This window comes from Williamsia sp. SKLECPSW1 (assembly GCF_054332755.1).
This window is the reverse complement of sequence record NZ_JBTGLI010000001.1, coordinates 521,409-579,079: the sequence shown is the minus strand read 5'-3', so window position 1 is coordinate 579,079 and position 57,671 is coordinate 521,409. Positions and strand designations below refer to the sequence as shown.

Sequence of the window (57,671 nt, the reverse complement as noted above, 5' to 3'; positions counted from 1 at the left end):
CGCGGCGATCTCGTCTGGATCCGGTTGGGCCGCCCGCCACCAGTGGTCGGCGACAGCGTCGCGCGACGAGCGATGGCGTGGTCGCCGCGTGGACGAGCTGTCGTCGCCGGACGGTGCCCCGGTGATCTCCCACGTCACCGGCGGTACCCCCGCGCGAAGACGACGGAGAAGCCGACCACCACCAGGACGAGGATCCCGAGGGCCCACGCACCGGGCGCGACGAACTGGTCGAAGGTCACCGACCCGTTGTCGAATGCCCTCATCAGATCGGTGAACTGCGAGATCGGCTGATTGCGCGCGAAGGGGCGGATCCATTCGGGGAACTGCGATTCCGGGACGAACCCGGTGGACAACATCCCCAGGATCAGCTGCGGCAACGCCAGCGCCTGGCTGGTCGCCTCGGGGTTGTTCGCCAGGATGCCGATCGCGTCGGCGCCGACGGCGAGCAGGATCCCGACCACCAGCGCGACGAGGACGAACCCGACGAAGTACAGCGGTCCCTGCTGGGGGCGCCAGCCGATCGCCAGACCCGACAGCAACGCCCACATGAGCGACACGATCAGCAGCAGCGTGTTGGCGCACAGCCGGGCGATCATCGGGATCATCGGGTTGACCGGCATGCTGCGCAGCCGCTCGGTGATGCCGACCGAGGCGTCCGTGGCGGCACGCATCGCCGCCGACGTCGCGACGAAACCCACCGACTGCAGGCAGATCACCGGCATGAGGAACTGGCCGTACCGCACACCCGGGATGGAGTCGAAGATGCTGCGCAACGGGACGTAGAAGCAGATGGCCAGCATGATCGGCGCGAAGATCCCGAGGTAGAACTCGCCCTGCCGGAACATCGACCGCAGGGACCGCCCGGTGAGGGCCGCGATCTGCCCGAGTGGATGGACGTCCGGACGGACGCCCTCACCGACCATCAGCCGGGCCGCGCTCCCGGTCTTCTCGAGGGTCGGCGCGCCCGGTCCGGAGGTCGCCTGCGTCATCGCGGTCCCGGACCCGCCGAGGGCGCGGGATCCGCCGGGGTCTCGGTGAGCTTGAGGAACACGTCGTCGAGCGAGGGACGGCGGAGGCCGACGTCGGTGAGTTCGATCCCGGCGTCGTCGAGGCGACGCACCACCTCGACGAGGGTCGCGGTGCCGGTGCGGGCGGGGACGGTGAGCGCCGACTGGGTGGCGTTGCGTCGGACGCCGTCGGGTGCGAGATCGGCCAGCAGGTCGGCGATGCGGTCGAGGTCGTCGGGGTAGCTGGGGACGACCTCGCAGACCGTCCCGGCCACCCGGTCCTTCAACTCGTCGGCCGTGCCCTCGGCGATGACGCGGCCGGAGTCGATCACGACGATGTTGTCGCTGAGGAGGTCGGCCTCCTCGAGGTACTGCGTCGTCAGCAGGGTGGTGATGCCCATGTCCCGCAGCGACGTGACGATGTTCCAGACGTCCTGCCGACTGCGCGGGTCGAGTCCCGTCGTCGGCTCGTCCAGGAAGACGACCTCGGGCCGGACCACCAGGCCGCAGGCGATGTCGATGCGTCGGCGCATACCGCCGGAGAACGTGCCGACGCGTCGGCCCGCCGCCTCGGTCAGCGAGAAGGCCTCCAGGAGTTCCTCGGCGCGACTGCGGGCGGCCTTCTTGTCCAGCCCCATCAGCCGACCGAACAGGACGAGGTTCTCGCGTCCGGTCAGGGCCTCGTCGAGGGCGGCGAACTGGCCGGTCAGCATGATCGACTGACGGACGCCCGCGCGCTGGGTCACGACGTCGTACCCGGCGATGGTCGCCGAACCGCCGTCGGGCGTCAGGAGCGTCGCGAGCATGTTGACCGTGGTCGTCTTGCCGGCGCCGTTCGGTCCCAACAGGCCGAGAACGGTCCCGGTCGGCACCTGGAACGAGACCCCGTCGACAGCGGTGAAATCACCGAATCTCTTGACGAGACCGTCCGCGACCACCGCGAGCGCGGAGCCGGACGGGGCGTCCCCGACCGGCCGGCCCTGCGTCACTGACATCGGTTCTGCGCTCCCTGTCGGGGTCGTGGATCGGAGATCGAGATCTCGAAGACGCGATCGCGGCTGACACGACGAAGATAGCTGACCGCCAGGGGCGCACAGGGCAACCACGGGGCGGATGTAACGGAGCCGCGTGTGTCGTCGATATCCCCTCTGAAGCATCCGGGAATTCGCGATGACGTATTTGCGGTTGCAGGAACTCGGATAACATTTCCCCCATCCGAACAATGCGGTGGTCTCGAATACGAGATGAGCAGACATTCGTGCGGGGTAGACGAGCTGGAGGAGGGACCGTGGCGACGACGCTCGGGACACAGGTCGACACCCCCCGGTCACCGGGCGCGACCCGCACCCTCGGTGACCTCGTGACGCGAGCGGCCTCCGTGGCCCCGGACGCGCCGGCGGTGACGAGGCCGGACCTCGTGGTCTCGTTCGGTCAGCTCGCCGCTGCCGCCCGCACCGCGATGACGTCGATGGCCGCGTCGCCCGTGATCGACGACTCGACGCTGACGGTCGCCCTGATGATGACGGTCCCCGGCCTCGCCGTTTCCGGCCCGTCCGGGCTGGCGGCTACGCTGACTGCTCTGCGCACGTCGGCGACCGTTGCCGTCGGCGCCGCTGAACGCACTCGCTGAACAGGAGGTCGACGCCATGAGCAATCCGTTCGACGACGAGAACGGCCGCTTCTTCGTACTCGTCAACGACGAGAACCAGCATTCGCTCTGGCCCACCTTCGCCGACATCCCCGCCGGCTGGACGAAGGTCTTCGGCGAGGCATCGCGCCAGGAGTGCCTCGACTACGTCAACGAGCACTGGACCGATCTGCGGCCCAAGAGCCTGATCGAGGCCATGGAGGCCGACTCAGGACAGTGATCGGCACGCGTGACGTGTCCGTTTCGCGGGCATATCGGTCACGAACGTGACACGAATCACAAATATCACCGCTGTGTTTCTGCTGTGAATCTGGTGTGAACCTGCTGGTCAGGGGACTTTTTGTAGAAGTCCTCCAGTAGAAACCGTTCCAATCTGTAACGGAACAGACACCCGTTCGCGCTCCCCCTCCGGTTAGTGTGTCTGCACACACCGGAAAGTCGCACATGTACAGGGGTGAGAGATGACTTCCACAGCAGTTCGGTCGGGGGGAACGGCCGCATCGGATCAGTCGCTCGGGGCGGATGTCCCGGACCTGGTCGCCGCCGTTCGCCGAGTTGCTGCGACCACGCCGGGTCGCGTGGTGTGCCGGTACCACTACCGCGCCCTCTCGTACCGCGAGCTCGACGCCGCACTGGACCTCATGGTCCCCGTCACCCGCGGACAGCAGATGGACGACCGGGCGGCTGTCGTCGCCTCGGTGTTCGCGGCCATCCCGTCGCTGTCGACCGAGCGTGATCCGGCCACCGTCGCCGCGGTGATCGACGGGACGTTCGCACGCGTCCTCGCCGATCTCGCCGAGGTCGACATCGCCGATGTCGCGACTCCGCAGCGCGGTGTCCGCACCAGCGAGATCGACCTGCGCGGCATCGCCAGCCGCCTCGCCGGCGCCTGAATTCACGGCGTGTCCGCACGCCGATCTCCCGTCTCCGACGCCTGATTCGCGCCGGTTTCCTCGCGACCGATCCAGCCCGTCGCGCTCATGTAATATCGGTAGTCGTTTTGCCGATGTTTCACGACGGCATTGCGATCGCACAGTCTGTCTATCGACCAGGCAGACCGCAGGAACCGGGCGTGTCACCACGCCCGACGGCCTCTTCGTGACACGATCGATGAGCACTGCTTCACACCGGTGCATCATCGACGGGTCCACGACGGGCCCTCGTTCGGGATGGGAGCACGAGAGACTTGGTAGTCGGAGGCTCCGACGCACCGCACGGCGACCAGACGCCCGACGACGGGCACGGTGACAGCGCACTCCCCTCGGAGGGAGTGTTCGAGCTCTCCGCTGCGCAGCGGGGTATCTGGTTCGCCCAGCAGGCCCTGGGCGCGATCCCCATCAACATCGCCGAGTACGTCGAGGTGCGCGGTCCGCTCGACCGCGATGCCCTGACCGCGGCGTGCAATCGCATCGGCCGCGAGGCCGGCTCCGGCTTCCTGCGTCTCGTCGACACCGGCGACGTCCCCCGACAGCATGTCGACGACAGTCGCGACGACTCCATCGGCTTCCACGACATGTCCGACGAGTCGGATCCGCGATCCGCCGCGCTGGCGTGGATGCGAGCCGACTACAGCCGCCCGCTCGACGTCCTCGGCGACCGGCTCACCGTCGCCGAACTGTTCCGCCTCGGCCCCGACCACCACCTCTGGTACTGGCGGGCGCACCACATCGCCATGGACGGGTTCGGTGCCACCGCGATGCTGGCCCGGGCCTCGGAGATCTACCGCGCCCTCGTCGAGGGGCGCGACCCCAGCCCGTGGAAGGGTGCGTCGCTCCAGGAGGTCGTCGACAGCGAGCAGGCGTACCGGGCGTCGTCGCGGTTCGACAAGGATCGTGAGTACTGGTCGGAGCGGAACGAGGGCCTGCCGGCGGCGGTGTCGCTGGCGTCTCGGCGTGAACCGCCCGGGGAGTACTCGCGGCTGGCGTCCGTCGAGCTGTCCGGTCGCGTCGCCGACCTCGTGGACGCCGCGGCCGCGGAGGCGTCGGGCAGTCCGGCGCCGGCGGTCATCGCGGCGTTCTCGGTCTATCTGAGCCGGATGCTCGACACCGAGGACGTCGTGCTGTCGCTGCCGGTGTCGGCCCGCAACACCGCCAAGCTGCGCTCGGCGGCGGGGATGGTGTCGAACATCGTGCCGCTGCGGGTGCAGGTCCCCGCCGACGCGTCGATCGCGTCTGTGCTCACCGACACGCAGACCGCCCTCACGGGTGCGCTGCGCCGACAGCTGTACCGCCACGAGGACATGCGTCGCGACCTCGGCCAGGGCACCGGCGAGCGTGGCCTGTTCGGGCCGTCGGTGAACCTGATGATGTTCCAGTCCGAACTGGACCTCGGTTCCGCGAGGGGTGAGGTGCATGTCCTGACGACGGGCCCGGTCGAGGATCTCGCGGTCAACATCTATCCCGGGGCCGCGGGGCACCGGCTGCGCATCGATCTCGAGGCCAATCCTCGTCTCTACGACGACGTCGACCTCGCCGAGCACCTGGACAGGTTCGTCGTCCTGCTCGAGACGTTCCTGGGTGCCGACCGCGACGCACCCGTCGGCGCCGTGTCCGTCGGTTCCGCGGACGAGATCGACACCGTCGTCCGCCGCTGGAACGACACCGCGCACGACGTCGCCGACGACGTGCTGCCGGCGATCCGCCAGGCGCAGTCGGCGGCCACACCCGATGCGATCGCGCTGAGCGTGGGCGACGACGAGCTCACCCACCGGGAGTTCTCCGCCCGCGTCGCCCGTCTGGCCCGGCACCTGATCGGACTCGGCGTCGGTCCCGACACCCACGTCGCCGTCGCGCTGCGCCGGTCGGTCGAGATGATGGTCGCGATCCACGCGGTGGTCGAGGCGGGTGGCGCCTACGTCCCGATCGACCTGGACAGCCCGCCGGACCGCGTCGCCGCCGTCCTCTCCGGCGCGCGACCCGCCGCCGTGTTGACCCGATCCGCCGACGGGTTCGTCGTCCCCGACGAACTCGCCTCGCCGCCCGCCGTCCTCGAGATGGACGGGCTCGACCTGACCGGCACATCGGACGATCCGGTCAGCGACGCCGATCGCCGGAGCCCGCTGCGCCCGGACCACACCGCATACGTCATCTACACCTCCGGCTCCACCGGCAGGCCGAAGGGTGTCGCCGTCAGCCACCGCGCCATCGTCAACCGGCTGCGGTGGATGCAGGCGCGGTATCCGCTCGGATCCGACGACGTCGTGATGCAGAAGACGCCGATCACCTTCGACGTGTCGGTGTGGGAGCTGTTCTGGCCGCTGCAGGTCGGCGCATCGGTGACCGTCGCCGCACCCGACGGTCATCGCGATCCCGAGTACCTGGCCCGCCTCATCGCCGAACGACGAGTCACCACCGTCCATTTCGTGCCGTCGATGCTCGCGCTGTTCGTCGAGTCCGCCCCTGCCGCGTCGTTGACGACGCTGCGCCAGGTGTTCGCCAGCGGTGAGGCGCTGACCCCGACGGTGGCGGCGCGACTCGTCGCGCTCACCGACGTCGCGCTGCACAACCTGTACGGCCCGACCGAGGCCGCCGTCGACGTCACCTACCACCCGTTCGACCCGGAGGCCGACACCCAGACGGTGCCGATCGGCCGCCCGGTCTGGAACACCACGGTCCATGTGCTCGACCGCGCGCTCCGACCCACGGTCGTCGGCGCCGTCGGTGAGTTGTACCTCGGCGGTGTGCAACTGGCGCGCGCCTACGTCGGCGACGCCGGACAGACGGCGGGACGTTTCCTCGCGGCGCCCTTCGGGACGCCGGGGGAGCGGATGTACCGCACCGGTGACCTGGTGCGGTGGACGCGGGCCGGCGAGCTGGAGTACGTGGGCCGCAGCGACTTCCAGGTGAAGGTCCGCGGTCTGCGCATCGAGCTCGGCGAGATCGAGGCCGCGGTGCTGTCGGACCCGGCGGTGCGCGAGGTCGTCGTCACCGTCCACGAGAGCGCACAGGGCCAGCGTCTGGTCGCCTACGTGGTCGCGACCGCGGGCCGATCGATCGACACGGCCACCGTGGTCGCGGGTGTCCGCATGCGTGTGCCCGGGTACATGGTCCCCGACGCCGTCGTCGTGCTGGACGCGATGCCGCTGGGGGCGAGCGGCAAGGTAGACCGCAAACGCCTTCCGGCGCCGGACTTCTCGGCGCACGCGGCACCGTTCCGGGCGCCTGTGACGGACACCGAACGCGCGCTGGTCGGTGTCGTCGAGGAGTTGCTGGGTCGTGACGGCGTGGGCCTCGACGACTCGTTCTTCGGTCTGGGCGGCGACAGCATCATGTCGATCCAGTTGGTCAGCCGCGCCCGCGCTCTCGGGCTGCGGTTCACCTCCCGACAGGTGTTCGAACACAAGACGATCGGCGATCTCGCCGCCGCGGTGCAGTCCGACGCGGAGGTGGCCGAGGAGCTGCCCGGTGGCGGTGTCGGCACGGTCGACCCGACCCCGATCCTGCTGCGTCTGGCCGAGGATCCCGCGGCGGTCGGACCGGTCTCGCAGTCGATCGAGGTGACCGCCCCCGACGATCTCGACCGCACCGTGCTCGCCGCGGCGCTGCGCGGTGTCGCCGACCACCACGACATCCTCCGTTCGCGACTCGTCGTCGGCGACGGGGTGCGTCATGTCGTCGACCCGGTCGGCGCCGGCGAGATCGTCCTCACCGACGTGACGGTCACCGCAACTCCCGACTCGACCGCATGGGTCGACTCCGTCGACACCGCCGTGCAGCGCGCCACCGACGACCTCGACCCGGCGACCGGCCGCATGATCGAGGTCCTGGTCGTCACGGGCCCCGCCGGCACACCCGCCCGGCTCGTCCTCGTCCTGCACCACCTCGTCGTCGACGGCGTCTCGTGGCGGATCCTGTTGCCGGACCTGGCCATCGCCTACGCACAGCTGGCCGCCGGTGCCCCGTCGGTCGACCTCCCGCCGGTCGGGACCTCCATGCGTCGGTGGGCCCGCGGTCTGCGCGACCTCGCGACCACCCCGGAGGTACGGGGCGAGCTGGACCTGTGGCACGGGATCGTCGCCGGCGGTGACGGACTCGCGCTCCCCGTCGACACGACCCGCGACACGGTGTCGACGGTGCGTCGCCAGGAACTGCGTCTGTCCCCCGAGCTCACGGACACACTGCTGACGCGGATCCCGCAGGCCTTCCACGGCGGGGTGAACGACGGGCTGCTCGCCGCGCTGGCGCTCGCCGTGACCCGCTGGCGGTCGGACGAGGCGTCCCGGACGTCGCGGATCGTCGTCGAACTCGAGGGTCACGGTCGCGAGGAGGAACTGCTCCCGGGAGCGGATCTGTCGCGGACCGTCGGTTGGTTCACCACCGCGTTCCCCGTCGCGCTGGACGTGTCCGGCATCGACGTCGACGCCGCGCTCGCCGGAGGGACCGCCGCAGGCGATGCGGTGAAGGTCGTCAAGGAGCAGCTCGCCGCGATCCCGCGCCGCGGCGTGGGGTTCGGCCTGCTGCGTCACCTCGACCCGCAGGCTGCGACGGAGCTGACGACACCGGCACCGGCGATCGGGTTCAACTACCTCGGCCGGCTGGCCGGCGCGGACGCGGACGGACCGTGGGTGCCGGCCGGTGACGCCGCCCTGCGCGGCACGCGAGGCGCGGATGTGGCCGTGCGACATGCGATCGACATCACGGCGACTGTCGTCGACACCCCCGACGGTCCACGGCTGTCGGCGTCGATCGATCACCCGGACGGGGCGGTGTCCGGGGAGTCGGTGGACGCACTGGTCGACCTCTGGCAGCAGGCGCTCGAGAGCATCGCCCGGCACGCGGCCTCGGCCGACGCCGGCGGGTTCACCCCGTCCGACCTCGACCTGGTCCGGGTGCGTCAGGCCGACATCGTCGCGTTCGAGCGTGACTTCACGCCGTTGGTCGACGTGTGGCCCCTGGCACCGTTGCAGGCGGGACTGCTCTTCCACGCGGAGCTGTCGGTCGGTTCGGTCGACCTCTACACGACCCAGCTGCTCCTCGAGATCTCCGGCGTGGACGTCGACCGCATGCGGCGCGCCACGCAGGCACTGGTCGACCGCCACGCGTCCCTGCGCACCGCGTTCGTGACCACCGCCGACGGCACACCCGTCCAGGTCGTGACCTCCGGTGTGACGGTGCCGTTCGTGTCGGAGGACGTGGCGGACCGGGACGACCCGGATGCCGCCGCACGGGACATCGCCCGCGCGGCGCGGGTCGACCCCTTCGACATGAGTCGCCCGCCGCTGCTGCGGTTCACCCTGATCCACCTCGGTGACGACCGGTACCGACTGGTCTCGACCAACCACCACATCCTCCTCGACGGCTGGTCGCTGCCGGTGTTCGCGGGAGACCTGTTCGCGCTCTACGCCGCCGACGGCGGACAGGAGGCGATCGCGCCACCGCCGTCGTACCGGTCGTACCTCTCGTGGTTGGTGTCGCAGGACCGCGGGACCTCGGTCGCGGCCTGGGAGTCGGCCATGGCCGGTCTCGACGAGCCCACCCTGGTCGCGCCCGATGCCGGTGCGTCGGACCCGGATGCCTCGGACGAGGGTGTCTCCGAGGCGGTGGAGGCCACCGTCGGCGATGACGTGCTCGCGGGCCTGCAGACCTGCGCGCGGTCGGCGGGGATCACGTTCAACACCGTGCTGCAGGTGGCGTGGGCGCTCGTCCTGTCGCGTCTGACCGGTCGGTCCGACGTCGTCTTCGGGACGACGGTGTCCGGGCGTCCGGCGGAGGTCTCCGGTGTGGAGACGATGCTCGGTCTGTTCATCAACACGCTGCCGGTGCGGGTGACGATGCACGACGTCGACGACGTCGACGCCGTGCTCAAGCGGGTCGCGCAGGAGCAGGCCGACCTGCTCGACCACCACACCGTCGGCCTCGCCGACATCACGGCCGCGACGGGTCTCGACGTCCTGTTCGACACGATGATGGTCTACGAGTCGTATCCGTTGGATCGGGATGCGTTGTCGCAGGCGACATCCGTGGCCGGGATGAGCGTCACCGACGCCGACGTCGTGGACGCCACCCACTACCCGCTGACCGTGATCGCACTGACCGACCCGTCGTTGCGCCTGTCGGTGAAGTACCTGCCGTCGATGGTCGCGCCCGAGCGGGCGCGGGCCGTCCTCGGCATGCTGGTCCGTGTCCTCGAGCGCATCGCCGAGGCGCCCGGCACCCGCGTCGTCGACGTCGACGTGTTGTCCGACGCCGACCGCGCGGAACTGGTGACGCGCGACGGCATCGGTGAGGTGCCTGCGGCGCGTCCCCTGGCGGACCTGCTCACCGACGCCGCCCGGATGGGCGCCGGACGGGTCGCGGTCGACTCGCCGGACGGCTCGATCACCTATGACGATCTCGACGCACGCTCGACGGCGCTCGCGCGGTTGCTCATCGCGCGCGGCATCGGCCCGGAGCGCATCGTCGCGCTCGGGATGGGTCGGTCGGTGGACTTCATGGTCGGGCTGTGGGCGGTCGCCAAGACCGGCGCCGCCTACCTTCCGGTCGACATGCGCTACCCGGTCGAACGCGTCGAGCACATGCTCACCGATTCCCGTGCGGTGTACGGGATCTCGACGAGTCGGTGGGCGGAGTCCCGGCCGGACACGGTGGAATGGCTGGATCTCGACGACCCGGCCACGGCGGACGCGCTCGCGGCGCAGTCGACGACACCCGTCACCGATGCCGATCGCATTGCACCGCTGCGGGTCTCGAACCTGGCGTACATGATCTACACCTCGGGCACCACGGGTGTCCCGAAGGGTGTCGCGGTCACCCATGGCGGTCTGGCCGCGTTGATGGCCGAGCAGTCCGAGCGTTTCGTCCTGACCCCCGCATCCCGGACGCTGCACTTCGCGTCGCCGAGTTTCGACGCGTCGGTGCTCGAGGTCCTGCTCGCGCTCGCGCACGGCTCGACGATGGTCATCGCGCCGACGGAGGTCTACGGCGGCGCAGAACTGCACGATCTGCTCGCGCAGTACCGGGTGACCCACGGGTTCATCACCCCGGCGGCACTGGCGTCGGTCGACCCCGCGGGGCTCGACGACCTCGAGTCGGTCGCCGTCGGTGGCGAGGCGTGTCCGCCGGAGCTGGTCACGCGCTGGGCCGCGGACCGGCGCATGTTCAACGGCTACGGGCCCACGGAGGCCACGTGTTTCGCCGACATCGCAGGTCCGATGGTGCCGGGGGAGCCGATCACGATCGGCCGCCCGGTGCGTGGCCTGACGTCGATGATCCTCGACCGTCGTCTGCAGCCGGTCCCGCCGGGTGTGGACGGTGAGCTGTATCTGTCCGGTGTCGCCGTCGCCCGCGGTTACCACGATCGTCCCGGGTTGACCGCCGACCGGTTCGTCGCGAACCCTCACGGCGACAGCGGTTCTCGCATGTACCGCACCGGCGACGTGGCGCGCTGGGTGCGTGGCGCCGACGGTGACTGGGTGGTCTTCTACGTCGGTCGCAGCGACTTCCAGGTGAAGGTGCGCGGCTTCCGCATCGAGCTCGGCGAGGTCGACGCCGCCGTGGCGAGCCACCCCGACGTGTCGTTCGCGACGACGGTCGGTGCGCCGATGCCGGCCGGCACCACCGCACTCGTGTCCTACGTGGTCCCGGTCGCCGGCACCTCGATCGACCCGGCCACGATCCGGGAGCACGTGGGTCGGTCCCTGCCGTCGCACATGGTCCCGTCGTCGGTGATCGTCCTCGACGAGATCCCCCTGACGCGCACCGGCAAGCTCGACCGTTCCGCTCTGCCGACACCGGATCCCGCCCAGATGATCTCCTCCGGCGAGGCGGTCGCCCCGCGTACCGCGGTCGAGTCGCAGCTGGCGGGGATCCTCGCCGAGGTGCTCGGCCTGCCCGAGATCGGTGTCACCGACTCGTTCTTCGACCTCGGCGGCAACTCGCTCGTCGCGACCCGCGCGGCGGCGCGGCTGTCCACCGAGTACGGGCGGCGCGTCGCGGTGCGCGAGATCTTCGACAACCCGACCGTCGAGACTCTCGCGCGGTCACTCGACGCCGACACCGCGTCGCCGACCGCACAGGACGGGCCCGCGCTGGTCGCCGGCCTCGCGGGCGACCGACCGGTGCTGTCGCTGTCGCAGCAGGCGATGTGGCTCGTGAACCGTCTCGACCCGGCGTCGCCCGCGTACAACGTGGTGCTCCCGCTGCGGCTCACGGGTGATCTCGACATCGCTGCGCTGCAGGCCGCACTCGCGGACGTCATGGAGCGGCAGCAGTCCCTGCGGACACGGTTCCCGGACTCACCGGACGGACCGTGGCAGGAGGTGCTCACGGTCGACGAGGCGGGTGTCGCCCTCGACGTGCGTGACATCGCGAGCGACCGCCAGTTCGCCGACGCCGTGGAGTTCGCCGGCGAGGGTTTCGACGTGACCGCCGCGGTCCCGGTGCGGGCGCGACTCCTGCGCGACGGCACCGACCACCTGCTCGTCGTCGTGGTGCACCACATCCTCGCCGACGGCGCGTCGCTCGCTCCTCTTGCGCGAGACCTGGTCGGCGCCTACGTCGCTCGTGCGGGTGGGCAGCGCCCCGCGTTCGAGCCCCTGCCGGTCCAGTACGTGGACTTCGCCCGCTGGCAGCGCGAGACCCTCGGGTCACTCGAGGACCCGGAGTCGACGGTGTCGCGGCACCTCGACCACTGGCGTCACACCCTGGCCGGGGCGCCGGACGCGATCGAGCTGCCGCTCGATCGACCCCGGCCGGCGCAGCGCAGCACCACCCCCGGCATGGTTCCCGTCCACATCGGGACCGATGTGGCCGACGCGCTCGACGCCCTCGCCCATCGCACGAACACCTCGATGTTCATGGTCGTCCACGCCGTCCTCGCCGCGCTGCTCGCGCGGCTGTCCGCGGCCGACGACATCGTGATCGGCACCCCTGTCGCGGGCCGTGGACACCCCGATCTCGAGGACATCGTGGGGATGTTCGTCAACGCGGTCGCCCTGCGTACCCCGGTCGATCCCGGTGAGCCGTTCGAGGACCTGCTCGCACGCGTCCGCGACATCGACCTCGACGCGTTCGCGCACGACGACGTCCCGTTCGAGAACGTGGTCGGGGCCGTGGTCCCGCGACGTGCCACGGCGCACTCGCCGATCTACCAGGTGCAGCTGACCTACGAGAACAACGAGACCGCCTCGGTGGAGCTGCCGGGTCTGCAGGTGTCGGTCGCGGCCGACGACACGATCCTCGGCGCAAAGTTCGACCTGACCCTGGTCATCGGCGAGAAGCCGGGCGCGGACGGCGGTCGGGTGTTGGCCGGACACCTCAACTTCCCGGTCGACGTCTTCGACGCCTCCTCGGTGGAGAACATCGCGGCGCGGCTCGTCGCGGTGGCCGCGGCGGTGGCACACGACCCCCGGGTGGCGGTCGGCGACATCGACATCCTGCTGGAGTCCGAGAGGCTCCCGGCCGCACCGGGTCCCGCCGACACGGCGGCACCGTCTCCCGTCGAGGCGGCGCCGGCCCCCACGGCCGAGGACCTGCCGGCCATGCTCGCGGCCGCGGTCGACGTGGCGCCCGACGAGCCCGTGCTCGACCGTGACGGCTCGCGGGTCACGTTCGCGGAGCTGCACGAGCGCTTCGATCAGCTCTACGGGCCGATGTCCCAGCGCGGCATGGACGCCGAGGCCATCGCGTCGATCGCGCTGACGGGTCTCGCGCCGATGGTGGCGGCCGCTCCGGAGGGGTTCACGGCCGTCCTCGACGACGTGATCGCCCGCACCGCGGCGACCGTCTCGGGTCTGGACCTCGGCGCCTACGCGCGACCGGATGCCGCGGACACCTCTGTGTCGCCGTCCGACACCGCTGCCGCGGCACCCGGATCGGGGACCGGCGTCGACGAGCCATGGACGGGAACACCGTTGTCGGCGTGGGCGGCACGCGTGACCGAGGATCCGGGCGCCGTGGCCGTGCGCGGCCCGGAGGGGCAGTTGACCCGCGGAGAACTCGACGCGGCCGCGAACCGCCTCGCGCGCGAACTCATGGAGCACGGTGTCGGTCCCGACGACGTCGTCGGTGTCCTCACACCGCGGTCGGTCAACTGGGTCGTCGCACTCCTGGCCTCCTGGAAGGCGGGTGCGTCGTATCTCCCGCTCGACCCGCATGCGCCGGCGGAGCGTGCGCTGTCGGTCCTGGCCGACACGGGGTCTCGCGTCGTCGTCTCCGACGCCGGGGACACGGCGGACGAGTACCGCAGCGGTCTCGTCGACGCCGGGATCGGGCTGATCGCCCTCGGTGACCCCGAGGTCGACCGTCGGCTCGCCGCGCGCGACGACAGCCCGCTGCCGGACCGCTGGACCGAGCCGGGTGCGATGGACCGGCTCGCGTACGTCATCACGACATCGGGGTCGACGGGCAAGCCGAAGCCCACGCTCGTCAACGCCGGCGGCATCTACAACATGTACGCCTGGTACCGCACCGCGATCGTCCTGCGCCGGGGTGCGGGCGTGCTCGTCGCGCAGTCGCCCCGGTTCGACTCGACCCAGAAGAACATCTGGAACACGTTGGCGTACGGGTGCTTCATCCGCGTCGTCTCCGAGGGCTTCGACCCCGAAGAGGTCGTGACCGTGCTGCGGGACGAGGACATCTCGCTGCTCAACCTGGCCCCCAGCGCCTACGAACTGCTGGTCGAGATGGACCCCGACGCGACCATCGCGACGATCGACACCGCCGTCGCCGGTGGCGAGTACAGCCTGCCCGCGGTCTACCGGACCATGCTCGGCACCCGGACCCGACTGCTGTGCACCTACGGACCGACCGAGACGGCGGCCACGTCGTCGGCGGTCGCCTACGACCTCGAGTCCTACGACGCGCCGCCCGCCGGCGAGGTCCGCGACATCGGACCGATCCCGATGGGACGCCCCATCCCGAACGTGCGGCACGTCGTGCTCGACAACCGGCTGCGGCCGGTCCCGGTGGGTGTCGTCGGCGAGCTCTACATCGCCGGGATCGCACCGGCCCGCGGCTACGGCGGGATGTTCGGGCTCACCGCGACGCGATTCGTCGCCGACCCGTGGGGTCCTCCCGGCTCCCGCATGTACCGCTCGGGTGACCTGGTCCGGCGTCTGCCCGGCGACGACACCCAGTTCGTCGGCCGGTCCGACTTCCAGGTGAAGGTGCGCGGACTGCGCATCGAGCTCGGCGAGATCGAGTCGGCGTTGACCGACATCGACGGCATCCGACAGTCCCTCGTCGTCGCACACGGCGAGGCCTCGCGGGCCCGACTTGCCGCCTACGTGGTGGGCGAGAACGGTCGCGACTCCGTCTCCGTCGACGACGTCCGGCACCGGCTCGCCGCGCGTCTGCCCGACTACATGGTCCCCGAGGCGATCATGGTCCTCGACGCGTTCCCACTCAGCGTCTCGGGCAAGACCGACCGGAAGGCGTTGCCCGAACCCGACTTCGGCGCCGCCGATGCCGCCGCCTCCGTCGTCGCCCCGCGCACCCCGCTCGAGGAGGTGGTCGCCGGGTTGTTCGCCGACGCCGTCGACGCCGAGAGGGTCGGCGTCACCACGTCGTTCTTCGAGCTCGGCGGCAACTCGCTGAGCGCCGTCCGGCTGGCATCCCGCCTCACCGAGACCCTCGGTGTGCCCATCCGGTTGCGCACTCTGTTCGAGGAGCCGACCGTCGAGAAGGTCGCCCAGGTCGTCGAGCGCGCACGGGCGACGGACGGCTGCGCGACGGACGCCGACGCCACCGACGACGTCGCCCAGGTCCGGTTCCCCGGCCCCGTCGTCGACCGGCCCGACCGCATCCCGCTGTCGCTGGCGCAGCAGCGGCTGTGGTTCATCAACAGCTACGACACCACCTCCGGCGCCTACAACATCCCGATGACGCTGCTGCTCACCGGCGACCTCGACATCGACGCGCTCAGCGCCGCGCTGGTGGATCTCGTCGACCGACAGCAGACGTTGCGCACGATCTACCCGGGCGGACCGCAGGGCCCGCACCAGGTGGTCGTCCCCACCATCGACGCGCTGCCCCCGGTCCGTGTCGACGTCGTCGACTCCGGTGAGGTCTGGGAACGCCTGCGCGAGTTCGCCACACCGGGATTCGACGTCGCCACCACCGTCCCGGTCCGCACGGCGCTGTGGCGCCTGGCCGACGGTGACGAGGAGTCCGGACCGCCGAAGCACCTGCTGGTGTTCGTCGTCCACCACATCGCTTCCGACGGCCTGTCGATGCGACCGCTGATGACCGACCTGCTGACCGCCTACCAGGCCCGTCTGCACGGCGGGTCGCCGCAGTGGACGCCGTTGGCGGCGCAGTACGTCGACTTCGCGATCTGGCAGTCGGAGACCTTCGGCGACGCCGCCGACGACTCCTCGCCGGCGCGCCGGCAGCTGGAGTTCTGGCGGCGCACGCTCGCCGGCTCGCCGGAGCTGACCGGACTGGCCACCGACCGGCCGCGCGCCGGCTCCCGCTCGGGTGTCGGTGCCACGCACCCGTTCTTCATCGAGCCCGACCTGCACGCCCGCCTCGTCCGGCTGTCCAACGCCACCGGTGTCTCGCGGTTCATGTTGCTGCACACCGCGCTCGCCGTCCTGCTGGCGCGTCTGAGCAACGAGACCGACATCGTCATCGGCTCCCCGATCGACGGCCGCGGCAGCGAGCAACTCGACGACATCGTCGGCATGTTCGTCAACACCCTGGCGCTGCGGACCGAGATCGGCGAGAGCGCCACGGTCCGTGACCTCCTCGGCGAGATCCGACGCCGCGACCTCGAGGCGTTCGCACACAGCGACGTCCCCTTCGAGCAGGTCGTCGACGCGATCGCCCCCACGCGGACCTCGTTGCACACACCGCTGTTCCAGGTGGTGCTCAGCGTCAACGGCTCCAACCGCATGTCGATCGACCTCGACGGACTGACCGTCGACCCGGGCGCGATCGACACCAACTACAGCAAGTTCGACCTGACGTTCGACCTCACCGAGAACGTCGACGCCTCCGGTGCGCCCGCGGGCATCGCCGGGTTCCTCGGCTACGCCGTCGACATCTTCGACACCTCGACGGTCGAGGCGCACGCCCGACGGCTGGTGCGCATCCTCGAGGGGATGGCGGCCGATCCCGACGCGATCGCCTGGGAGATCCCCCTCCTCGACAGCGACGAGCGCGCGGACCTCCTGCCGGTGCGTGGCCCGCAGACCGATGCCAGGGGCACGCTCGACGAACTGCTCGTGGCCGCCGCGGCGATGGACCCCGACCAGGTGGCGATCGTCGACGGGGACACCACCATCACCTACGGCGAACTCGACCGCCGCGCCCGCCAGATCGCCCGTGCGCTGATCGCCCGGGGACTCGGCGCGGAGGACGTCGTCGCCCTGGGCATCACCCGGAGCATCGCGTCGGTCCTCGCCGCGTGGGGTGTGACCCGCAGCGGTGCGGCGTTCGTCCCGGTGGATCCCACCTATCCCGCGGACCGCGTCGAGCACATGCTCGTCGACTCCCGTGCCGCACTGGGCATCACGACCGCCGACGACATGGCGGGCCTGCCCGGCGTGGTCGAGTGGCTCGACATCGACGGACCGGACATCACCTCCCGTCCCGACGGGCCGGTCGGTGCGGACGAACTCGTCCGACCGGTGCATCTCGACGGATGCGCCTACATCATCTACACGTCCGGGACGACCGGGAAGCCGAAGGGCGTCGAGGTCACCCACGCGGGACTCGCCCCCTTCAGCGCCGAGCAGATCGACCGGTACGACCTCACACCCGCGGCGCGCGTCATGGCTTTCGCGTCACCGTCGTTCGACGCGTCGATGCTGGAACTGCTCATGGCGACCGGTGTCGGGTCGACGATGGTGATCGTGCCGCCGGGTACCTACGGCGGCGACGATCTCCGTGAGGTGCTCGTGCGTCACCGCGTGACGCACGGGTTCATCACGCCGGCCGCGCTGGCCTCGGTCGATCCCGAGGGTCTCGACGACTTCACCCACTTCTCCATCGGTGGCGAGGCGGTCCCGACCGACCTCGTCACGCGCTGGGCACCCGGGCGCGCGGTCCTCATCGGCTACGGGCCGACCGAGACGACCATCATGGTGACGATCACCGACCCGCTGGTCGCCGGTGAGCGGCAGACGATCGGGTCGGTGGTCCGCGGCGCGTCCGCGGTCGTGCTCGACGCCCGCCTGCGCCCGACACCGATCGGCGTCCCCGGCGACCTGTACGTCTCGGGACCCGGTGTCGCACGGGGGTATCGGGACCGCCCGGGTCTGACGGCCGAACGGTTCGTCGCCGACCCGTACGGTCCCCCCGGCGGAGTCATGTACCGCACCGGCGACGTCGTGCGGTGGGCTCGGGTCGAGGCCGCCGACGGGTCGTCCCGACTGGAGCCGGTCTACGTCGGTCGCTCCGACCACCAGGTGAAGGTGCGTGGTTTCCGCATCGAGCTGGGGGAGATCGAGGCGGTCCTCGGTGCCCATCCCGCGGTCGACTACGTCTACGTCCTCGGCGTGACCGGACCGACCGGTGACACCGCGCTCGCCGCCTACGTGCAGCCGTCTCCGGGCTCGACGATCGACGCCCGCGACCTCGCCGACCACGCCGCGCAGACCCTGCCCAAGCACATGGTGCCCGCGGCCATCACCATCGTCGCGTCGCTGCCGCTGACACCGGTCGGCAAGATCGACCGCAGGGCGCTGCCCGCGCCGGAGTTCCTCGGCGCCGCACGGGAGTACACGGCACCCCGTACCCCGATGGAACGCATCGTCGCCGGAGCCTTCGCCGAGGTGCTCGGCGGTGAGGAGATCGGCGCGGACGACTCGTTCTTCGACCTGGGCGGCAACTCTCTCGCCGCGACGCGCGCCATGGCGCGCATCAACGAGTCGCTCGGTGTGCGACTCGGGGTCCGGATGTTGTTCGAGACGCCCGGTGTCGCCGATCTCGCCGCCGCGATCGAGGCGTCACCCGACCTCGCCGGCGACGCCGTCGCACCGCTCACCGCCACCGACCGACCCGAGCGGATCCCGCTCTCGCTGGCGCAGCAGCGGATGTGGTTCCTCAACCGTCTGGACCCGACCGCCGCCGACTACAACATCCCGCTCGGTCTGCGTCTCGCCGGCGAACTGGACGTCGACGCGCTGACCACCTCGCTGGTCGATCTCGTCGCGCGGCAGGAGATCCTGCGCACGATGTACCCGGATTCGGTGGACGGGCCGTACCAGCGCATCCTCTCCGTCGACGAGTTCTCGATGCCGCTCGAGCGGTACTCGGCCGACGACGAGGACCGGATCCGCGAGATCTGTCTCGACGCGGCCGGTCGCGGCTTCGACGTGACGTCGGCGCCGCCGCTGCGCGCGCTGCTGGTGCAGGTCGCCCCCGACGACCACGTGCTGCTGCTCGTCATCCACCACATCGCCGCCGACGGCTCGTCGCTCGTGCCGCTGGCCACCGACCTCATGACGGCCTACACCGCGCGGGTCGCCGGTGAGGAGCCGCGGTTCCGGCCGCTGTCCGTGCAGTACGCCGACTACGCGATCTGGCAGCAGAGCGTGATGGGCTCGCCCGACGACCCCGAGTCGGTGACGGGTCGCCAACTGCGTTTCTGGCGTGAGCATCTGGCGGGTCTGCCGGATCTGTTGGAGATCCCGACCGATCGCCCGCGCACCGATCGTCGCTCCCTGGTCGGCGGCGAGGTCACCTTCCGGATCGACGCGGCCCTCCAGCAGCGGTTGCACCAGATCGCGACGGAGACCGAGTCGACCATGTTCATGGTCGTGCACACCGCGTTCGCGGCCCTGCTCGCCCGGCTCGCGGGTACGGCCGACGTCGCGGTCGGCACCCCGACGGCCGGGCGCACCGCGTCGGCCGTCGACGGGCTCGTCGGCATGTTCGTCAACACGTTGGTGATGCGGACCCGGATCGCCGGTTCGGACACCTTCGTCGACGCGCTCGCCAGGACACGTGAGGCGGATCTGGCCGCGTTCAACAACTCCGACGTCCCGCTCGAGCAGGTCGTCGAGGCCGTCGCGCCGGTGCGCACCCGGAAGTACGCGCCGCTGGTGCAGGTCAACCTGACGATGCAGAACATCGAGATCCCCACCGTCGAGCTGCCCGGGCTCAGCGTGACCCCGCTGGAGTGGGGAGTGCGGTTCGCCAAGTCCGACGTGGGGATGACCGTCTCGGAGACGTTCGGTGCCGACGGTCGCGGTCGCGGCGTCGACGTCCTGCTCGACTACGCCGTCGACATCTTCGACGAGGAGACGGTGGCCGCGATGGGGGAGCGGTTCGTCGCCGTCCTGTCCGCGATCGCCGACGACCCGCGGGTGACGGTGGGCGACATCGACATCCTCACCGACGCCGAGCGTGACCAGCTCGAACAGACCGGTGACAGCGATCCCCGTGGTCGCGGGGCCGACACCGACGGACTGCGGGGCCGGTCGCTCGACGAACTCCTCGCGACCGCCGCCCGCATCAACCCCGGTGGCGTCGCGCTGTCGCACGGCGGTGTCGACGTGACCTACGGTGAGCTGCAGGCGAAGTCGACCGAACTGCTCGCGACACTGGGGTCGGTCGGCATCGGCCCCGAGGCCGCCGTGACCATCGCGCTGTCCACCCTTCTCCCGGGCCTTCTCGACGACAAGGGCGGTACGTTCGCCGAGCAGTTCTCGGGGATGCTCGCCTCGGTCATCGCCGAGTCCGGCGAGGCGCCGTCGACCGACGCGCTCACCCTGACCGACCTGTTCGTCGAGCAGGTACGGCGCACGCCGAGCGCCCCGGCACTGGTGTTCGACGGTGAGACGCTCGGATACGCCGAGTTCGCCGAGCGCTCGAACCGTCTCGCCCGCCACCTCGTCGAGGCCGGTGTCGGACCGGATGTCCATGTCGCGCTGGCCATGCGCCGTTCCTTCGACCTGCTGGTCGGCATGTACGCCGTCGTCGCGGCCGGTGGCGCATACGTCCCGGTCGATCTCGACCACCCCGCGGAGCGCATCGCCTACATCCTCGACAGCGCGCGCCCGGCGGCGGTCCTCACGACCACGCGCGACGGCTTCACCCACGACGGCGCACCGGTGCTCACCATCGACACCCTCGACGTCGCCGGCCGGTCGGGCGAACCGCTGACCGATGACGAGCGCACCGCGCCGTTGCGGCCGGACAACACCGCGTACGTGATCTACACGTCCGGGTCCACCGGGCGACCCAAGGGCGTCGCGGTCACCCACCGGGCGATCGTGAACCGACTCCGGTGGATGCAGTCGGAGTACCCGATCGACGGTGCCGACGTCGTGATGCAGAAGACGCCTGCGACGTTCGACGTGTCGGTCTGGGAGTTCTTCTGGCCGTTGCAGACCGGTGCGCGCCTCGTCGTCGCCGCGCCGGACGGCCACCGCGACCCGGCGTATCTCGCGCGGCTGATCGCCGAGACGGGCGTCACCACACTGCATTTCGTGCCGTCGATGATGTCGGCGTTCACCACGACGCTCGATGCGGAGTCGGGACCCGACGGACCGATGGGTGCGCTGTCGACCCTGCGTCAGGTGTTCGCCAGCGGCGAGGCGCTCCCGCCGCACGTCGCCGCCCGGATGGTCGCCATGTCCGGTGCCCCGATCCACAACCTCTACGGCCCGACCGAGGCCGCGGTCGACGTCACGTATCACCCCTACTCCGCCGCCGACACCGACACCGTCCCCATCGGGCGTCCGGTCGCGAACACCGGGGTCCACGTGCTCGACGACCGGTTGCGTCCGGTCCCGCCGACGGTGTCCGGTGAGCTCTACCTCACCGGGGTGCAGTTGGCGCGCGCCTACGTGGGACGACCCGATCTCACCGCCGACCGGTTCGTCGCCGACATCACCTCGGCGACGGGGGAGCGGATGTACCGCACCGGCGACGTGGTGCGGCGCCGTCCCGACGGCGAGCTGGAGTACATCGGGCGTTCGGACTTCCAGGTGAAGCTGCGCGGCCTGCGCATCGAACTGCCCGAGATCGAGGCCGCACTGACCGAGGTGGCCGGTGTCTCCGACGCCGTCGCCGTCGTCGTCGAGGCGGCGGGCGACGCCCAGCTGGTCGCGTACGTCGTCGGGCCGATCGCGGCCGAGGCGGTCCCGGAGGTGCCCGGCGAGATCCCGACGACGCACCCGCTGTTCGACCACCTGCGGTCGCGGCTGCCCGCCTACATGGTGCCCGCCGCGGTGATGGTGCTCGACGCGTTCCCGCTCACCGCCAACGGCAAGCTCGACCGACGCGCCCTGCCCGAACCCGACTTCGCCACGAGCACGGTCGAATTCGTCGAACCGACCACGGAGCTCGAGATCGCGATCGCCGGGATCTACGGCGACGTCGCCCGGCGGGACAGGGTCGGCGCCCGCGACTCGTTCTTCGACATCGGCGGCACCTCCCTGGGCGCGACGCGGGTCGCCGCCCGCATCCAGGCGGCGCTCGGGGTGGCCGTGGGCGTGCGGGACGTGTTCGACCACCCGACGGTCGCGGATCTGGCCGCACTGCTCGACGGCCGCGAGGCGACCTCCGACCGTCCGCAGCTCGTGCCGCGACCCCGTCCGGACCGGGTACCGCTGTCGCCGGCGCAGGCGCGCATGTGGTTCATCAACCGGTTCGACCCGTCGTCGCCGGCGTACAACCTGCCGCTGCCGGTGCGTCTGTCCGGTGACCTCGACGTCGCGGCGCTGCGGTCGGCGATCGTCGACGTCGCCGACCGGCACGAGGCGCTGCGCACGGTGTACCCCGACTCCGCCGACGGCCCGTACCAGGTCGTGCACCCCGCCGACGAGGCGGTCGCGGCGATCTACCGCGAGGTGACCGTCCACGTCGACGAGGTCCGGTCGGAGATCGTGCGGTCCGCGATCGCCGGCTTCGACGTGACCACCGGCTTCCCGGCCCGCATCGTGCTCATGCGGCTGTCGGGCACCGCCCGTGCCGCCGACGCCCAGTACGTGCTGATGCTCGTCGTGCACCACATCTCCGCCGACGGTGCGTCGCTCGCACCGCTCTTCCGCGACCTCGTGGTCGCCTACGAGGCACGGCGGACCGGGGTCGCGTCGTCCCAGGCGCCGCTGCCGGTCCAGTACGCCGACTTCGCGCTCTGGCAGCGGGATCTGCTCGGCGACGAGGACGACCCGACGTCGATCGCGTCGCAGCAGATCGAGTACTGGCGGCGCACGCTGGCCGGGGTGCCCGAGTCGCTGGACCTGCCCACCGACCGGCCGCGGCCGGCGGTCGCATCGCTGCGCGGCGACGCCGTCCGGTTCTCGCTCGACCCCGGCTTGCGCCGCCGGCTCACGGCGGTCGCGCGGGCGCACGACGTCAGTCAGTTCATGGTCGTCCACGCCGGACTGGCGATCCTCGCCGAGCGGCTGTCCGGGTCGAACGACATCGCCATCGGCACACCGATCGCCGGACGGGGCGAGGAGGCGCTCGACGAGCTGGTCGGCATGTTCGTCAACACCGTCGTGCTGCGCACCGAGGTCGACCCGGATCTCACCGTCGCGGAGCTGCTCACCACGGTGCGCGCCGGCGACGTCGACGCGATGGCGCACGCCGACGTGCCGTTCGAGCGGCTCGTCGAGGTGCTCGACGTACCCCGCTCGACGGCCCACCATCCGCTGTTCGGGATCGCGCTGTCCTTCGACAACAACGAGGCCCCGACCCTCGAGCTCCCGGGGCTGCGCGTCGAGGTCGCCGACGCCGACGTCGAGATGGCGAAGTTCGACCTGCAGCTCACCGTCGGCGACAACGCCCCCGACGACGAGCCCGCACCCGCGACGTTCACCTACGCGACCGACCTGTTCGACCAGTCGACGGTGCAGACGTTCGCCGATCGTCTCGTGCGCATCCTCGACGCGATCGCGACGGACCCGTCCGCCCGGGTCGGGTCGATCGACATCCTCGCGCCCGCGGAGCGTGCCGCCCTGCAGGCCGTCGAGGGTCCGCGGTCGGTGGCGCCCGCGACCCTGCCGGAACTGCTGCAGCGGGGTGTGCACATCTCCCCGGACGGCCCCGCTCTCGTCCACGGCGACACGTCGCTGTCCTACGCGGAACTCGACGCCGTGAGCAACCGCGTCGCCCGACGGCTGATCGCGCACGGTGCGGGACCGGGAACCGTTGTCGCGCTGGGCATGCGCCGATCGCTGCACTCCGTCGTGGGGATCTGGGCGGTCGCGAAGACCGGTGCCGCGTACCTGCCGATCAACCCCGAGTACCCCGACGAACGGATCAGCACGATGCTGACCGACTCGCGGGCACTCCTCGGTCTCACCGTCGCGACCGACCGCGACGACCTGCCCGCCGACGTCGAGTGGCACGACCTGGCCGCGATCATGGAGGGCGAGGGCGACGACGGCCCCGTCACGGACGCCGATCGCACCGCACCCCTGCGGATCTCCGATGCCGCGTACCTGATCTACACCTCGGGCTCGACCGGCACGCCGAAGGCGGTCGTGGTGACCCACGCAGGCCTGGCGAACCTCACCGCCGACGTGGTCGAGCACTACGCGGTGCGATCGGACTCGCGGGTGCTGCACGTGGCGCAGCCGAGCTTCGACACCTCTGTCGGCGAGATGCTGTCCGCGTTCGGTTCCGGTGCAGCCCTCGTGGTCGCGCCGCAGGACGTCTTCGGCGGCGACGAACTCGCACGGCTCATCGTCGAGCAGCGGGTCTCCGTCGTCGTCATGACACCCACGGCGCTGATGACCGTGGATCCCACCGGTCTCGACGGTGTCGATTCGCTGGTGGTCGGCGGCGACGTGTGCACGCCCGAACTGGCTGCGCGCTGGGCGCCGCGACTGCGCAACGCCTACGGGCCCACCGAGACCACCGTCATCAACACCATCACCCCCGGTCTCGACCGCGGTGACCGCGTCACCATCGGCGCGCCACTGCGTGGTGTGGGGGTCCGTGTCCTCGACTCCCGCCTGCGGGTGGTGCCGCGCGGTGTCGTCGGCGAGCTGTACCTCGCGGGACCGGGCCTGGCGCGCGGCTACCACGACCGTCCCGCCACCTCCGCCGAACGCTTCGTCGCCGATCCGTTCGGCTCCGACGGCGCACGGATGTACCGGACCGGCGACCTGGTCCGCTACAGCCTCGACCCGACCGCTCCGACCAACGCCCTGGAATACGTGGGGCGTAGCGACTTCCAGGTGAAGGTCCGCGGGTTCCGTGTCGAGCTCGGCGAGATCGACCGCGCGCTCGTCGACGCCGGTGACCTCGAGTACTCGGTCACGCTCGGTGTCGAGGGGCCCGACGGTGCGACCGCGCTCGCCTCCTACGTGCTCCCGCGTTCGGGGCGGTCGGTCGACACCGACGCCCTCACTGCCGCGGTGGCGGATCGTCTTCCGGGCCACATGGTCCCCGCGGCGGTGATCGTCCTCGACGAGATCCCGTTGACGCCGATCGGCAAGCTGGACCGGCGTGCGCTCCCGGCACCGGAGTTCACGGTGGTCGAACGGGAGTACCGCGCACCCGAGACCGATCTCGAACACACGATCGCCGAGGTGTTCTCCGACGTCCTCGGGGTCGACCGCGTCGGCCGCGACGACTCCTTCTTCGACCTCGGTGGGAACTCGCTGAGCGCCACCAAGGTGGTCGGGCGGGTCGGCTCCGCACTCGACAGCTCGGTGGGGGTGCGCGAGCTGTTCGCCGCGCCGACCGTCGCCGGGCTGGCCGAACGCATCGCCGGCGGACAGACCACACGACCGCACCGTGCCCCGTTGGTGGCCCGGCCGCGGCCCGATCAGATCCCGCTGTCGTTGGCGCAGACCCGGATGTGGTTCCTGAACCGGTTCGACCCCGACTCACCCGCCTACAACATCCCGGCCGCCGTGACCCTCGTCGGCGACCTCGACGTCGCCGCGCTGCGCACCGCCGTCGCCGACGTGGTCGCCCGGCACGAGTCGCTGCGCACGGTGTACCCCGACTCGGCGAGCGGGCCGCACCAGGTGATCCTGCCCGCGGGACAGGCGATCCCGGACGTCGAGCTCGTCGAGGCCTCGGCCGACGACCTGCCGGACGCGTTGCGCGCGTTCGTCTCCGCCGGGTTCCGCGTCGACGACGTCATCCCGATGCGGATCCGCTTGTGGCGCATCGACGCGCAGCGCCATGTCCTCGCCGCCGTCGTCCACCACGTCGTGGCCGACGGGGAGTCGATGGTGCCGTTCGTCGCCGACCTCGCGACGGCCTATGCCGCGCGGTCGACCGGCGACACGCCGCAGTGGCGTCCGCTGCCGGTGCAGTACGCGGACTACGCCATCTGGCAGCGGGAGGTGCTCGGCGACGAGGACGATCCGACCAGCCTGCTGTCGGCGCAGATCGGGTACTGGCGCGACGCCCTGGCTGCGCTCCCGGACCAACTGGAACTGCCGACCGACCGTCCCCGCCCGCCGGTGCAGTCGCTGCGGGGGAGTCAGCACCTCTTCGACATCCCGGCATCGATCCATGCGCGGGTCGCCGACCTCGCCCGGTCCCGTAACGCGTCGACCTTCATGGGTTTCCACGCCGCCTTCGCGGTCCTGCTGTCCCGCCTCGCGGGCAGCCGCGACATCATCGTCGGAACGCCGATGGCAGGTCGGGGTGAGCGTGAGCTCGAGGGCGTGATCGGCATGTTCGTGAACACGCTCGCGTTGCGCCTCGACGTCGACGGTTCCCTCGGTTTCACCGATCTCGTCGACGCGGCCCGCGATCGCGACTCGTCGGCCTTCAGCCACGCCGACGTGCCGTTCGAGCGGTTGGTCGAGGTGATCAACCCTGTCCGCTCGACCGCACGGCACCCGATCTTCCAGGTCGGCCTGTCGTTCCAGAACATCGCACGGCCGAGCCTGGAGTTGGCCGGCCTGCGCATGGAGCCCGTCGAACTCCCCGACGGTGTCGCCCAGTTCGATCTGCACCTCATCCTGTCCGACACCTACGACGACTCCGGCGCGCCGGCGGGTGTGCACGCCGCCATCACGTTCGCCGACGACCTGTTCGACCGGTCGACCATCGAGGACGTCGCGCAGCGCTTCGTGTCGTTGCTCGAGCGCCTCCTCGCCGAGCCGGACCGGCCGATCGGCGATGTCGAGATGCTCTCGGCGGCAGAGCGCGTCGAGGTCGTCGAGGAGCGCAACAACACGACGGTGGTCCTCGCGCCCACCACGTTGGCCGACATCCTGGCGTCGGCGTTCGTGGCGTACCCGTCCCGCGTCGCGATCGACGCCGACGGGGACGCCGGATCCGGTGACGCCGCAGGCACCCTCGACTACGCGACCCTCGGGGGCCGGGTCAACCGGTTGGCGCGTGCGCTGATCGACCGGGGAGTCGGTCCGGAGACGGTCGTCGGGCTCGCGATGCCGCGATCGGTCGATCTGATCGTCGCGATGTACGCGGTGACCACCGCCGGTGGTGCCTATCTGCCCATCGACCCCGACCACCCCGCCGACCGCGTCGGCTACATCGTCGACAACACCGCGCCCACGCTGGTGCTCGTGAGCGGCCCTGCACCCGAGGCGCTCTCGGCATCGCAGACCCTCACCGCCGACCGCGTCGTCGACATCGGCGAGCTGGATCTGCACGGGTACTCCGGCGGCACCGTCGCCGACTTCGAGCGCCTGCGGACGCTGCGGCCCAACGACGTCGCGTACGTCATCTACACGTCCGGGTCGACGGGTCGACCCAAGGGCGTCGCGGTGCCGCACTCGGCGATCGTCAATCAGCTGAACTGGCTGTCGGTGCAGTTCCGCCTGACCGCCGACGACGCCCTGCTGCTGCGCACACAGGCCACGTTCGACCTGTCGGTGTGGGAGTACTGGTGGGCCGTCACCGCCGGTGTCCGCCTCGTCGTGGCCGCCCCGCAGGGGCATCGCGACCCCGCGTACCTCGCCGAGCTCATCGAGCGTCGGCGGGTCACGGTCACGACGTTCGTGCCCTCGTTGCTGTCGGCGTTCCTGCTCGACATCCGACCGGAGCAGATCGCGAGCCTCACCACCGTGCTGTGCATCGGTGAGGCGCTGACCGCCGACACGGTCACCCGGTTGCGCGCCGTCAGCGGTGCCACGGTGCACAACCTCTACGGCCCCACCGAGGCCGCGGTCAGCGTGACGCACCAGCAGGTGCCCGCCCGCATCGACGACGGTGCCGTCCCGATCGGCCGGCCCGAGTGGAACACCGGGGTCTATGTCCTCGACACCCGGTTGCGTCCCGTCCCCGACGGCGTCACCGGTGAGCTGTACATCGCCGGTGCCCAGCTCGCGCGCGGGTACCTCAACCGCTCCGACCTGACGGCCGACCGCTTCGTGGCCGACCCGTTCGGGCGCGACGGCGCACGGATGTACCGCTCCGGCGACCTGGTCCGCTGGGCGCGTGTCGGCGACGACCCGACTCCCACTCTCGTCTACGTCGGACGCAGTGACTTCCAGGTGAAGGTGCGCGGTCTGCGCATCGAACTCGAGGAGATCGAGCGTGTGCTCGCCGCCGTCGCGTCGGTCGACAGCGCGGTCGTGACCGTCCACTCCGACGCCGGCACCGGAGAGCACATCGTGGCCTACCTCGTCCCGGTGCGCACCGCCGACGGCCCGGCTGAACTCGACACGCGCGCGGTCCTCGCCGAGGCCGCCGAGGACCTGCCGTCGTACATGCTGCCGACGGTCACCGTCGTCCTCGACGTGCTGCCGCTGAACATCAACGGCAAGCTCGACCGGACGGCGTTGCCCCGACCCGACTTCTCCACCGCCGCAGCGCATCAGGAGCCGCGTGGACCGGTGGAGGAGATCGTCGCCGCGGTCATCGCCGACATCGTCGGCGCCGAGCGCGTGGGGGCGTTCGACAGCTTCTTCGCCGTCGGCGGCAACTCGCTGTCGGCGACCCGGGTGGTCGCGCGGATCAACGACGCGCTCGGGTCCTCACTCACCGTCCGCGATCTCTTCACCGACCCGACCGTCGCCGGCATCGCCGCGGCCGCCGACCACAGCACGGGTACGGATCGGCCACGCCTGCAGGCGATGGCACGCCCGGCGCAGATCCCGTTGTCGCCGGCGCAGACCCGCATGTGGTTCATCAACCAGTTCGACACGTCGTCGCCGGCGTACAACATCCCGGCGGTGCTGCGTCTGACCGGCGAGGTCGACGTCGAGGCGCTGCGTTCCGCCGTCGCCGACGTGGTGGCCCGCCACGAGGTCCTGCGCACCCGGTACCCGGCCGACGCGAGCATCGACGGCCGCGACCGCGCACCGCGGCAGGAGATCCTGTCGCCCGAGCAGGCCCGCGCCGGAGAGGTGCTGACCGTCCGGACGCTCGACGGCCTCGAGGCCGCCCACGCGGCCGTCGCCGACCTGGTCACGACCGGCTTCGACGTGGCCGCGTCGGTACCGGTGCGGATGGCGTTGCTCCAGTTCGCCCCGGACGAGGCCGTCCTCGTCGTGGTGGTGCACCACATCTCGGCCGACGGCGCGTCTGTCGCCCCGCTGGCACGCGACGTGATGGTCGCCTACGGCGCACGGCATTCCGGTCAGGAGCCGACCTGGGGTGCACTGCCGGTGCAGTACGCCGACTACGCGCTCTGGCAGCGCGCGGTGCTCGGTGACGAGAGCGACCCGACATCGGTTGCGGCGCAGCAGCTCGACTTCTGGGCGACGACCCTCGACGACATCCCCGAGGTCATCGACCTGCCGCTGGACCGTCCGCGTCCGCCGGTGCAGTCGGTGGCCGGCGCGCAGGTGCGGTTCGAGGTCGACGCGGCCACCCGCACGGGCCTGCAGCGGCTGGCCAACGCGCACGGCGCGACGATGTTCATGGCGGTCCACGCCGCGTTCGCGGTGTTGCTGTCGCGGTCGGGCGGCACCGACGACGTGGTCGTCGGCACCGCCGTGGCCGGTCGCGGTGACGCGGCACTCGACGATCTCGTCGGCATGTTCGTCAACACCCTGGCCCTGCGCACACCCGTCGACCGGTCGGCCGGTTTCGGTGATCTGCTCGAGTCGGTGCGCGACGTCGACGTCGCCGCCTTCACCCACACCGAGATCCCCTTCGAGCGGCTCGTCGAGGACCTGGCGCCGGAACGGTCCACGTCCTTCTCGCCGCTGTTCCAGGTGGTGCTCGCGTTCGGCAGCACCGATCAGCCGGACCTCGAGCTGCCGGGTCTGCGGGTGTCGGGGCTCGAGGTGGACACCACGACCACCAAGTTCGACCTGCAGTTGACGGTCGCCCAGTCGTCGACCGACGGCGGCGGCTTCGAGTGCGTGATCACCTACGCGACAGCGCTGTTCGACGAGTCCACCGTCGACGAACTGGGTCGACGGTTCGCCACGGTGCTCGCCGCCGTCGTCGCGGACCCGCACACACCGGTCGGCGACATCGAGATCCTCGAGCCCGAGGTGTCGGAACGGTTGCGGCACATGACGTCCCCGGCGGCGCCCGAGCGATGCGTCCTCGGTGACGTGTTCACGCGCGCTGCGGGCACGGCGCCCGACTCCCTGGCGGTCATCGGGGAGGACGAGCGCATCACGTGGTCCGACCTCGACCACCGCGCGCGCCGGGTCGCCCGGGCGCTGCGCGACCGTGGCGTCGTGAACGGGACACCGGTGGGTCTCGCGATCGGCCGGTCGGTCGAGTCGATCACGGCGTTCTGGGGGATCGCCGCCGCCGGCGGCGCCGTCGTGCCGATCGATCCCAACTATCCGTCCGACCGCGTCGAGCAGATGGTCGCCGACGCGGGCATGACGATCGGGCTCACCGTCGACGAGGTGGCCGGTGGACTCCCGCGCGCCGTCGACTGGATCGACATCCGGGCGATCCCCGCCGACGGCGATGTCGAGAGCGCCTGGGCGCAGCCGTCTCTGGACGATCTCGCCTACATCATCTTCACCTCCGGCTCGACGGGACGGCCCAAGGGTGTCGCGGTGACCCATCGCGGCATCGCCGACATCGTCACCGAGTCCCGCGAGCGGCTCGGTGTCACACCGGAGTCGCACGTCCTGCACTTCGCGTCGCCGAGCTTCGACGCGTCGGTGTTCGAGATCCTGCTCGTGACGAGCGGTGCCGGCGCCCAGGTGATCGCCCCGCCGCGCATGTTCGGCGGCGACGAACTCAGCCGCCTGATGCGCGCGGAGAAGGTCACCCACGCCTTCGTGACCCCGGCTGCGCTGGCCACCGTGGATCCGTCCGACCTGCCCGACCTGCGCGTGGTGATGGTCGGCGGGGATGCGTGTCCGCCGGAACTGGTGCGACGCTGGGTGACCGCGTTGCCCGACGGGTCCACGCGGTCGATGTTCAACCTCTACGGGCCGTCCGAGGCGACCATCTGGTCCACCGCGACCGAACCGCTCGTCCCCGGGGTGCAGGTCACCATCGGTGGGCCCGTCACCGGTGTGCGGATCGCGGTTCTCGACGACCGCCTGAACCCCGTGCCCGTGGGGGTTCCCGGCGAGTTGTACATCGCCGGGGACGTCCTGGCCCGCGGCTACGTCCAGCGTCCCGGCCAGACCGCGGAGCGGTTCGTCCCGGACCCGTTCGGCCCGCCCGGATCCCGCATGTACCGCACCGGCGACCTCGTGCGGTGGCGCCGCATCGGGGACCGGCTGGAGCTGGAGTTCAACGGCCGCACGGACTTCCAGGTGAAGGTGCGCGGGTTCCGGATCGAGCTCGGCGAGATCGACGCGGTGTTGGGTGCGCAGCCCGACGTCGAGTTCGCGACGACCCTCGGACTGCCGCACCCGGTGTCCGGCGCGACGATGCTGGTGTCGTACGTGCACGGACGGGTGACCGACGTCGCGGACCTCACCGCACGGGTCGGTCGGAACCTGCCCGCGCACATGGTCCCCTCGGTCGTCGTCGTGCTCGACGAGATCCCGCTGACCCCGGCGGGCAAGCTGGATCGCCGCGCCCTGCCCGCGCCCGAGTTCGGCGGGTCGACGGCGCCGTCGCGGGCGCCGTCCGATCCCGTCGAGGAGAAGCTCTGCCGTCTGTTCGCCGAGACACTCGGCGTCGACGAGATCGGTGTCGACGACTCGTTCTTCTCCCTCGGCGGCGACAGCATCATGGCGATCGGTCTGGTCACCCGGGCTCGTGACGCCGGGCTCGTCTTCACCCCGCGCGACGTGTTCGACCGCCGGACGCCGGCCGAGCTCGCCGGCGTGGTGACCACATCCGCGCAGGCTGCCGAGACGGTCCTGCCCGAGCTCGCCGGCGGCGGGGTCGGGACGCTGCCGTTGACGCCGATCATGCAGTGGCTCATCGGTACCCGCCGCGAGTACCGCACGTTCTCCCAGGCCAACTTCCTCACCCTGCCGCGCGATCCCGGTTCCCGACGCCTGTCCGTCGCGGTCGACACACTCCTGGCGACCCACGACGCGCTGCGTGCGCGGCTGGTGCTCCCGGACGCCGACGGCGCCCGGCCGCACCTGGACGTGCGGCCCGTCGGTGCGGTGACCGCGGCCGACGTGCTGCGGCGCGTCGAGATCGACGACGAGCCCGGCACACCCGGTTTCGTCGAGACCGTGCGTCGCGAGGCCGCCGCCGCCGACGACCGGCTCGACCCGCAGGCCGGCGTCATGGTGCAGGCCGTCTGGTTCGACCCGTCGGCTCGCCTCGGCGACGAGGCCACCGGGCGGCTCTACATCGTGATCCACCACCTCGTCGTCGACGGTGTCTCGTGGCGGATCCTCCTGCCGGACCTCGTCGTCGCGTGGGCTCGTACGGACTCCGACCAGGGGTCGGCCGACGAGCCGGTCGCCCTCGGTGAGGTCGGCACGTCCCTGCGGACATGGGCGCACGCACTGGCCGAGTCGGCCCCGTCCTTCGCCGACGAGGTCGACAGGTGGGCACAGATCGTGTCGGTCGACGACCCGCCGCTGGGCACTGGACCGCTCGATCCCGTGCGGGACACCGTGTCCACGATGGGCCGGATCACCGTCGACATGCCCGTCGATGTGTCCGACGCGGTCCTGCGAGAGATCGGCCCCGCCTATCGGACCGGCGTCGACTCCGCCCTGCTCACGTCGTTGGCGGTCGCCGTGCGCCGGTGGCGGCTGCGTCGGGGTGTCGACGCCCCGGGTCTGCTCGTCGAACTCGAGGGCCACGGCCGCGAGGAGTTCGCGGTCGCACCGACATCGGGTGGCGCGCGCGCCGACCTGCACCGCACCGTCGGGTGGTTCACCACGACGCGACCGGTCCGGCTCGACCTGGCCGGTGTCGACGTCGACGCACTCGTCGAGTCGGATGACGCGACCGCGGCGGGCCGGGCGATCAAGGCCGTCAAGGAGGACCTGACGGTCGTGCCGGGTGGCCACGGCGGCATCGGTTTCGGGGTGCTGACCCGTTTCGGAGGCCCCGAGGCCGACGTGCTGCGCGGTCGCGGTGAGCCGCAGATCGCCTTCAACTACCTCGGTCGCGTCTCGGCGGGGGAGAGCGACACCGCCGAGTTCGGGTGGCAGCCCGCCACCGACGTCGACGGGTTGGGCGGATCGATGGATCCCGGCATGGTGGTGCCCGCCGCGCTGACGATCAACGCGATCGCCACCGACACCGCAGACGGGCCAGTGGTGTCTGCGTCGTTCGCCTTCGCCGGCGAACTCCTGCACGAGAGCGACATGCGGGAACTGGCCGACGACTGGGTCGCCGCGGCCTCCGCGCTCACCCGTCACGTCCAGGCCGGGGTCGTCGGTGGTCTCACCCCGTCCGACGTGCCGCTGGCACCGGTGACGCAGGACGACATCGACGTCATCGAGGCCGCGCACGGCCGTGTCGACGACGTGTGGCCGCTCGCGCCGCTGCAGGCCGGTCTGCTCTACCACTCCGAGGTCGCCGGCGCGGACGCCGTCGACATCTACACCGCGCAGGTCGTGTTGGAGCTGCGCGGTCCGCTGGACGCCGATCGGATGCGCGCCGCGGCCGACGCGGTGATCCTGCGCAACCCCGTGCTGCGCAGCGCTTTCCACGCGACCCGCGACGGGATCCCGGTCGCGGCGGTCGTCGCCGACGCACGCGTGCACTGGGACCGGGTCGACCTGTCCGGGCGCGACGACGCACTCGACGAGGCGGACCGTCTGCTCCGCGCGCACCGTCTGGACCGGTTCGACATGGCCTCCGCGCCGCTCATGCGGTTCCTGGTCGTGGATCTCGGCGTCGACGACTCGGGCGCACCCCTGAGCCGGATGTCGATGGTCAACCACCACATCCTGCTCGACGGGTGGTCGGGTCCGCTGCTGATGCAGCAGTTGCTCGGCCTGTACGCGATGGGCGGCGTCGACCATCTGCCGCCGGCCGAGCACAGCTACCGCGACTTCCTCGAGTGGCTGTCGCGTCGGGAGCCGGGAGCGGCGCTGGGGGCGTGGCGTCGGGCCCTCGACGGTCTGGACCGCCCGACAATGCTGGTCGACCGGACCGCGGCCGCTGTCGGTGCCGAAGACGGCCACGACGTCGAACTCGACTCCGTCGCAGCAGATTCCGTCGTCCCGGTGGACCGTGTCCTGGAATTGGACGAGCCGACCGCCGCCGGGCTGGCCGAGCTGTCCCGCGATCGCGGGATCACCGTGAACACCATGCTGCAGGCCGCCTGGGGCCTGGTGCTCGCCCGGTCGCTCGGCTCCGACGACGTCGTGTTCGGTGCGACGGTGTCCGGCCGGCCGCCCGAGGTCCCCGACGTGGGCAGCATCCTGGGTCTGTTCATCAACACCATCCCGGCCCGCGTCCGCCTCGACGAGCGCGAGACCGTCGTCGGGCTGTTGGAACGGGTGCAGTCCGAGCAGGCGGGTCTGCTCGATGCGCACCACGTCGGGCTCCCCGCGATCCAGCGGGAACTGGGCGTCGGCGCGCTGTTCGACACACTGGTCGTCTTCGAGTCGTATCCGATCGACCGGGACTCGCTGGAGCAGGGTGCGTCGATCGACGGACTGTCGGTGGACGGTGCCTCGGTCAACGACGCGTCGCACTACCCGCTGACCGTGCTGGGTCAGGCCGACCCGCACCTGTCGGTGACCCTGCGGTATGTGCCGGCTCTGGTGTCCGACGCCCGCGTGGCGGATCTCGCGGCGCGGTTGCAGCGGGTGCTGTCGGCGTTCGCCCGGGCGAGCGCCACGCCGGTGCGCGACATCGACCTCGTCGACCCCGCGGAGATCGCGGCGCAGCTGCGCGCCTGGAACGACACCGACCGCGTCGTCGAGGACGCGACGGTCGCGCAGTTGTTCGCGCAGCGGGTGGCGAGCACCCCGGACGCCGTCATGCTCGTCGACGGGGACACCCGGCTGACGTTCGCCGAGTTCGACGCCATGGCGAACCGGCGGGCCCGTGTCCTGATCGCCCACGGCATCGGGCCCGACGACGTCGTGGCGGTCGCCATGGCGCGCTCCGTCGAGCAGCTGGCGACGGTCCACGGCATCCTCAAGGCCGGCGCGGCCTACCTGCCGGTCGACGTCGACGCCCCGGCCGAGCGTGTTGCCGGGATCGTGGCCGAGGCCGGTGCGCGCTGTGCTGTCACCGACGCCGACAGGCTCGCTCGGCTGCGGTCGATCGTCCGCCCGGTGGCGTGCCTGGATCTCGCGGCCCGCGGCCTGCGGCACATCGACGACGCGCCGATCGCGCCGTCGGAGCTGCGCGGGAGGGTGCACCCGACGTCGCTCGCCTACGTGCTGTTCACCTCGGGCTCGACGGGACGGCCGAAGGGTGTGCAGATCACCCAGCGCGCCCTGACCAACCAGGTGCTCTGGATCGCCGAGGAACACGGGATCGACGCCGACGACACCGTCCTGCTCAAGACCCCGTTCACGTTCGACGCCTCGGTGTGGGAGATGTTCACGCCCGGGCTCGTCGGGGCGACGACCGTCGTGGCGGGTCCGCGCGCCCACACCGAGCCCACCGAGATGGTCGACCTCGTCGATCGTCACGCGGTGACCGTCGTCCAGTTCGTGCCGTCGGTGCTCGCCGTCTTCGTCGAGTCGGCCGGTGAGGCAGCGCTGTCCGGCCTGCGCATCGTGTTCAGTGGTGGCGAGGCGCTGCCGCGGTCACTGGCCCGGAATGTCGCGCAGCGCAGCGGTGCTCGCGTGGTCAACCTGTACGGGCCCACCGAGGTGACGGTCGACGCGACATCCGCCGTCGTCGTGGCAGGCGATCGGCCGGCGCTGAACGGGACCGCCCCGACCGAGTCACGGACACCGGCGGGCGCCGAGGTCGTCCCGATCGGCCGGCCGGTGTGGAACACACGCGGGTGGGTGCTCGACCGGTGGCTGCGCCCGTGCGTCGTGGGGGCCGTCGGCGAGTTGTACCTCGGTGGCGACCAGCTGGCCCGTGGATACCTCAACCGCCCGGGGCTCACCGCGGAACGGTTCGTGCCCAGCGTTCTCGGGGCCTCCGGGTCGCTGATGTACCGGACCGGCGACCTCGTCCGCCGGATGCCCGACGGATCACTGGACTACGTCGGCCGCGTCGACTTCCAGGTCAAGCTGCGTGGTCTGCGCATCGAGCTCGAGGAGGTCGAGGTCGTCCTCGCCCGGCACGAGTCGGTCTCGCAGGCCGCGGTCGTGATCCGCGAGATCGCCGGCCGGGAACAGCTGATCGCCTACGTGACAGGCGATCTCGGGGCAGCAGTCGACACGTCGGTGCTGCGCGAGTTCGCGGGACGCGCGCTGCCGGCGTACATGGTCCCCGAGGTGATCGTCGTGCTCGACGAGTTCCCCCGAGGACGCTCGGGCAAGATCGACCGGCAGGCCCTGCCCGTCCCCGACGTCGCACGTGTCGAGCGCCGCGCGCCGTCGACCCCGGCCGAGGAGACGCTGGTCCGGATCGTCGGTGAGCTGCTGGGCACCGAGGTGGGCGCCGACGACTCGTTCTTCGAGGTGGGCGGCGACAGCATCGGGGCCATGCAGCTGGTGACCCGCGCCCGTGCGGCGGGACTGCAGTTCACCGCCCGCGACGTCATCGAACACCGGACGCTCGCCGCTCTCGCGCGTCGCGCCGAGAGCACCGTCGACGCCGCGCCCGGGTCCGACCGACGCAGCGGTCGCGCGGAGGCGACTCCCGTCATCCGCAAGATGATCGAGCGCGGCGGTGACATCACCAGGTTCGTGATGCCGATGGCGTTCATCGTCCCCGGCGACGTCACCGCCGATCAGATCGCGCGTGTCATCGGCGCTGTCGTCGACGCGCACGACGTCCTGCGGTCACGGTTCGACCCCACGGGTGCGCTCGAGGTGGGCCCGCCGGGAACCGTCGACGTGGCCGCCGCGCTGACACGGATCGATCTGGATGCCGAGTCCCTGCCGGCGACCGACGGGTACACCGCGATCCTGCGGAGCGCGGTCGGCGACGCCATCGACCTGCTCGATCCGCAGTCGGGCGCCATGATGCGGCTGGTCTGGCTCGCGCCGCCGGTCGGATCGGACCACACCGGTCGTCTCGTCGTGGTGTTGCACCACCTCGTCGTCGACGCCGTGTCGTGGCAGATCCTGCAGTCCGACATCGCGGTGGCGGGCAGCCAGGTCTCGGCCGGCGACGCGCCCACACTTCCCGGCACGGGGACGTCGTGGGTCGACTGGAGCGAGGCCGTGCACGCCGCCGCGCCCACCCGCCGTGGCGAACTGGACCACTGGGTCGAGATGCTCGACGTGGAGGACCCCGACCTGGGGACGCGCCGACTCGACCTGACCCGTGACAGCGTCGACCGCCTGGCGCGCCTCGAGGTGGAGATCCCTGCGGACATCGTCGAACCCCTCACGGCGAGTGTGCGATCCGGTCCCGAGGCCGAGACGGTCGCCGACCTCCTCATCGCCGGACTGGCTGCTGCTGTCGTCGGGTGGCGGGCCGATCGTGGGATCGAGGCACCGGGGGCGTTGTTGACGCTCGAAGGTCATGGCCGCCAGGAGGCGGTCGCAGCACGCGACGTGGACCTCTCGCGCACCGTGGGCTGGTTCACCTCGATGTTCCCGACCCACGTCGACCTCGACGGCCGGTCGGCGGTCGACATGCTCGACGACCCGCAGGCGGCGGCCGCCGTGGTCTCTGCCACGCGGCAGGCGATGGCCTCCCACCCCGACCGTGGCGTCGGGTACGGGATGCTGCGCTACCTGGACCCGGAGGGCATCGAGCGGCTGGGTGGCTTCGCAGAACCGCAGATCGTCTTCAACTACATCGGCGCGATCCCGGGCGCCGACGCGGCCGCCGACATCGGCGAGGTCGCGTGGTTCCCGGACGTCGCAGGACCCGCTCTGCTCGACACGTCCGACCCCGCCGCACTGGCGCGGGGCAACCGGATGCCGGCTCAGGCGGAGATCGACATCCAGTCGATGTCGACGACCGGCGACGACGGACGTGTCGTCCGGGCGCAGATCACCTGGCTCGACGACGCGATCGACGCCGACGACCTGACCGAACTCGTCGACCACTGGAAGCTGGCCCTGCGCGCCATCGTCGACCGCGCCCGCGACTGAGGAGGGTGGGGTACGTGCCGCCCTCATCCCTCCTTCGCGAGGTGATGGGGTGCCCGCCTCGTGTTCTGGTGCAGCGCCGTCGTGGGCGACCACAGTCCTGCGGTCAGAGGTTGAGTGCGGTGCGTAGACCGCGGTTGACGTCCTCGAGCAGTGTCAGTGGGATGGCTCCGGCCTGCTCGGTGAGGTCGGATTTGTTCAGGGTGCAGGAGCTCGTCGTCAGTCGGTGGTGAGGGTGAACCCGCCGGGCGGGTGTTGATGGACGAACACTCGGTCGCCGTCTCCTGTGATGATGACGAGAAAGGCTGCCGGCTCGCCGTCGATGACGGCGAACCAGTTCGCAGTGATGCCCTGGCGGCGGGGGACTCGTTGGTAGACGAAGTTCCCGCCGTCGATGGTGGCCGCGGGATGTAGGCGGCGGGCGACCGCGGCGGCGGAGGCGCTGACGGCGTCGAGGTCGACGCAGTCGTCGTCGGGCCCGATCTCGGACGGCATGAAGTCGATCAGTGGGAACGGCACGTGGAGGGGTGTGGGGTCCGGGACTGCTGGCGGTTTCGCGCTCAGCGGTTGCGCGATGGTCGCGTTCCACGTCAGTGTGCCGTGATAGTTCTCATTGTCCTCGTCGTGAACGAACCAGGGGTGCCACGGCTCGAGCAGGACGGCGTCGGTCAGAACACTGCGACGGACCGCGGCGAGCATCTCGGCAATCGAATCCCAGATGGGTTCGCTGCCGTTGTCGCCGTCATCACGCGACCATTCACGGATACATCCCGAGTGTGGCCCTGGCCGGGTGTCGATGAAGTAGTAGTTGGAATCCAACCCCGCGATCGGGATGTAGGACGGCAGCCAGCACCACGCGGTCGACCCGGCCTGCGAGTCCTGTGCGTTCTCGCGCATCCACAAGTCGTCGGCGATCTCGCTGCGGCCGTACTCGACCATCATCCGGTACTCCTCGACGAGGTGGTCGATGGAGAAGATGAGCGTCATCGGCAGCAATTCGCCGTGAAACCGTCCGGGCTTGTCGGGGTCCTGGCCGTTGTGCAGGGTGTAGAACTCGCGCAGCTGTTCGGGCCACTCCGCGTCAGTGGCGGCTTCGGCGGCGGCGAGATCGGCGGCCGGTGCCGGCGGCTGAAACGTCAACGCCCGGTCGGACAGCGAATCAAGGGCTGCCATCAGTTCGGTCCACTCGCTGCTGACACGCATCGACTCACCCCTTGGTACTCGTTCTGGTCACATACCTCGGTGACTGCGGCGGCGTGCGTTGCGGGTGTCACGACTGGTGGGTGGTGTCGTCGCGGGGCAGTCCGGGAAACGCGGTCCTCAGGCGGTCATACAGCTCGGTGCTGTGATCGGGTTTGAAGGTGAAGTGGGTGTGGCTCAACGCGTTCATCGCTGCGCGTCTCGGATCAGGATCACGTGCTGCGAAAACCGCCGGTATCGCGGCGTAGGGTGATCCTGGCCCCCACCCCGATCCGCCCCTGTTTCGGTCGGTGTCGATCTCGGTCTGAAGCCGGTCGAACGCGTCACGCTGATCGGTGAACACCCCACTCGCCGGTCGTTGCGCGTCGAGGTCGTCGAGCGCAGTAGACACCCACTCTCGGCGCGCCAGCCCCGAGTGTTCACACGCGGCTCGCGCGCACCAACCCGCCACGTCGCGAGCCGTTGTGTCATCGGCAGCCAGGATCCCGACCACCACATCGCGGGCTGCCTTGAGCACTTCACGCCCGGCGTTGTAGGAATTCACCTCCGGCAGCGGGGGACCACCGCCCCAGGCATCCCACTGGCGTTGGCGCACAGCGTCGGCGTAGCCGGGGCGTTCCACGCTCTCGACCGACCCGTCGGCATGGAATGTGGTGTCCCACCGCTCGATGTCACTTATGTCAACATCGGCGACGAGAAGGGTGGCAACGCGCTCGTCCTCCTCGACGCTCCCTTGCCGAATGTAGGGGAGCGCTACCGTGGACGACGGGTCGTCCTGAAGACGACCGACCGAAGACACGATGGCGGTGTCAGATGCCACCACCTCGAATACTGATGTCTCCTGGAGTTGCCAGCACTCGTGTCGCGCACGCGGTGCCTCGTCGCCAGCGTGGGGGGAAATCTCCGCAGGCTCGTCGGGAGTCATCGCGCTGTTCGGGTCCCGCCGCACGAGAGGTATTTAACCGAAATAAGCAACATTTCACGTACTTCACACGAAACGTGCAGCATCTGCAATCCCTTGTCGCCCGCTTGGACTACCGCGTGGCAAAGACGCACACGTTCGAGGCGTGTCGACGCATGCGATACAGATTGCGTCTCTACTGGATGCGAGTCATGGCCGGACGCCTCCGTCGGTGGATGGATGCCTCAGGACTCGCCGAGGAGCCGGCGTACCTCCCGCGCGAGTTCGATCGAACTCTCGAGCTCGATCCTCCGGTTGGTCAGACTCTCGATGTTGATCCCGAACGGTAGACCGAGCCGCCGGCAGAACCGGATCAGGACGCGGGCATTGATGACGCATTGCTCGTATGACGCCGCAAGTGGATCGCCCGAGCGAGCGATCTCCGTCTTCAACCATCCGGGCACATCGATGCCCAACCAAGCCATGAAGTCGAGGGTCTTCTCGGAACCGCACGCCGCGAGGGTGAGTACGACAGGTCGTGGTGGGATGCCGCGATCGATACAGGCGTAGGCGTAGTCCGACAGCAGGGTTCGGCTGTGGTCGAGGTCGTGTCCGTAGAGCAGGACGCCGGTGGAGGCCTTCGCAAGAAGGCTTGCCGTTGCAGACTGTCGATCCAAGGCCATGCGAACGATGATCGCAGGAGTCGCGGTGCGACCACGGCACCGACGACAGAGAACGCATCGCTACAGAGAACGTGCCGCCGCGGCCTCCGTGCGGAGCTGCGTCGGAGTGAGTCACCGAACGCGAATTGTTCATGCAGCGGTGAACCGTTACGCGGGCAGACTGCGTGGTATGACAGTGCACGACATGCGCGACGGCCACGGTGGTGGTCAGCTGGCTCCCCGCGACGCCCGCTACGGCGACGTCGACATCTCAGCAGCCGCGGCGCTCATCGCCGATCCCGCACGCGCGACCATGCTGATGGCTCTTGACGACGGGCGCGCACTTCCGGCGACGCGGCTGGCTGATGAGGCGGGTGTGAGCGCACAGTCGGCGTCGAACCACCTACGCAAGCTGGTTGAGGGCGGGTTGTTGCAGGTGTCGGTGTCCGGGCGTCACCGCTACTACGCGCTGGCCAACGATGCCGTCGGAGCGGCTATCGAAGGCCTGGCCGGCATTGGACGCCCGCGGGTCATCACAAGCTTGCGGCAGGGCACCCGCGCGAACGCTCTGCGTACCGCCCGCACCTGCTACGACCACCTCGCAGGCGTGCTCGGCGTCCTGACCGCGCAAGCGCTGCTCGACCACCGCGCAGTCGTGCGCGCCGACGGGCAGACGGACATCGCCCGCCGCCCCCACGACCCGCTGACGGCGGGCACCGGCGACACCGGCCTGTACCGTCTCGGTCCGGACGCGAAACCGGTCCTGGCGGCTCTCCATGTCGACATCGCCACGCTCACTGCCAGGAGGACCTCGCGCCCGCTCATCCGCGCCTGCGTCGACTGGACCGAACAACGTCACCACTTCGCCGGTCGATTGGGAGCCGCATTGACCACTGCGTGGCTCGATGCAGGTTGGATCCGGCGGGGGAGTCACAATCGCGCAATCACCATCAGCGACAGCGGAATTCGCGAATTGCAGGCGATCTTGGCGATTGATCTGGGTGGCAGACCACAGTGATCGGAGATCCTCACGGTTCATCGGGAGGTGAACCAACGGCGTCATAGCGTCACGCCCGTGACAACGACTCCGACCACATCCCCGACCCGGGCCGACACGCAACGGTGGACCCGTCACTGCGCGATGGCAGCGGTGCTGTTCGTCGTCCTCGCCGGCACCAACATCCCCTCTCCGCTCTACGACCGGTACGCCCAGTTGTTCGGGTTCTCCACGACCGTGCTGACCGCACTGTTCTCGACGTACGCGGCCGTTCTCGTCGCCGCATTGTCGACCGCGAGTCGCGTGACGAATCGCCTGGGATACCGGATCTCCCTGGTCGGCGCGTTGTTGATGGCCGCGCTCGCGCGTGTCGTCTTCGCGCTCGCCACAAACACAGCGTGGCTGTTCGTGGCGCGCGGCATGCAAGGTGCTGCGGTCGGTGTTGCCTCGAGTGCTCTGACCGCCACCATCGTCGCTCTTCACCCGAGGTCTGACGACCATTCCGCATCCGCGGTGATCACTGCGACGACGGCGTTCGGTGGTGGGCTGGGCCCGATTGTCTGCGGTGCTTTCGCCACCTTCCTCCCCGCCCCGATGCACCTCATCTACTGGGTCGAATCAGCAGCGCTCGTGGGCGGGATCCTGATCGTCTCCACGATTCCGCGGCAGCTCGGACGATGCGATACACGGGGATCCATCTCCTCGCCCGCGCCTCCCGCCCCACAGTCCGGGGCATTCATGTCCGCCGCCGTCGGCACCTTCCTGGCGTGGGGAGTGGTGGCGCTGTTCCTCGCCGTCGCCCCGTCTTTGATCGAGCAGCTCACCGGGGACGACGACGTCCTGACTGCAGGCATCGCGGCCGGGGTGGTCCTCATTGCATCCGGTGTTGCCCAGATCGCCCTGGCCGGCCTGAACTCGTACCGCGCGAACGTCGTCGGACTCCTTTTGCTGTCAGTCGGTCTCGCGGGGCTCGTCGTCGCGACCTACCTTTCCCAGCCCGCCCCTGTCATCGCCGCAGCCCTGGTCGCCGGTGTCGGCCACGGACTGGCCTTCATGGCCGCCATGCGCACCACCAACGCACTCGCCGAGAACTCCGATCGTCGGCCCCGCGTGCTGTCGAGTTTCTACATCGCCACCTATGGCGGGGTCGGCATACCGGTTGTGGGCACAGGCCTTCTGGCCACCGCCACCGACACCACGGTTGCTGTCCGCGTCTTCGCACTGGCAACCATCGTCGCGCTACTTAGTGTCTTCACCGTCACCGTGAAACGCCGCGTCGTGATGTCTGCGAGCCCGAGGCGTAACGACAGCGACCATTGACGCCGGTCGCCTACTCTCGGGCAATGGCATTCACCGCGATCATGAGGCCGGCCGTGCTCGGCCTCGGCCTGGGCCTGGTGGCGTTGGCCGGTTGTTCGGAAGCCGCCGACGCTCCAGCAACGTTCGCTGCGGTGGTGACCGTCGTAGGTGACGCCAGCCAGGGATCGGCCGAGACGGGTGAATGCGTCATCGCCGGAAGCCGCGTAGGGCCGGGCGACGATCTCATCGTGCTGGGCGACAGCGGAAGCGCGTTCCGCAAGTCCCCGCTCACCGTGGACTTCGTTCGGGCACGTGCGGGCGGAACCGTGTGTTCCTACACTGCGCGGGTGGCCGACCTCCCGGCGAATCAGCGCTCCTATCAGCTGACTGTCGAAAGCTCGCCCCATTCAACCGGTTTCGCACTGCAGTCGTTCACTGAGTCCCAGCTCCGCGAAGGTGTCACCCTCCGCCTCCGCAGATCGGTCAGCAGTCCGGCTGCCGGGGGCTGAGTCACCGAGACTCTGACTTCGCGGCCTCCGGTCGTCCACCATGACGAGACGACGATCGGTGTCGGTCGAGATGCCGACAACCGTCAAATCTTGTCGTGCCCCCCGGGCGGGAGGGTGGAGTTCGAGCCCGATCCTCTGGGGATCCACTGATGCGTCACTGCCTGACGCCACCGGCCCACGGTGTCGCCGACAGTCGAGGAGTGACGATTCGTGGCGTGCGCTTCTTCGATGCCGGCGCCCGGGATCACCGTGTACCACCTACGTTCCGGCGAGAATCGCGCGGCGAGGATGTAGGTCGCGCCGATCCTGAGGAGGGGGTCGTCGCACACGAGCGAAACGGCACCGTCGGGGCCGGTTCCGCCGAGCTGGTTGATGATCAGATTTCCTGACCGTTCGCCCTTCAGGGATGTGATCACAGCTACCTGGAATTGAGTCTGCGGGACTTCTCGGCGACCGAGCTTTCGAGGACTGGTCGGAGGGTGGCGTGCCCGCGACGACCCGCCCATGAGGCTGATCAGTTGGCCCCTGGTGGGTGTCAGCGTGGCGACTCTGCTGCTGCTCGCCGCTCCGTCGTTCCCTTGTGCTGTACTGGCGCTCGCTGCGGTCGGTGCTTCCACCTTTGCCGGCTTCAGCCCGTCGATCACCGTTGCCCAGCGGTATCTTCCGGACCGTACCGCCCTCGCCTCAGGGGTGGTCTTCGGTCTCGCTCCCGGACTCGGGAGTGCTCTGGCGATCCCCATCACGCACGTCGCTCAACAGGTCGGGTACGCGCCCGCCCTCGTGGTCCTGGCCGCACTCCCGCTGCTCGCACTTCCCATGGCACTGAGACTGCGACCTGCGTCAGACGATTCTGCGGTTGCGACAGCAAGTGGCACCCGCACGCGTCGGTGATTGCCCGGGCTGTCCGGGTACCCGTCCGCCTAGAACAGAGGCAGCGATGGAGTACCGATCAGAACTGACGAATGGTGAGATTGACTCTCGATACCGCACTCTCGGGTGCTTCACGAGCTCTGTCCGGACGGCCCCGATCGGCGAGCACGCGTCGCTCAGGGGCAGGGCGTGCGGTGCGTGGCGGCGTAGGACGGGTCGAGTGCGTCGAGAACCATCGCCACGGCGCGCGGATCCGAGGTCATGCCCATGTGGTCGACCACGGCGCTGGGGCAGCCGTCCTGAACCCATGCGTTCTTGACCGTTGCCCCGGGACCGGCCTTCAGGAAGGTGCGATCGGGGGGCGTCACCATGTTGTCGTTGCGGGTGCCGAGCACGACGTAGCGCACACCGGGTTGGGTGTCGCCGCCGGCGTTGAGCTGCTTGAGGAACGGCGACCCGATCATCTGCTCGACGTAGGACGGCCCGACCGCGATCGACGCGAGGCGCACCACGGGGATGCCCAGCAGCTGACCGATCGCACCGATCATCTGGTTGCGGTTGAACGACGTCCCGTGGTTCGTACCGGCCAGACTGACCAGCGTGTTCACCGCGTTGTCGGCAGGATTCGACGGGTTCGTGCCCCCGTCGAACTTCATGTACTGGCGCGCGACGACGGCGCCCTGTGAGTGGCCGACGATGTCGACCTGACGGGCGCCGGTCTCCTTGCGCACCGTGTCGACGAACGAGCCGAGCGTGCGCGCGGACTGCCGGATGGAGTTGCCGCCGAACAGGTCGAGCAGATTCTGCGGGCTCGCCGACTGACGCTTGCCGTAGGAGATGGTGTAGACGCAGAACCCCTGGTCACGCAGAGCCGGGGCCAGTTTCTCCCACGTCTTCGTGGGGTTTGACCACGTCCCGTGGACGAGCACCACCGGCCTCGGATGCTCCGCGGACGGGCGGCACGTGGGGTTGTTGATCCCCGACGACGGTTGCGGGGCTGCGGCCGCCTGCGCGGGTATCGCCAGCATCGCCACGAGGGCTGCTGCGGACACGCACAACCGGCGCCGGGCACGAGTGGACAACCTCGACATGTTCCTCCTTCGCCCCCGACGACCCGCCGATCATTTGAGATCGCAACGAGTCAATTCACTCTGACGTTACGTCACGGAAACCCGATCATAGGAACCCGTTCCACCCCGAGGCCGGGCGTGTCGGGGTCGTTCGAGCGTGTCGTCACCTGATCGAGGCCGCGGCGAGATGTGGGGCCGCATCACCCTCGGCTGCCGAGGTCAGCCCCCGATCTCATCCGGCACAGGCCATCTGCCCGACGGGCCGCAGGAAGCCGAGCGCATCCCGTGCTCTCTCCCGCGCCAGGTTCGTGTCGGCCCATCGGCGGTCCACCCGGACATCGTCGGCGAGGGCGGCGAGCACGCAGTCGCGCAGGCGCGGCGGAAGGCGGAGGAGTTGACCGGTGGCGTCGGGGGAGAGGTCCGACAACTGGCCGGTGTCGACCCGGCCGGTCTTCTCGAAGCGGTCGACGTTGATCCCGGCGATGCGGGCGTCGGGGTCGTACGCGGCGAAGGCCAGCGCACCGACGATGGTCAGCCCCGCGATCGTGCGGACGAGGTGGCGCGTGCCCACGCCCGCACCCGCCACCATCAGCACGACGAGGACCACGGCGAACCACAGCTCGACAGCCGTCGCTCCCGCGCGGAGCCGGGTCGCCCCGAAGGCGTCGACGTAGAGGTTCATGCGGTGCAGCGCCGACGCGACCACTGCGAGTGCGGCCAGACACAACCCGCCGAGGATCACTCGGACCGCCACGCGATCGACGGATGTGTGGCGCGGTGATCGACGCCAGGCGACCGCCACGACGGCGATCGTCAACGCCGTCACCACGAAGAGCTGCCAGAAGCCCGACCGCGCGTACTGCGCATAGGTGAGGCCGACGGTGCGCTGCACGTGGTCGTCGCCGCCGAACAGGGTCGGCGCTTGCGTGACGAGGAACGCGACGGAGATGACCAGCACCGTCCCCGCCGGCACCGCCCACATCCAGGTGTCCTGCACGGTCCGCGTCGGGGCAGGGACGTACGTCGACCGCGGACGCGCCCAGCGCACATGGACACCGACCGCCACGACGACGGCCACCACCACGCCGACCGCGATCTGCGGGCCGACGTCGACGGTGCCGACATCGGGGGTGAGCACCTCGAGCAGATGCGCGAAGGCGGCGTCCGCGCCCGCGAAGAGGGCGCCGAAGACGACTGCGAGGACGAGCGTCACGGCGACCACGCCGGCGACGGCCCGGGGGTTGTCCACCCGTCGGCCGCTCGTGGCCCGGCCGACGGTGCGCCCGGTCCACGCCAGTGCCCGCGGTGTGAGCAGCGTCGAGGCCAGCGCGCCGAAGGCGGTCTGGCGCAGGGTGCGGGCATCGACGGCGAGCGCCATCGCGGTCACGGCGGCGAGCGCGAGGCACCCGCCGACCACCCATCCCGCGCTGCGCCACGCCGCGACCGAGGCCAACGCAGCCACCGCGACGACGCCGAGGACGTCGACGACGGCGGGACGGCGCCGGGGTGACCCGACGACCACCGCGGCGAGGATCCCGACCGCGATGATCACGACGCCGATCCCGGTCGGCCCGGACGGTGCGGCGACCGCCGCGACGATCCCGGTCACGACGACCGCGACGAGTACACGTGTCGGCGCGGTGCGGGGCACGTCGTCGACGATCGTCATCAGGGGAGCCCACGCCGGGCGAGTCGGGGCGGTCGGCTCCGGTCCCGGGTAGGGCGGGAACTCGTGGACCGGGGGTGATCCGGGCATGGGGGTATCGCCTCTCGTGGTGTGTGTCTCTCGGGTGTCAGGTGCGCGGATGCGCGGGAAGCGGCGGCGTCCGCCGGCGTGGGTCGAGTCGGCTCAGGTGGGGCTGTGCGCCGGGAGACGGACGCGGATGCGGCAGCCGTCCGGGTCGTCGACGACGGCGATCTCGCCGTCGTGCAGCCGGACCACCCATCGGGCGATGGCCAGGCCGAGGCCGGTCCCGCCGTCCCAGGAGCCACCGCGGGTGAATCGCTCGAAGATCCGGGTGCGTTCGGCGGGGTCGATGCCGGGGCCCTCGTCGGCGATGTCGATCACGGTGGCGGCGCCGTCGACGCGGGCGGTGATGTCGACGACGCCGTCGGCCGGTGAATGCCGCGCCGCGTTGTCGAGGAGGTTGGCGAACACCTGGTGCATGCGCGCCGCGTCGGCGTGCACGACGAGTCCGGCGGGGATGCCGTTGCGGAAGGTGACCGGCGTCGTCGATCCGGGGCCGATCCCGGTGCGCAGCACGCACTCGGCGACGGCGTCGTCGGTGAAACCGCGCAGGTCGATCGTCGCGTGGTCGAGGGCGATGGCACCGCCCTCGACGCGGGACAGGTCGAGCAGGTCACCGATGAGGCGGCCGAGTCGTTCGGTCTGGCTCAGGGCGAGCGCGAGGGTGTCGTGGTCCGGCTCGCTGACCCCGTCGACGAGGTTCTCCAACACCGCGTGCAGCGCGGCGACCGGTGTCCGGAGCTCGTGGGCGACGTTCCCGATCACCTCGCGCCGGTAGGTGTCGGTCGCCGACAGGTCCGCGGCCATCTGGTTGAAGGCCGTCGCCAACGTGCCGATCTCGTCCCGCGACGTCGCCCGGACGCGTCCGGAGTAGTCGCCCTCGCTCATCGCGCGGACCGCACCGGTCATCTCGCGCAGGGGCGAGGTCATCCCGTGGGCCAGGAACCAGGTGACGACGAACGCGACGACCAACGCCATCAGGAGCGCGTAGCGGAACTGCCACTGCGCGGTCACCCAGAACGACAGGCTGGAGGTGAACAGTGCGACGCCCACCACGACCGCGGTCTTCACCTTGAACGACCGCAGCGCGTCGAGGGGACGCGGACGGGCCGGGGTCACGGGCGTCCGCCGTCGAGGGCGTAGCCGACGCCGTGCACGGTGCGGATGCGATGCGCCCCGACCTTCTGGCGCAGCGAACGGATGTGGGAGTCGACGGTGCGGGTCTCACCCGCGTCGGTCCACTGCCACACGGTCTCGAGGAGTTGGGTGCGGCTGCGCACGGCACCGGGATGGCGGGCGAGCGTCGCCAGCAGGTCGAACTCGGTGCGCGTCAGGTGGATCGACGACCCGTCGACGGTCACCGACCGCGCATCGTGGTCGATGGCGAGGTCGTCGATGACCTGGGGCCCGGGGTGGCCGGCCGACGACGCCGCGGTGGTGTCGGCGGGGTAGCGCTCGGCTCGGCGCAGCAGCGCGCGGGTGCGGGCGACGAGTTCCCGCATCGAGAACGGTTTGGCGAGGTAGTCGTCGGCGCCGACACCCAGACCGATCACGAGGTCGGTCTCCTCCGACCGCGCGGTGAGCATCAGCACGGGGGTCGGGGTGTGCCTGAATCCGACGGCACACCTCGAGACCGTCGAGGCCGGGGAGCATGACGTCGAGGATCACCACGTCGGGCCCGGTGTCGGCGTGACGCCGCACGGCGTCGGGGCCGCTGGCCGCCGTCGTCACGGTGAAGCCCTCGGCGGTGAGGCGGTCGGCGATCGACGTGCGGATCAGCGGTTCGTCGTCCACCACCAGCACGCTCGGGGAACGCTCGTCGGGGCTCATGGGAGTCGACGGTATCGACCGTTTGTCCCGGAGCTGCGGAGATGATGTGCAGAGTCTGTGAAGGATCGTCGAGACGGTTCGGCGCATCCCGCGCCGATCATGCGATCGCGGGGACGAGCAGAACGAACATGGTGAGGAACACCGAACACAGCCCCGCGGAGATCGCGATGACCATCTGGTGCGCGGTCGACGTCCGCGACCGCGTGAGGGTCGCGAGCAGGACGAGGACGGTGACGATCGGCAGCGCGGCCCGGCCGACGGCCTGGAGTTGCCCGGACGCGACCGGGAGGGCGATCAGCGCGGCGGTGAACACCGTGTACGTCGGCGGGAAGCGCCGGACCATCAGCACCACGGCGAGCAGGCACACCACCAGGACGGCGAGATTGAGCGGACCGAACAGGTAGTTCCCCGGGTCGCCCCATTCCGCGTCGCGGACGGCACGGCCGATCGCGACCCAGGGCCAGTTCAACTCGCGATGCCAGCGATGGGCGTTGACGTGGAACGTGACGAGCACGTCCCCGGTCCGCAGCCACCCGTAGGCCATGAACGCGAGCAGGCCCGTCGGCGCGATCAGGATCCCCGCCAGCGGACGCAGCAGGGGCGGACGCGACCCGCCCCGGCGTGCGGCGAGAACCACGCAGACGAATTCGGCCACCAGCACGAGGGTCAGCATCACCCCGGGTGGTCGTGTCGCCGCGGCGAGTGCCGCGACGACGCCCGCCGCGATCCACCGCCGATCCCGGGTGAGCAGCAGGGTCGCGACGGCCAGCAGCACGAACAGGCTCTCGGCGTAGGGCGCGGACAGATAGAAGCCGAGGGGCGCGACCGCGAAGTAGATGCTGGTCCGTCGGGCGACGCCCAGACCCCAGTCGGCCCGGACGGTGCGGTGCAGCAGGACCGCGGCGGCGACACCGGCGAGGTTCGCCACGACGAGACCCACGATCAGGTGGGCCGTGTGGCTGCCGCCGCCGAGGTACCCGAGCACCCGCACGAGCGCGGGATACAGGGGGTAGAACGCCCACTCGTCGCCCGACGTCGTCGAGTACCCCCGGTCGGCGATGTCGAGGTAGTAGAAGGCGTCGAAGTGGTCCCACGGGGTCCAGAACGCCGCGAGGCCGGACGCCCGGGCGTGCGCCGTCGTGCTGATCGGGACCAGGTAGGCGTCGGTGAACGCGGCCAGACCGAACAGGGTCGCGTGCCACAGTGCGAACGGCACCGCCGCGTCCGGCAGGGCCTGTCGCAGCCCGCTGTCCGCCGACGGGAGGAACCGCGTGAGGATCGGTTGGCGTGCCGTCGACCGCGTCGTCATCGCCCATACATAGGCAGCGAACCGTCACGGATGACGCCTCGAGCGGCGGTTTTCCTCCGTTCGGAGGACAGCTCAGGTCAGCGGGGCGTGACCCAGCAGGTGATGTCGCAGTGCACGACCTCGACGCCGTGCTTGTCGGAGATGGCGATGTCGACGACGACCTCGCGCCCCTCGCCGACCGACGCCGGGTCGATGGGCTCGGCGAGTGTGGCCACCGCGCGCAGACCGGTGGTGGCCTTCGTCAGGTACTGCGAGGTCATCCCCTTCGGGATCCACCGCAGGTCGGCCGGTGTCGTCGCCTCCATCAGCATGCCCATCGCGGTCTCGGCGAGGTTGCACGCCGCGATCGCGTGGTAGGTGCCGATGTGGTTGTGCACCCCGAACCACTTGGGGGCGGTGACGACGCAGCGACCGGGTTCCAGCTCCCGCACCAGCGGGAGGATGGTCCCGAAGTAGGGCACGCGCGCCACCATGCCCGCCGAGAAGACGGCGGCACCGACGATGCCGCTGGGCAGCCGACGCCACAGCGCATAGGTCGGTGTGACGGCGGTCGCGCGGGCGGGTGCGACGGTGTTCGGTTCGCTCATGGGCCGAGACTAACGGTCATTTGGCCCTGCCCCCGCCGGTGGTGCATACTGTTCGGGTTGCCCAGAGCGGGTGCCGTCTCGTGCGGCCCCGGTCCGGGCGCCGATCGTCCCGGCGGAGCAAGCGGTTCCCGAACTGCTCCGAGCCCCGGGAGTTCGATCACTCGTCGTCGTCTCGCCTCGATCCTCTCCGGATCGTCGTGGGACTCGGTGGAACCGTCCGAGAGGTACGGATCCACATGCGGTCGGAACAGGGTGACAGCGCAGAGGTGTGTCCGATGCGCGCGACACGCCCGACCGCGGGTGCCGGAGCAGCCCGGTGCGACAGAGCAGAGCTGTAGCGCTCGCCGACCCACGTCGGCGGACGTGAACGCACAACGACAGATGAACAGTGTCGATCACCCACCCGGGACAACCGGGTCGGACGGCGTGTGAGCCGGCCGGTGGTCTGTCCTGAACCCGCACGCGCGGGGCCCGTTCGCGGGACATCTGTCGCCAAGTCACCAGACGGAAGAGGACACAGCGTGGCGGGACAGAAGATCCGCATCAGGCTCAAGGCCTATGACCACGAGGCGATCGACGCGTCGGCGCGCAAGATCGTGGAGACCGTGACCCGGACCGGGGCGCGCGTCGTCGGCCCGGTGCCGTTGCCGACCGAGAAGAACGTGTACTGCGTCATCCGCTCGCCGCACAAGTACAAGGACTCGCGGGAGCACTTCGAGATGCGTACGCACAAGCGGTTGATCGACATCCTCGACCCGACCCCGAAGACGGTCGACGCGCTGATGCGCATCGATCTGCCGGCCAGCGTCGACGTCAACATCCAGTAGTCGGCACCGGAGAGGGTCGCGACGCCACGCGTCACGCGGACCCGCTCCGGAGGCCGCCTGTCGGGATCGAACACACAGGGACCAGATAGAGACATGACTCAGAACAGTGGAAAGGGAATCCTGGGCACGAAGCTCGGGATGACCCAGGTCTTCGACGAGAACAACCGTGTGGTGCCGGTGACCGTCGTGAAGGCCGGCCCCAACGTCGTCACCCAGATCCGCACGCAGGAGACCGACGGCTACACGGCCGTTCAGCTCGCCTACGGCGCGATCGACCCGCGCAAGGTCACCAAGCCCGTCGCGGGGCAGTTCGCCAAGGCCGGTGTCACGCCGCGTCGCCACGTCGCGGAGCTCCGCGTCGACGACGCCGGTGAGTACTCGGTCGGTCAGGAGCTGACCGCCGAGATCTTCGCCGACGGTGCCTACGTCGACGTGACCGGCACCTCGAAGGGCAAGGGCTTCGCCGGCGTCATGAAGCGTCACGGCTTCAAGGGCCTGGGCGCCAGCCACGGTGCCCACCGCGTGCACCGCGCACCCGGCTCGATCGGTGGCTGCGCCACCCCGGGTCGCGTGTTCAAGGGCATGCGCATGGCCGGACGCATGGGCAACGAGCGCATCACCACGCAGAACCTGACCGTGCACAAGGTCGATGCCGAGGCCGGCCTCCTGCTGATCAAGGGAGCCATCCCGGGTCGCAAGGGCGGCGTCGTGATCGTCCGCGACGCAGTGAAAGGCGGTGTGAAGGCATGACAGTCGACACCACGAAGGCGACCAAGCTGACGCTGGACGTGCGGACCGCGGACGGGAAGACCGACGGCACCGTCGAGCTGCCCGCGTCGGTCTTCGACGCGCCGGCGAACATCGCGCTGATGCACCAGGTCGTCATCGCGCAGCTCGCGGCGGCCCGCCAGGGCACGCACTCCACCAAGACGCGCGGCGACGTGCGTGGCGGCGGCGCGAAGCCCTACCGCCAGAAGGGAACCGGCCGCGCCCGCCAGGGTTCGACCCGCGCCCCGCAGTTCACCGGCGGTGGCACCGTCCACGGCCCGCAGCCGCGTGACTACAGCCAGCGCACCCCCAAGAAGATGAAGGCCGCCGCCCTGCGCGGTGCCCTCTCCGACCGGGCGCGCAACGAGCGCATCCACGTCGTCACCGAGCTCGTGGCGGGGCAGACCCCCTCGACGAAGTCGGCGCGGACGTTCCTGGAGCTGCTCAGCGACCGTCGCAAGTTCCTGGTGGTCATCGGCCGTGAGGACATCGCCGCGTTCAAGAGCGTCGCGAACCTGCCGCACGTGCTGCCGATCACCCCGGATCAGCTCAACACCTACGACGTCCTCGACTCCGACGACATCGTGTTCAGCGTCGAGGCGCTCAACACGTTCGTCGCGCGGGCCACGGGCGACGCAGCCGCGAAGGAGGCGTGACATGACCGTGCAGCAGCAGACCGATCCGCGCGACATCATCCTCGCGCCGGTGATCTCGGAGAAGTCCTACGCACTGATCGAGGACAACGTCTACACGTTCATCGTCCACCCGGACTCGAACAAGACGCAGATCAAGATCGCCGTCGAGAAGATCTTCGACGTCACGGTCGCGAACGTGAACACCGCGAACCGGCAGGGCAAGCGCAAGCGCACCCGCTTCGGTTACGGCAAGCGCAAGAACACCAAGCGCGCGATCGTCACCCTGACCGCCGACAGCAAGCCCATCGAGATCTTCGGGGGGCCGATCGGCTGACGCCGATCGGATCCCAGAAGAGGCAGAGGACGAAGAGTCATGGCCATTCGCAAGTACAAGCCGACGACACCGGGCCGCCGCGGCGCCAGTGGCGCCGACTTCGCCGAGGTCACGCGTGACCACCCGGAGAAGTCGCTGGTGCGTCCGTTGCACGGTCGCGGTGGACGCAACGCCCACGGGCGCATCACCACGCGGCACAAGGGCGGCGGGCACAAGCGCGCCTACCGCCTGATCGATTTCCGTCGCAACGACAAGGACGGCGTCAACGCCAAGGTCGCTCACATCGAGTACGACCCCAACCGCACGGCGCGCATCGCGCTGCTGCACTACCTCGACGGCGAGAAGCGCTACATCATCGCGCCGCGCGGGCTGAACCAGGGCGACGTCGTGGAGTCGGGTGCGACCGCCGACATCAAGCCGGGCAACAACCTGCCGCTGCGCAACATCCCGACCGGTACCCAGGTCCACGCCGTGGAGCTGCGTCCGGGCGGCGGGGCCAAGATGGCCCGCAGCGCCGGCGCCTCGATCCAGCTGCTGGGCAAGGAGGGTGCGTACGCCACCCTGCGCATGCCCTCGGGTGAGATCCGCCGCGTCGACGTGCGCTGCCGCGCCACCGTCGGCGAGGTCGGCAACGCCGAGCAGTCGAACATCAACTGGGGCAAGGCCGGCCGCATGCGGTGGAAGGGCAAGCGCCCCACCGTCCGCGGTGTCGTGATGAACCCCGTCGACCACCCGCACGGTGGTGGCGAGGGCAAGACCTCGGGTGGTCGCCACCCGGTCAGCCCGTGGGGTCAGCCGGAGGGCCGCACCCGCAAGAACAAGTCGAGCGATCAGATGATCGTCCGACGTCGTCGCACCGGCAAGAAGCGCTGAGCAGGAGGGAGTAGAGAATGCCACGCAGCCTCAAGAAGGGCCCGTTCGTCGACGACCACCTGCTCAAGAAGGTGGACACACAGAACGAGAAGGGCACCAAGCAGGTCATCAAGACCTGGTCGCGCCGTTCGACCATCATCCCCGACTTCATCGGGCACACGTTCGCCGTCCACGACGGTCGCAAGCACGTGCCGGTGTTCGTCTCGGAGTCGATGGTCGGGCACAAGCTCGGCGAGTTCGCGCCGACGCGCACGTTCAAGGGCCACATCAAGGACGACCGGAAGGCGAAGCGTCGATGAGCACCGCTGAGACCACCGCGAACCCGACCGCCAAGGCCACGGCCAAGTTCGTCCGCGTCACGCCCATGAAGGCGCGTCGCGTGATCGACCTGGTGCGCGGCAAGAAGGTCGACGAGGCACTCGACATCCTGCTCTTCGCGCCGCAGGCGGCGAGCGAGCCGGTCGCGAAGGTCGTCGCCAGCGCGGCGGCCAACGCGGAGAACAACCTCGGGCTCGACCGGCGCACGCTGGTCGTCTCGCAGGCGTTCGCCGACGAGGGCCCGACCATGAAGCGTTTCCGTCCGCGCGCCCAGGGGCGTGCGTTCCGGATCCGTAAGCGCACCAGCCACATCACCGTGGTCGTGGAGAGCGTGCCGTCGGACCAGCAGGGTCGTGGCCGGTCGCGCCAGCCCAAGAAGCAGACGAGCAAGGGAGCCTGACCAGTGGGCCAGAAGATCAACCCGCACGGCTTCCGTCTGGGTATCACCACCGACTGGAAGTCGCGGTGGTACGCCGACAAGCAGTATGCGGACTACGTGAAGGAAGACGTCGCCATCCGCAAGCTCCTGTCCACCGGACTCGAGCGCGCAGGGATCGCGAAGGTCGAGATCGAGCGCACCCGTGACCGGGTCCGCGTCGACATCCACACCGCCCGTCCGGGCATCGTCATCGGTCGCCGCGGCGCCGAGGCCGATCGCATCCGTGGCGAGCTGGAGAAGCTGACCGGCAAGCAGGTGCAGCTGAACATCCTCGAGGTGAAGAACGCCGAGAGCGAGGCCCAGCTGGTGGCACAGGGTGTCGCCGAGCAGCTGAGCAACCGTGTCGCGTTCCGTCGCGCCATGCGCAAGGCGATCCAGTCGGCCATGCGGCAGCCCAACGTCAAGGGCATCCGCGTGCAGTGCTCCGGCCGCCTCGGCGGCGCGGAGATGAGCCGCAGCGAGTTCTACCGCGAGGGTCGCGTGCCCCTGCACACGCTGCGCGCCGACATCGACTACGGCCTGTACGAGGCGAAGACCACCTTCGGTCGTATCGGCGTGAAGGTGTGGATCTACAAGGGCGACATCGTCGGTGGCAAGCGTGAGCTCGCCGCCGCGGGTGCACCCGCCGGTGACCGTCCTCGCCGTGAGCGCCCCCAGCGCCCGCGTCGTAGCGGCGCCTCGGGCACCACCGCCACGAGCACCGAGGCCGGCCGGGCCGCCGCCGACACCGCCACCGCGGTGGCGACGGAGGCCCCGGCCCCGACCGAGAACCAGGAGGGCTGACCCATGCTGATCCCTCGCCGGGTCAAGCACCGCAAGCAGCACCATCCCAGCCTCAAGGGGCAGGCCAAGGGCGGCACGCAGGTCACGTTCGGTGACTACGGCATCCAGGCTCTGGAGAGCGCGTACATCACCAACCGTCAGATCGAGTCCGCGCGTATCGCCATCAACCGGCACATCAAGCGCGGCGGCAAGGTGTGGATCAACATCTTCCCGGACCGTCCGCTGACGAAGAAGCCCGCCGAGACCCGCATGGGTTCCGGCAAGGGCTCGCCGGAGTGGTGGGTGGCACCGGTCAAGCCGGGCCGCGTGCTGTTCGAGATGAGCTTCCCCAACGAGCAGACCGCTCGTGAGGCTCTGCGCCGCGCGCAGCACAAGCTGCCGATCAAGACGCGCATCGTGACCCGAGAGGAGCAGTTCTGATGGCACTGGGCATCGCAGCGTCCGAGCTGCGCGCACTGGGTGACACCGAGCTCCTCGAGCGCCTCAAGGAGTCCAAGGAGGAGCTGTTCAACCTCCGGTTCCAGATGGCGACCGGGCAGCTCGACAACAACCGCCGGCTGCGGCTGGTCCGTCGTGAGATCGCACGCGTCTACACCGTGCTGCGGGAGCGCGAGCTGGGCCTGGCCGCCGCGCCCGACGCCGACGGCGGTGACGACGCATGAGTGAGGATTCGACAGTGAGCACCGCAACAAGCGCCTCGGGGACCACCGAGCGCAACCAGCGCAAGACGCGGGTGGGCTACGTCGTCAGCGACAAGATGCAGAAGACGATCGTGGTCGAGCTCGAGGACCGCGTGAAGCATCCGCTGTACGGCAAGATCATCCGCACCACCTCCAAGGTGAAGGCCCACGACGAGCAGGAGATCGCCGGCATCGGCGACCGTGTCCGTCTGATGGAGACCCGGCCCCTGTCCGCCACCAAGCGGTGGCGCCTGGTCGAGGTCCTCGAGAAGGCCAAGTAACACCTGCAGCACCCCGGAAGGGCCCGTCACCATCGCGGTGACGGGCCCTTCTGCTGTCTCGGGCAGCTGAAGGTCTGCTGTGAGTTGTCACCACGACCTGCTGTACGTCCTGAGGCCCGACGTCGATCGTTCGACCGACTCACATGGTGCCCATGGGGCTGGTGGTGCGGAGGAGTCTTGTTGCGGCGCAATGTCTTTGGCTACGCGAACAGTACCCACCGTGCCCTATCGTCGCAGAGGGGATCGGTGCGCTGTCGGACCAGTGAAGTACATCGGATGGTGAGATCGCACAGTTATGATCGGGGCGGCTCACCGGTGCACCTCCGGGGGGATGTGCACCGACGAGCCGGTCTGTCGAGGGTCGTGGGAGAAATGCTGAAGGGGCGATGGGTGAAGCAGATGCTGGGGGAGAGCTGTCGTGTCCTCGGGCGGTCGATGACGTAACGCCGCTCCTCGCGCTCACGGCTGCCCAGCGCGCGATGTGGTTCGCCGAACTGGCGCACGACGCCCGTTCGGTCACCGTCGCGCACTATCTCGACGTCACCGACGGCGACCGGGTCTTCGACCGTGAGCTGTTCCGGCGCGGTGTCGAGACCGCGGCGCGCTCCCTGCAGTCGGCGCACACGCGGTTCGCCGTCGTCGACGAGGTCCCGCTTCAGTGGATCGAGCCCGACGGGGTGTTCACCGTCGACGAGATCGACCTGCGCGACGCCGACGACCCCCTCGCCGCGGCGCACGAGTGGATGGCCGCGGACCACACGCGCCCGATGGATC

Annotated in this window: 31 protein-coding genes and 1 pseudogene (2 of these 32 cut by a window edge); 19 read left to right on the top strand and 13 right to left on the bottom strand. The window is 70.2% G+C overall.

The genetic code is table 11. The annotated features are described in order from the left end of the window. The 3 genes in view from ACXVUM_RS02520 to ACXVUM_RS02510 are tightly spaced (each overlapping or abutting the next) and all read right to left on the bottom strand, a layout consistent with a single transcriptional unit that may run on beyond the window. Positions 1 to 138: the start of an ABC transporter permease gene (locus tag ACXVUM_RS02520; RefSeq protein ID WP_458520298.1), read on the bottom strand. It extends 1,122 nt beyond the left edge of the window; 138 of the gene's 1,260 nt are visible here — the first part of the coding sequence; it begins with the start codon at positions 136 to 138; the stop codon falls past the left edge of the window. Further along, on the bottom strand, positions 135 to 989 hold the full coding sequence (locus tag ACXVUM_RS02515) for an ABC transporter permease (protein WP_458520297.1): 855 nt from the start codon (positions 987 to 989) through the stop codon (positions 135 to 137). The genes ACXVUM_RS02520 and ACXVUM_RS02515 overlap by 4 nt, the downstream gene beginning before the upstream one ends. Next, positions 986 to 2,002, bottom strand: coding sequence for an ATP-binding cassette domain-containing protein (locus ACXVUM_RS02510; RefSeq protein ID WP_458520296.1), 1,017 nt, complete (start codon positions 2,000 to 2,002; stop codon positions 986 to 988). Before ACXVUM_RS02510 ends, ACXVUM_RS02515 begins: the two co-directional genes overlap by 4 nt. 293 nt (positions 2,003 to 2,295) lie before the next feature. On the opposite strand from ACXVUM_RS02510, the gene ACXVUM_RS02505 reads away from it, so the two are divergent. The 4 genes from ACXVUM_RS02505 (at position 2,296) to ACXVUM_RS02490 (ending at position 37,981) form a co-directional block, all read left to right on the top strand. Then, positions 2,296 to 2,637: a hypothetical protein gene (locus tag ACXVUM_RS02505; protein WP_458520295.1), complete on the top strand. Its 342-nt coding sequence runs from the start codon at positions 2,296 to 2,298 to the stop codon at positions 2,635 to 2,637. A 16-nt stretch (positions 2,638 to 2,653) separates the two neighbouring features. Further along, positions 2,654 to 2,875, top strand: coding sequence for an MbtH family protein (locus tag ACXVUM_RS02500; protein WP_458520294.1), 222 nt, complete (start codon positions 2,654 to 2,656; stop codon positions 2,873 to 2,875). 241 nt (positions 2,876 to 3,116) lie between these two features. Continuing rightward, positions 3,117 to 3,548 (top strand): hypothetical protein, encoded by a 432-nt coding sequence (locus tag ACXVUM_RS02495; protein ID WP_458520293.1) that lies wholly within the window; start codon positions 3,117 to 3,119, stop codon positions 3,546 to 3,548. Positions 3,549 to 3,841: 293 nt separating this feature from the next. Next, positions 3,842 to 37,981 carry a non-ribosomal peptide synthase/polyketide synthase gene (locus ACXVUM_RS02490; RefSeq protein ID WP_458520292.1) on the top strand — a complete coding sequence of 11,380 codons (34,140 nt, stop codon included), beginning with the start codon at positions 3,842 to 3,844 and terminating at the stop codon, positions 37,979 to 37,981. Between the two features lie 216 nt (positions 37,982 to 38,197). Here the strand turns inward: ACXVUM_RS02490 and ACXVUM_RS02485 are convergent, their stop codons facing one another. The 3 genes from ACXVUM_RS02485 to ACXVUM_RS02475 form a co-directional block, all read right to left on the bottom strand. After that, complete coding sequence (locus ACXVUM_RS02485; RefSeq protein ID WP_458520291.1) at positions 38,198 to 39,181, bottom strand: SMI1/KNR4 family protein; 984 nt, start codon at positions 39,179 to 39,181, stop codon at positions 38,198 to 38,200. A 67-nt stretch (positions 39,182 to 39,248) separates the two neighbouring features. Beyond that, positions 39,249 to 39,998 (bottom strand): hypothetical protein, encoded by a 750-nt coding sequence (locus ACXVUM_RS02480; RefSeq protein ID WP_458520290.1) that lies wholly within the window; start codon positions 39,996 to 39,998, stop codon positions 39,249 to 39,251. A gap of 326 nt (positions 39,999 to 40,324) precedes the next feature. Then, entirely contained in the window at positions 40,325 to 40,762 is a 438-nt protein-coding gene (locus tag ACXVUM_RS02475) for a hypothetical protein (protein WP_458520289.1), read from the bottom strand. Between the two features lie 169 nt (positions 40,763 to 40,931). Here ACXVUM_RS02475 and ACXVUM_RS02470 point away from each other — a divergent pair, with 169 nt between their 5' ends. Genes ACXVUM_RS02470 through ACXVUM_RS02460 form a run of 3 tightly spaced genes read left to right on the top strand, consistent with a single transcriptional unit; the run spans position 40,932 to position 43,546 of the window. Further along, positions 40,932 to 41,759 carry an ArsR/SmtB family transcription factor gene (locus ACXVUM_RS02470; RefSeq protein ID WP_458520288.1) on the top strand — a complete coding sequence of 276 codons (828 nt, stop codon included), beginning with the start codon at positions 40,932 to 40,934 and terminating at the stop codon, positions 41,757 to 41,759. 57 nt (positions 41,760 to 41,816) lie between these two features. After that, positions 41,817 to 43,058 carry an MFS transporter gene (locus ACXVUM_RS02465; protein ID WP_458520287.1) on the top strand — a complete coding sequence of 414 codons (1,242 nt, stop codon included), beginning with the start codon at positions 41,817 to 41,819 and terminating at the stop codon, positions 43,056 to 43,058. 23 nt (positions 43,059 to 43,081) lie between these two features. Continuing rightward, positions 43,082 to 43,546, top strand: coding sequence for a hypothetical protein (locus ACXVUM_RS02460; RefSeq protein ID WP_458520286.1), 465 nt, complete (start codon positions 43,082 to 43,084; stop codon positions 43,544 to 43,546). An 83-nt stretch (positions 43,547 to 43,629) separates the two neighbouring features. Here the strand turns inward: ACXVUM_RS02460 and ACXVUM_RS02455 are convergent, their stop codons facing one another. From ACXVUM_RS02455 to ACXVUM_RS02425, 7 genes and pseudogenes are all read right to left on the bottom strand, one after another. Then, complete coding sequence (locus ACXVUM_RS02455; protein WP_458520285.1) at positions 43,630 to 43,962, bottom strand: hypothetical protein; 333 nt, start codon at positions 43,960 to 43,962, stop codon at positions 43,630 to 43,632. A gap of 630 nt (positions 43,963 to 44,592) precedes the next feature. Then, positions 44,593 to 45,468 carry an esterase/lipase family protein gene (locus ACXVUM_RS02450; RefSeq protein ID WP_458520284.1) on the bottom strand — a complete coding sequence of 292 codons (876 nt, stop codon included), beginning with the start codon at positions 45,466 to 45,468 and terminating at the stop codon, positions 44,593 to 44,595. A gap of 250 nt (positions 45,469 to 45,718) precedes the next feature. Next, the gene (locus ACXVUM_RS02445; RefSeq protein ID WP_458520283.1) at positions 45,719 to 47,155 is read right to left on the bottom strand and encodes a DUF4153 domain-containing protein; all 1,437 of its coding nucleotides are present in this window, start codon (positions 47,153 to 47,155) and stop codon (positions 45,719 to 45,721) included. 180 nt (positions 47,156 to 47,335) lie between these two features. Next, positions 47,336 to 48,352, bottom strand: a complete 1,017-nt coding sequence (locus ACXVUM_RS02440; RefSeq protein WP_458520282.1) for an ATP-binding protein — start codon at positions 48,350 to 48,352, stop codon at positions 47,336 to 47,338. Then, a pseudogene (locus tag ACXVUM_RS02435) lies at positions 48,349 to 49,063 on the bottom strand (response regulator transcription factor). The gene ACXVUM_RS02440 and the pseudogene ACXVUM_RS02435 overlap by 4 nt, the downstream one beginning before the upstream one ends. A 97-nt stretch (positions 49,064 to 49,160) precedes the next feature. After that, positions 49,161 to 50,372: a mannosyltransferase family protein gene (locus tag ACXVUM_RS02430; RefSeq protein ID WP_458520281.1), complete on the bottom strand. Its 1,212-nt coding sequence runs from the start codon at positions 50,370 to 50,372 to the stop codon at positions 49,161 to 49,163. A gap of 77 nt (positions 50,373 to 50,449) precedes the next feature. Continuing rightward, positions 50,450 to 50,959 carry a hotdog fold domain-containing protein gene (locus ACXVUM_RS02425; RefSeq protein ID WP_458520280.1) on the bottom strand — a complete coding sequence of 170 codons (510 nt, stop codon included), beginning with the start codon at positions 50,957 to 50,959 and terminating at the stop codon, positions 50,450 to 50,452. A 521-nt stretch (positions 50,960 to 51,480) separates the two neighbouring features. On the opposite strand from ACXVUM_RS02425, the gene rpsJ reads away from it, so the two are divergent. The 12 genes from rpsJ to ACXVUM_RS02365 all read left to right on the top strand — a co-directional run. Further along, positions 51,481 to 51,786, top strand: a complete 306-nt coding sequence (gene rpsJ, locus ACXVUM_RS02420; RefSeq protein ID WP_003938093.1) for a 30S ribosomal protein S10 — start codon at positions 51,481 to 51,483, stop codon at positions 51,784 to 51,786. Between the two features lie 93 nt (positions 51,787 to 51,879). Next, positions 51,880 to 52,536, top strand: coding sequence for a 50S ribosomal protein L3 (gene rplC, locus ACXVUM_RS02415; RefSeq protein ID WP_458520279.1), 657 nt, complete (start codon positions 51,880 to 51,882; stop codon positions 52,534 to 52,536). After that, positions 52,533 to 53,210 (top strand): 50S ribosomal protein L4, encoded by a 678-nt coding sequence (gene rplD, locus ACXVUM_RS02410; protein WP_458520278.1) that lies wholly within the window; start codon positions 52,533 to 52,535, stop codon positions 53,208 to 53,210. Before rplC ends, rplD begins: the two co-directional genes overlap by 4 nt. Position 53,211: 1 nt before the next feature. Then, positions 53,212 to 53,523, top strand: a complete 312-nt coding sequence (gene rplW, locus ACXVUM_RS02405) for a 50S ribosomal protein L23 (RefSeq protein ID WP_458520277.1) — start codon at positions 53,212 to 53,214, stop codon at positions 53,521 to 53,523. A 39-nt stretch (positions 53,524 to 53,562) separates the two neighbouring features. After that, on the top strand, positions 53,563 to 54,396 hold the full coding sequence (gene rplB / locus ACXVUM_RS02400; RefSeq protein ID WP_458520276.1) for a 50S ribosomal protein L2: 834 nt from the start codon (positions 53,563 to 53,565) through the stop codon (positions 54,394 to 54,396). 17 nt (positions 54,397 to 54,413) lie between these two features. Then, entirely contained in the window at positions 54,414 to 54,695 is a 282-nt protein-coding gene (rpsS, locus tag ACXVUM_RS02395; RefSeq protein ID WP_458520275.1) for a 30S ribosomal protein S19, read from the top strand. Then, a complete protein-coding gene (gene rplV, locus ACXVUM_RS02390) occupies positions 54,692 to 55,114 on the top strand; it encodes a 50S ribosomal protein L22 (RefSeq protein WP_458520274.1) in 423 nt (140 codons plus the stop codon). Before rpsS ends, rplV begins: the two co-directional genes overlap by 4 nt. Before the next feature lie 3 nt (positions 55,115 to 55,117). Then, positions 55,118 to 55,936 (top strand): 30S ribosomal protein S3, encoded by an 819-nt coding sequence (gene rpsC / locus ACXVUM_RS02385; protein WP_458520273.1) that lies wholly within the window; start codon positions 55,118 to 55,120, stop codon positions 55,934 to 55,936. Between the two features lie 3 nt (positions 55,937 to 55,939). Then, on the top strand, positions 55,940 to 56,356 hold the full coding sequence (gene rplP, locus ACXVUM_RS02380) for a 50S ribosomal protein L16 (protein ID WP_458520272.1): 417 nt from the start codon (positions 55,940 to 55,942) through the stop codon (positions 56,354 to 56,356). Next, the gene (gene rpmC, locus ACXVUM_RS02375; RefSeq protein WP_458520271.1) at positions 56,356 to 56,598 is read left to right on the top strand and encodes a 50S ribosomal protein L29; all 243 of its coding nucleotides are present in this window, start codon (positions 56,356 to 56,358) and stop codon (positions 56,596 to 56,598) included. Before rplP ends, rpmC begins: the two co-directional genes overlap by 1 nt. Next, positions 56,595 to 56,897: a 30S ribosomal protein S17 gene (gene rpsQ, locus ACXVUM_RS02370; protein WP_253654953.1), complete on the top strand. Its 303-nt coding sequence runs from the start codon at positions 56,595 to 56,597 to the stop codon at positions 56,895 to 56,897. Before rpmC ends, rpsQ begins: the two co-directional genes overlap by 4 nt. A gap of 386 nt (positions 56,898 to 57,283) precedes the next feature. Then, a protein-coding gene (locus ACXVUM_RS02365) for an amino acid adenylation domain-containing protein (protein ID WP_458520270.1) crosses the window boundary here: on the top strand, positions 57,284 to 57,671 show its 5' portion. 7,772 nt of this gene lie beyond the right edge of the window; the window shows 388 of its 8,160 coding nt (coding positions 1–388); its start codon is at positions 57,284 to 57,286; its stop codon lies beyond the right edge, outside the window.

Bases quoted from the DNA above. Each gene is read 5' to 3' on its own strand.
- rpsQ (WP_253654953.1), top strand. From the start codon at position 56,595: ATGAGTGAGGATTCGACAGTGAGCACCGCAACAAGCGCCTCGGGGACC.
- ACXVUM_RS02495 (WP_458520293.1), top strand. From the start codon at position 3,117: ATGACTTCCACAGCAGTTCGGTCGGGGGGAACGGCCGCATCGGATCAG.
- ACXVUM_RS02430 (WP_458520281.1), bottom strand. From the start codon at position 50,372: ATGACGACGCGGTCGACGGCACGCCAACCGATCCTCACGCGGTTCCTC.
- rplB (WP_458520276.1), top strand. From the start codon at position 53,563: ATGGCCATTCGCAAGTACAAGCCGACGACACCGGGCCGCCGCGGCGCC.
- rplP (WP_458520272.1), top strand. From the start codon at position 55,940: ATGCTGATCCCTCGCCGGGTCAAGCACCGCAAGCAGCACCATCCCAGC.
- ACXVUM_RS02470 (WP_458520288.1), top strand. From the start codon at position 40,932: ATGACAGTGCACGACATGCGCGACGGCCACGGTGGTGGTCAGCTGGCT.
- rplV (WP_458520274.1), top strand. From the start codon at position 54,692: ATGAGCACCGCTGAGACCACCGCGAACCCGACCGCCAAGGCCACGGCC.
- rplC (WP_458520279.1), top strand. From the start codon at position 51,880: ATGACTCAGAACAGTGGAAAGGGAATCCTGGGCACGAAGCTCGGGATG.
- ACXVUM_RS02510 (WP_458520296.1), bottom strand. From the start codon at position 2,002: ATGTCAGTGACGCAGGGCCGGCCGGTCGGGGACGCCCCGTCCGGCTCC.
- ACXVUM_RS02425 (WP_458520280.1), bottom strand. From the start codon at position 50,959: ATGAGCGAACCGAACACCGTCGCACCCGCCCGCGCGACCGCCGTCACA.
- rpsS (WP_458520275.1), top strand. From the start codon at position 54,414: ATGCCACGCAGCCTCAAGAAGGGCCCGTTCGTCGACGACCACCTGCTC.
- ACXVUM_RS02515 (WP_458520297.1), bottom strand. From the start codon at position 989: ATGACGCAGGCGACCTCCGGACCGGGCGCGCCGACCCTCGAGAAGACC.
- ACXVUM_RS02500 (WP_458520294.1), top strand. From the start codon at position 2,654: ATGAGCAATCCGTTCGACGACGAGAACGGCCGCTTCTTCGTACTCGTC.
- rplW (WP_458520277.1), top strand. From the start codon at position 53,212: ATGACCGTGCAGCAGCAGACCGATCCGCGCGACATCATCCTCGCGCCG.
- ACXVUM_RS02485 (WP_458520291.1), bottom strand. From the start codon at position 39,181: ATGCGTGTCAGCAGCGAGTGGACCGAACTGATGGCAGCCCTTGATTCG.
- ACXVUM_RS02475 (WP_458520289.1), bottom strand. From the start codon at position 40,762: ATGGCCTTGGATCGACAGTCTGCAACGGCAAGCCTTCTTGCGAAGGCC.
- ACXVUM_RS02445 (WP_458520283.1), bottom strand. From the start codon at position 47,155: ATGACGATCGTCGACGACGTGCCCCGCACCGCGCCGACACGTGTACTC.
- rpmC (WP_458520271.1), top strand. From the start codon at position 56,356: ATGGCACTGGGCATCGCAGCGTCCGAGCTGCGCGCACTGGGTGACACC.
- ACXVUM_RS02460 (WP_458520286.1), top strand. From the start codon at position 43,082: ATGGCATTCACCGCGATCATGAGGCCGGCCGTGCTCGGCCTCGGCCTG.
- rplD (WP_458520278.1), top strand. From the start codon at position 52,533: ATGACAGTCGACACCACGAAGGCGACCAAGCTGACGCTGGACGTGCGG.